Annotated in this window: 42 protein-coding genes, 4 tRNA genes and 6 rRNA genes (2 of these 52 only partly in view); 29 read left to right on the top strand and 23 right to left on the bottom strand. The window is 58.8% G+C overall.

All coding sequences use genetic code 11. The features are described from left to right. The 7 genes from bioF to OPV09_RS00915 all read right to left on the bottom strand — a co-directional run. Nucleotides 1–185 carry the 5' portion of an 8-amino-7-oxononanoate synthase gene (gene bioF, locus OPV09_RS00945; RefSeq protein WP_338680187.1) on the bottom strand. 1,012 nt of this gene lie to the left of the window's left edge, so the window shows 185 of its 1,197 coding nt (coding positions 1–185); it begins with the start codon at nt 183–185; its stop codon lies beyond the left edge, outside the window. A 1-nt stretch (nt 186) separates the two neighbouring features. Continuing rightward, the gene (gene bioA / locus OPV09_RS00940) at nt 187–1,515 is read right to left on the bottom strand and encodes an adenosylmethionine--8-amino-7-oxononanoate transaminase (protein ID WP_338680186.1); all 1,329 of its coding nucleotides are present in this window, start codon (nt 1,513–1,515) and stop codon (nt 187–189) included. Nucleotides 1,516–1,559: 44 nt separating this feature from the next. Beyond that, on the bottom strand, nt 1,560–2,348 hold the full coding sequence (locus tag OPV09_RS00935; protein WP_034752440.1) for an enoyl-CoA hydratase/isomerase family protein: 789 nt from the start codon (nt 2,346–2,348) through the stop codon (nt 1,560–1,562). A gap of 22 nt (nt 2,349–2,370) precedes the next feature. Beyond that, complete coding sequence (locus OPV09_RS00930) at nt 2,371–3,993, bottom strand: carboxyl transferase domain-containing protein (protein WP_034752436.1); 1,623 nt, start codon at nt 3,991–3,993, stop codon at nt 2,371–2,373. A gap of 40 nt (nt 3,994–4,033) precedes the next feature. Further along, nucleotides 4,034–4,486, bottom strand: a complete 453-nt coding sequence (locus tag OPV09_RS00925) for a YchJ family protein (RefSeq protein WP_034752429.1) — start codon at nt 4,484–4,486, stop codon at nt 4,034–4,036. An 81-nt stretch (nt 4,487–4,567) separates the two neighbouring features. After that, complete coding sequence (locus tag OPV09_RS00920) at nt 4,568–5,854, bottom strand: D-amino acid dehydrogenase (RefSeq protein ID WP_080698598.1); 1,287 nt, start codon at nt 5,852–5,854, stop codon at nt 4,568–4,570. Nucleotides 5,855–5,935: 81 nt separating this feature from the next. Continuing rightward, the gene (locus OPV09_RS00915; protein WP_338680185.1) at nt 5,936–7,264 is read right to left on the bottom strand and encodes a serine hydrolase; all 1,329 of its coding nucleotides are present in this window, start codon (nt 7,262–7,264) and stop codon (nt 5,936–5,938) included. 226 nt (nt 7,265–7,490) lie between these two features. On the opposite strand from OPV09_RS00915, the gene OPV09_RS00910 reads away from it, so the two are divergent. Continuing rightward, on the top strand, nt 7,491–8,231 hold the full coding sequence (locus OPV09_RS00910) for a GntR family transcriptional regulator (RefSeq protein WP_034752424.1): 741 nt from the start codon (nt 7,491–7,493) through the stop codon (nt 8,229–8,231). Between the two features lie 2 nt (nt 8,232–8,233). On the opposite strand, the gene OPV09_RS00905 is transcribed toward OPV09_RS00910, so the two are convergent. Both OPV09_RS00905 and OPV09_RS00900 read right to left on the bottom strand, forming a co-directional pair. Beyond that, entirely contained in the window at nt 8,234–9,379 is a 1,146-nt protein-coding gene (locus tag OPV09_RS00905; protein WP_081368330.1) for a nuclear transport factor 2 family protein, read from the bottom strand. 128 nt (nt 9,380–9,507) lie between these two features. After that, nucleotides 9,508–10,566, bottom strand: a complete 1,059-nt coding sequence (locus OPV09_RS00900) for a helix-turn-helix transcriptional regulator (protein WP_338680184.1) — start codon at nt 10,564–10,566, stop codon at nt 9,508–9,510. 187 nt (nt 10,567–10,753) lie between these two features. On the opposite strand from OPV09_RS00900, the gene OPV09_RS00895 reads away from it, so the two are divergent. The 7 genes from OPV09_RS00895 (at nt 10,754) to OPV09_RS00865 (ending at nt 18,215) form a co-directional block, all read left to right on the top strand. Then, nucleotides 10,754–11,635 carry an N-acetylmuramic acid 6-phosphate etherase gene (locus OPV09_RS00895; RefSeq protein ID WP_034752419.1) on the top strand — a complete coding sequence of 294 codons (882 nt, stop codon included), beginning with the start codon at nt 10,754–10,756 and terminating at the stop codon, nt 11,633–11,635. Nucleotides 11,636–11,680: 45 nt separating this feature from the next. Continuing rightward, complete coding sequence (locus tag OPV09_RS00890) at nt 11,681–12,991, top strand: MFS transporter (RefSeq protein WP_051991305.1); 1,311 nt, start codon at nt 11,681–11,683, stop codon at nt 12,989–12,991. 91 nt (nt 12,992–13,082) lie between these two features. After that, entirely contained in the window at nt 13,083–14,744 is a 1,662-nt protein-coding gene (locus tag OPV09_RS00885) for a glycoside hydrolase family 10 protein (RefSeq protein WP_338680183.1), read from the top strand. A gap of 123 nt (nt 14,745–14,867) precedes the next feature. Continuing rightward, a complete protein-coding gene (locus OPV09_RS00880; protein ID WP_319991903.1) occupies nt 14,868–15,818 on the top strand; it encodes an N-acetylglucosamine kinase in 951 nt (316 codons plus the stop codon). Further along, nucleotides 15,815–16,615, top strand: a complete 801-nt coding sequence (locus OPV09_RS00875; protein WP_034752412.1) for an N-acetylmuramoyl-L-alanine amidase — start codon at nt 15,815–15,817, stop codon at nt 16,613–16,615. The genes OPV09_RS00880 and OPV09_RS00875 overlap by 4 nt, the downstream gene beginning before the upstream one ends. A gap of 83 nt (nt 16,616–16,698) precedes the next feature. Then, complete coding sequence (locus tag OPV09_RS00870; protein WP_034752410.1) at nt 16,699–17,601, top strand: LysR family transcriptional regulator; 903 nt, start codon at nt 16,699–16,701, stop codon at nt 17,599–17,601. After that, a complete protein-coding gene (locus OPV09_RS00865) occupies nt 17,601–18,215 on the top strand; it encodes a M15 family metallopeptidase (RefSeq protein WP_338680180.1) in 615 nt (204 codons plus the stop codon). The genes OPV09_RS00870 and OPV09_RS00865 overlap by 1 nt, the downstream gene beginning before the upstream one ends. Here the strand turns inward: OPV09_RS00865 and OPV09_RS00860 are convergent, their stop codons facing one another. After that, nucleotides 18,216–19,595 carry a sodium-dependent transporter gene (locus OPV09_RS00860; protein ID WP_338680179.1) on the bottom strand — a complete coding sequence of 460 codons (1,380 nt, stop codon included), beginning with the start codon at nt 19,593–19,595 and terminating at the stop codon, nt 18,216–18,218. It lies immediately after the preceding gene. A gap of 483 nt (nt 19,596–20,078) precedes the next feature. Here OPV09_RS00860 and OPV09_RS00855 point away from each other — a divergent pair. The 15 genes from OPV09_RS00855 (at nt 20,079) to rrf (OPV09_RS00785) (ending at nt 34,675) form a co-directional block, all read left to right on the top strand. Further along, a 16S ribosomal RNA gene (locus tag OPV09_RS00855) occupies nt 20,079–21,609 on the top strand. A 100-nt stretch (nt 21,610–21,709) separates the two neighbouring features. Continuing rightward, a tRNA-Ile gene (locus OPV09_RS00850) sits at nt 21,710–21,786 on the top strand. Nucleotides 21,787–21,798: 12 nt separating this feature from the next. Then, a tRNA-Ala gene (locus OPV09_RS00845) sits at nt 21,799–21,874 on the top strand. A gap of 249 nt (nt 21,875–22,123) precedes the next feature. Then, nucleotides 22,124–24,999: ribosomal RNA gene (locus OPV09_RS00840) — 23S ribosomal RNA — on the top strand. 138 nt (nt 25,000–25,137) lie between these two features. Further along, nucleotides 25,138–25,250 (top strand): 5S ribosomal RNA (gene rrf, locus OPV09_RS00835). The 16S, 23S and 5S rRNA genes sit together here with 2 tRNA genes alongside, the layout of an rRNA operon. Before the next feature lie 249 nt (nt 25,251–25,499). After that, nucleotides 25,500–26,288, top strand: coding sequence for a transporter substrate-binding domain-containing protein (locus OPV09_RS00830; RefSeq protein WP_034756878.1), 789 nt, complete (start codon nt 25,500–25,502; stop codon nt 26,286–26,288). Nucleotides 26,289–26,303: 15 nt separating this feature from the next. Next, a complete protein-coding gene (locus tag OPV09_RS00825; protein WP_034756880.1) occupies nt 26,304–26,972 on the top strand; it encodes an amino acid ABC transporter permease in 669 nt (222 codons plus the stop codon). Continuing rightward, entirely contained in the window at nt 26,969–27,619 is a 651-nt protein-coding gene (locus OPV09_RS00820; RefSeq protein ID WP_034756882.1) for an amino acid ABC transporter permease, read from the top strand. Before OPV09_RS00825 ends, OPV09_RS00820 begins: the two co-directional genes overlap by 4 nt. Further along, nucleotides 27,606–28,334, top strand: a complete 729-nt coding sequence (locus OPV09_RS00815; protein WP_034756885.1) for an amino acid ABC transporter ATP-binding protein — start codon at nt 27,606–27,608, stop codon at nt 28,332–28,334. The genes OPV09_RS00820 and OPV09_RS00815 overlap by 14 nt, the downstream gene beginning before the upstream one ends. 26 nt (nt 28,335–28,360) lie before the next feature. Further along, complete coding sequence (locus OPV09_RS00810; RefSeq protein WP_338680176.1) at nt 28,361–29,059, top strand: GntR family transcriptional regulator; 699 nt, start codon at nt 28,361–28,363, stop codon at nt 29,057–29,059. 433 nt (nt 29,060–29,492) lie between these two features. Beyond that, nucleotides 29,493–31,023, top strand: a 16S ribosomal RNA gene (locus tag OPV09_RS00805). A 100-nt stretch (nt 31,024–31,123) separates the two neighbouring features. Beyond that, nucleotides 31,124–31,200 (top strand) — tRNA-Ile (locus OPV09_RS00800). A gap of 10 nt (nt 31,201–31,210) precedes the next feature. Further along, nucleotides 31,211–31,286, top strand: a tRNA-Ala gene (locus tag OPV09_RS00795). 262 nt (nt 31,287–31,548) lie between these two features. Next, a 23S ribosomal RNA gene (locus tag OPV09_RS00790) occupies nt 31,549–34,424 on the top strand. A 138-nt stretch (nt 34,425–34,562) separates the two neighbouring features. Next, nucleotides 34,563–34,675, top strand: a 5S ribosomal RNA gene (gene rrf / locus OPV09_RS00785). A gap of 240 nt (nt 34,676–34,915) precedes the next feature. Here rrf (OPV09_RS00785) and dacB read toward each other — a convergent pair. Together dacB and OPV09_RS00775 are read right to left on the bottom strand one after the other, a co-directional pair. Next, entirely contained in the window at nt 34,916–36,418 is a 1,503-nt protein-coding gene (dacB, locus tag OPV09_RS00780; RefSeq protein ID WP_338680175.1) for a D-alanyl-D-alanine carboxypeptidase/D-alanyl-D-alanine endopeptidase, read from the bottom strand. A gap of 8 nt (nt 36,419–36,426) precedes the next feature. Further along, nucleotides 36,427–37,665, bottom strand: coding sequence for a nucleoside recognition domain-containing protein (locus OPV09_RS00775; RefSeq protein ID WP_034753725.1), 1,239 nt, complete (start codon nt 37,663–37,665; stop codon nt 36,427–36,429). 217 nt (nt 37,666–37,882) lie between these two features. Between OPV09_RS00775 and OPV09_RS00770 the strand changes: the two genes are divergently transcribed. From OPV09_RS00770 to OPV09_RS00755, 4 genes are all read left to right on the top strand, one after another. Then, nucleotides 37,883–39,685, top strand: coding sequence for an ABC transporter substrate-binding protein (locus OPV09_RS00770; protein ID WP_338682417.1), 1,803 nt, complete (start codon nt 37,883–37,885; stop codon nt 39,683–39,685). A 217-nt stretch (nt 39,686–39,902) separates the two neighbouring features. After that, a complete protein-coding gene (locus tag OPV09_RS00765) occupies nt 39,903–42,656 on the top strand; it encodes a TonB-dependent receptor (RefSeq protein WP_338680173.1) in 2,754 nt (917 codons plus the stop codon). Nucleotides 42,657–42,744: 88 nt separating this feature from the next. Beyond that, entirely contained in the window at nt 42,745–43,821 is a 1,077-nt protein-coding gene (locus tag OPV09_RS00760; RefSeq protein WP_338680172.1) for an LD-carboxypeptidase, read from the top strand. A gap of 87 nt (nt 43,822–43,908) precedes the next feature. Beyond that, complete coding sequence (locus tag OPV09_RS00755; protein ID WP_338682415.1) at nt 43,909–44,802, top strand: YihY/virulence factor BrkB family protein; 894 nt, start codon at nt 43,909–43,911, stop codon at nt 44,800–44,802. 373 nt (nt 44,803–45,175) lie between these two features. On the opposite strand, the gene OPV09_RS00750 is transcribed toward OPV09_RS00755, so the two are convergent. The 6 genes from OPV09_RS00750 to OPV09_RS00725 form a co-directional block, all read right to left on the bottom strand. Next, nucleotides 45,176–46,303, bottom strand: coding sequence for an acyl-CoA dehydrogenase family protein (locus tag OPV09_RS00750; protein ID WP_338680170.1), 1,128 nt, complete (start codon nt 46,301–46,303; stop codon nt 45,176–45,178). A 39-nt stretch (nt 46,304–46,342) separates the two neighbouring features. Then, nucleotides 46,343–47,011 carry an SDR family oxidoreductase gene (locus tag OPV09_RS00745; protein WP_338680169.1) on the bottom strand — a complete coding sequence of 223 codons (669 nt, stop codon included), beginning with the start codon at nt 47,009–47,011 and terminating at the stop codon, nt 46,343–46,345. Nucleotides 47,012–47,091: 80 nt separating this feature from the next. After that, nucleotides 47,092–48,288: an acetyl-CoA C-acyltransferase gene (locus OPV09_RS00740; protein WP_338680168.1), complete on the bottom strand. Its 1,197-nt coding sequence runs from the start codon at nt 48,286–48,288 to the stop codon at nt 47,092–47,094. Continuing rightward, nucleotides 48,285–50,084 carry a bifunctional isocitrate dehydrogenase kinase/phosphatase gene (gene aceK, locus OPV09_RS00735; protein WP_338680166.1) on the bottom strand — a complete coding sequence of 600 codons (1,800 nt, stop codon included), beginning with the start codon at nt 50,082–50,084 and terminating at the stop codon, nt 48,285–48,287. Before aceK ends, OPV09_RS00740 begins: the two co-directional genes overlap by 4 nt. A 53-nt stretch (nt 50,085–50,137) precedes the next feature. Next, on the bottom strand, nt 50,138–51,322 hold the full coding sequence (locus OPV09_RS00730; RefSeq protein ID WP_034753750.1) for an isovaleryl-CoA dehydrogenase: 1,185 nt from the start codon (nt 51,320–51,322) through the stop codon (nt 50,138–50,140). A 137-nt stretch (nt 51,323–51,459) separates the two neighbouring features. Beyond that, nucleotides 51,460–51,864 (bottom strand): MerR family transcriptional regulator, encoded by a 405-nt coding sequence (locus OPV09_RS00725; protein WP_034753754.1) that lies wholly within the window; start codon nt 51,862–51,864, stop codon nt 51,460–51,462. A gap of 721 nt (nt 51,865–52,585) precedes the next feature. Between OPV09_RS00725 and OPV09_RS00720 the strand changes: the two genes are divergently transcribed. Both OPV09_RS00720 and OPV09_RS00715 read left to right on the top strand, forming a co-directional pair. After that, nucleotides 52,586–52,993 (top strand): hypothetical protein, encoded by a 408-nt coding sequence (locus OPV09_RS00720; RefSeq protein ID WP_034753756.1) that lies wholly within the window; start codon nt 52,586–52,588, stop codon nt 52,991–52,993. 89 nt (nt 52,994–53,082) lie between these two features. Next, nucleotides 53,083–53,409 (top strand): hypothetical protein, encoded by a 327-nt coding sequence (locus tag OPV09_RS00715; RefSeq protein WP_046683172.1) that lies wholly within the window; start codon nt 53,083–53,085, stop codon nt 53,407–53,409. 155 nt (nt 53,410–53,564) lie between these two features. Here OPV09_RS00715 and OPV09_RS00710 read toward each other — a convergent pair whose 3' ends face one another. The 5 genes from OPV09_RS00710 to OPV09_RS00690 form a co-directional block, all read right to left on the bottom strand. Beyond that, complete coding sequence (locus OPV09_RS00710) at nt 53,565–54,179, bottom strand: UbiX family flavin prenyltransferase (RefSeq protein WP_338680165.1); 615 nt, start codon at nt 54,177–54,179, stop codon at nt 53,565–53,567. Further along, complete coding sequence (grxD, locus tag OPV09_RS00705; RefSeq protein ID WP_034753766.1) at nt 54,172–54,483, bottom strand: Grx4 family monothiol glutaredoxin; 312 nt, start codon at nt 54,481–54,483, stop codon at nt 54,172–54,174. Before grxD ends, OPV09_RS00710 begins: the two co-directional genes overlap by 8 nt. 105 nt (nt 54,484–54,588) lie before the next feature. Beyond that, complete coding sequence (locus OPV09_RS00700; RefSeq protein ID WP_338680163.1) at nt 54,589–55,059, bottom strand: GNAT family N-acetyltransferase; 471 nt, start codon at nt 55,057–55,059, stop codon at nt 54,589–54,591. A 4-nt stretch (nt 55,060–55,063) separates the two neighbouring features. Next, nucleotides 55,064–57,412, bottom strand: a complete 2,349-nt coding sequence (locus OPV09_RS00695; RefSeq protein WP_338680162.1) for a Tex family protein — start codon at nt 57,410–57,412, stop codon at nt 55,064–55,066. A 94-nt stretch (nt 57,413–57,506) separates the two neighbouring features. After that, nucleotides 57,507–57,671, bottom strand: partial view of a hypothetical protein gene (locus OPV09_RS00690; protein ID WP_331778957.1) — the end only. It continues 213 nt past the right edge of the window; only the last 165 of its 378 coding nucleotides appear in the window; its start codon lies off the right edge, out of view; the stop codon is at nt 57,507–57,509.

Here is a 57,671-nt window from a genome sequence, read left to right as displayed (position 1 = left end):
AGCGCTTCCACGATGCGCGGATGCGCGGCCAGGCCCAGGTAGTCATTGCTGCAAAAGGCCAGCATTTCGCGGCCATTGACCGTCAGGCGCGGCGCACACGGCGTGTCGACGGTACGGCGGCGGCGGATCAGGCTACGCTCTTCCAGCCCTTGCAGCTGCAGTTGTAATCGCGCGATCAGTTCCATCTCAGGCCCCGATCACATGATTGAAGACGGCCAGCGTTTGCTGGCCCAGGCCCGCGATTTCCTCGTCGTCGAGGATGTACGGCGGCATCAGGTAGACGGTGGAGCCGATGGGGCGCATCAACAGTTCGTGTTCCAGCGCCGTGCTGAAGAAGCGGCGCGAAAAATCCGGGGCAGCGTCCACCGCATCGAAGGCCCAGATCATGCCCTGCTGGCGGAAGTGTTTTACGCGCTCGTGCTGCGCCAGCGGCGCCAGGGCGCGCGTGATTTTTTCAGCGCGTACGTGGTTGGCCGCCAGCACATCGTCTTCCTCGAAAATCGACAGGGTCGCCAGCGCGGCGCGGCAGGCCAGCGGGTTGCCCGTGTACGAATGCGAATGCAAAAAGCCGCGGCGCACGTCGGTGCTGTAGAACGCCTGGTAGATGTCTTCGCGCGTCATCACGAGGGACAGCGGCAGATAGCCGCCGCTGATGCCCTTGGAGAGACAGACGAAATCGGGCCAGATGCCGGCCTGCTCGCACGCAAAGAAGGTGCCCGTGCGGCCGCAGCCGACGGCGATTTCATCGAGGATCAAATGGACTTGATGGCGGTCGCACAGGGCGCGCACCAAGGACAGGTACAGCGGGTCGTGCATGGCCATGCCGGTCGCGCACTGCACCAGCGGCTCGATAATGATGGCGGCGATCTTGTCGGCTTTTTTCTGGAACAGCTGCTCGATTTCGGCGGCCGCGCGGCGCGCCACGTCCTCGGCGGTCTCGCCCTCGGCTGCCTGGCGAAAGTCGGGCGACATCACCGTCTGCGTGGCGCGCAGCAGGGGGCCGTAGGCATCCTTGAACAGGGCGACATCGGTGACGGCGAGGGCGCCGATGGTTTCGCCGTGGTAGCTGCCTTTCAGGCAGACGAATTCCTGTTTTTCGCTCTTGCCGCTGTTGCGCCATGCGTGAAAACTCATTTTCAGGGCGATTTCCACGGCCGATGCACCATCGGACGCGTAAAAGCTGTGGCCAAGCACGCCGCCAGTTAATGCGGAGAGTTTTTCCGACAGTTCGATCACCGGTTCATGCGTGAAGCCGGCCAGCATCGCGTGTTCCAGGCGGTCCAACTGATCCTTGAGTTCCGCATTGATGCGCGGATTCGCATGGCCGAACAGGTTCACCCACCAGGAGCTGATGGCGTCCAGGTAGCGTCGGCCTTCGTGGTCGTACAGCCAGGCGCCGCGGCCATGGCTGACGGGGATGAGCGGTACAGTCTCGTGATGCTGCATTTGCGTGCACGGATGCCACACGCTGCGCAGACTGCGTTCGACCCAGCCCGATTGTTTTTCTGCTTTCAAAACTGCTCCAATGATTTCTTAGTCCATGGGCTTTGGACTATTAACTAGCCCATGAGCCAACTCGGCTTGCGCTTGTCGAGGAACGATTGCACGCCTTCGCGTCCCTGCTCCGAGGCGCGGATCTGCGCGATGCGCTCGGCGGTATCCGCCAACAGCGCGTCATCGACCGGCTGGCCGACGATCTCGCGCACCAGCATTTTCGCTTGCGCCACGGCGTGCGGGCTGTTGCCCGTCAGCGCTTTGAGCACCTCGGCGGTTTTCGCGTCCAGCGCGCTTGCCTCGACTACCTCGTGGGCAAAGCCGATGCGTAGCGCTTCCTGAGCGGAGAATCGCTCCGCGGTCAGGAAATAGCGGCGTGCCGCGTTTTCGCCCATGGCCTTGATGACATACGGTGAAATAGTGGCCGGAATCAGTCCCAGGCGCACCTCGCTCAGGCAGAAATGCACGTCTTCCGCAGCCAGAATGATATCGCATGCGGCGACGAGGCCCATGCCGCCCGCATAACAGTCGCCCTGGATCTTCGCCACGACGGGCTTGGGACACAGGTAAATCGTGCGCAGCATCTGCGCCAGCTGCAGTGCGTCGGCCTGGTTTTCGGCATGCGTGTAGCCTGCCATCTTCTTCATCCAGTTCAGGTCCGCACCGGCGCAAAAGGCCGCGCCATTCGCCGCCAGCACGATGGCGCGCACCATGTCGCTGCGTCCCAGGCCTTCGAAGGCGCGCGCCAGTTCGGCGATCGTCGTCTCGTTGAAGGCGTTGCGCACGTCGGGACGGTTCAGGGTCACGGTGGCGACATTGCCCTCGATGACCAGCTTTAAGGTTTCAAATTCCATGGTCTTCTCCCCTTATTGCCCGTTACATGCGGAATACGCCGAACTTCGTGTCCGGGATCTCGGCGTTGAGCGCGGCCGACAGGCCCAGGCCCAGCACCATGCGGGTGTCGGCCGGGTCGATCACGCCATCGTCCCACAGGCGCGCGGTGGCATAGTAGGGGTGGCCCTGGTGTTCGTATTGATCCTTGATCGGCTGCTTGAAGGCCGCTTCTTCGTCCGCGCTCCACTGCCCGCCCTTGCCCTCGATGCCGTCGCGCTTGACGGTCGCCAGCACGGAAGCGGCCTGGTCGCCGCCCATGACGGAAATGCGTGCATTGGGCCACATCCACATGAAACGCGGGGAAAACGCGCGGCCGCACATGCCGTAGTTGCCGGCGCCGAAGCTGCCGCCGATGATGACCGTGAACTTCGGCACGGCGGCCGTGGCGACAGCCGTCACCATCTTGGCGCCGTTGCGGGCGATGCCTTCGTTTTCGTATTTGCGGCCCACCATGAAGCCCGTGATATTTTGCAGGAAGACGAGAGGGATCTTGCGCTGGCAGCACAATTCGATGAAATGCGTGCCTTTCAGCGCCGATTCCGAGAACAAGATGCCGTTGTTGGCGATGATGCCGACTTTGACGCCATAGATGTGCGCGAAGCCGCAGATCAGGGTGGTGCCGTAGCGGGCCTTGAATTCGTCGAAATCGCTGCCGTCGACGATGCGCGCAATGACTTCGCGCACGTCGAACGGCTTGCGCGTATCGACGGGGATCACGCCATACAGTTCCTGCGTCGGGTATTTCGGTTCGACGGACTCGCGCAGCGCCATCTGCTGCGGCTTGGTGCGGTTCAGGTTCGAGACGATGGTGCGCGCCAGCGATAGCGCATGCAGATCGTTCTGCGCCAGGTGGTCGACCACGCCGGACAAGCGCGTGTGCACGTCGCCGCCACCCAGGTCTTCAGCCGTCACTACTTCACCGGTGGCCGCTTTCACCAGCGGCGGGCCGCCGAGGAAAATCGTGCCCTGCTCCTTGACGATGATCGATTCATCGCTCATGGCCGGCACGTAGGCCCCGCCGGCCGTGCAAGAACCCATCACGACGGCGATCTGCGGGATGCCCTTGGCCGACAGATTTGCCTGGTTGTAGAAGATGCGGCCGAAATGGTCGCGGTCCGGGAAGACGTCGTCCTGGTTCGGCAGATTGGCGCCGCCCGAGTCGACCAGGTAAATGCACGGCAGGTTGTTCTGGTCGGCGATTTCCTGGGCGCGCAAGTGTTTTTTCACCGTCATCGGGTAATACGTGCCGCCCTTGACTGTCGCGTCGTTACACACGATGACGCATTCCTGGCCCGAGACCCTGCCGATGCCGGTGATGATGCCGGCGGCGGGCGCCGCATCGACGCCCTTGGCGTCCTGGTACATGGCGTAAGCCGCCATCTGGGAAAACTCGAGGAAGGGCGTGCCGGGATCGAGCAGCATCTGCACTCTGTCGCGCGGCAGTAGTTTGCCGCGCGCCAGGTGCTTGGCGGCAGCCGCTTCGCCGCCGCCGGCCGCGATCTTTTCCACCTTGTCACGCAAATCGTCGACGATGGCTTGCATGGCCGCGGCATTGGCCTTGAAATCTTCACTGCGCGGATTGAGTTTGCTTTCGATGTGCGGCATTGCGGTTCCTTTTTATTATCGCCCGGTCTCTCGGGTCGCGCTATTCGGGAAAACTGCCGTCGAGATAAAACCAGCGCAGGGCGCCATCACCGCTCTTGTCCGCCTCGCGCACGAAGCGGCTCACTTCATGCAGGCGGTGCGCGCGGCCGTTGACCTTGTAGCGGGCCACGAATTCGACAGTGTCGCGGTGTATCTCTTCGGTTTGATCGTCTGATTCTGCTTTACGTTGACGTAAACGTAAAGCAGATTTTACCTCAAGTCCCAGCCAGTGGACTTTTTCTTCTTCGGCAAATAAAGCGTCGGTGGGACGGGTGCTGGCATGCCAGGTGGCAAGCAGATATGGCTCGTCGCGCAAGGTAAACGCCGTGTAGCGCGAACGCATCAGGATTTCGGCCGTGGGCGGCAAGACGTCGCCCGCGATATACGGGCCGCAGCAGCTGGCGTAGGAGGCGCCGCCACAGGGGCAGGCGGCAGATGTCGAGGGTGTGGGCATGCGCTGGCAAATAGGGGAACTGAAAAGTTCCGCAATTATCCGCCATAACGGCGGCGCCGGTCGCCGCTGCCGCCAGTCCGCCTATTTTTGAGGCGCGAGGAAGTCCAGCGCGAACGGCGGCGCCTTGCCGGCCATCAGGTCGGCCAGGATGCGCGCCGTGCCGGCGGCAAAGGTAAAGCCCAGCGGGCCATGGCCCACGTTCAGCCACAAGTTCGCCACTTTGCTGGCGCCCACCAGCGGCGCGCTGTTCGGCGTGGCGGGGCGCAGGCCGGCCCAGGCCGTGGCCTGATCGTAATCGGCGCCGTGCGGCATGGCTTCGCGCGCCAGCCGCGTCAGACCGGCGATGCGGCCCCAGTCGATACTGTTGTCGGCGCCCACCATATCGACCATGGCGGCCACGCGCAGGTCGCCACCGATGCGCGCATACAGCACCTTGCGTTCGAAATCCGTGATGCTGATCTCGGGCGCACGGTGCTGGGCGCGGATGGGCGCCGTCAGGCTGTAGCCCTTCAGCGGGTACAGGGGCAGGTAAATGCCTGCCGTGGCGGCCAGGTCGCGGCTCTGGATGCCGGCCGCCAGCACATAGTGATCCGCCTGCAGCAAGCCCAGGCTGGTGTCGACGCCCGTGATCCTGCCCTTGTGCGTGACGAGGCGGCGCGCCTCGCCTTTTAACAAGAGCGAACAATTCGGGTGCTGCAGCAGGCGCGTTTCCAGCGCCAGGCAAAAGGCGTGGCAATCGGCCACCGCTTCGCCCTGCGTAAAGATGCCGCCCGCCAGGGAACCCTGCAAGGCGGCCAGCGCCGGTTCGCGCTGCACGGCTTCCAGCGGCGACAAGACGATGCGCGCCTCTTCCGATTCGGGCCGCGCCACGGCACGCTGGAAGATGGCGGGCGAGCGGTAGACGATGAGTTTACCCGCATCGCGCCGCGCATACGCTTCCGGCGGCACGGTCAATTCCAGATGGGCCATGCCGGCGCGGCTCCATTCTCCCAGTTGCAGCAGCTTGGCCGTCGTGCGGGCATTGCTGGCGCTGTTGCAATTGCGCAGGAAGCTGGCCAACCAGCGCCATTGGCGCCAGTCGGCCTCGGGACGGAAGCGCAGCGGACCGTCTTTCTGCAGCAGCCATTGCAGGGCCTTGAAGGGCACGCCCGCGTCCGCCAGCGGTGCCACATAGCGATAGCTGAGCTGGCCGCCATTGCGGTAGCTGGCGGCGATCGCCACCTGTTCATTGCGCTCCAATAAGGTGACCTTGTAGCCGGCCTCGGCCAGCCACCAGGCCGATGTCAGACCGACGACGCCGCCGCCGATGATGATGACTTGTTGCTGCATGTTGCCTCGCTGCGTTGCGCTCCCATGGTGCGGGAGCATTCGGGAAGAGCTTAGAGGCTGGCCGCCAACGCAGCCAATGAAACATCATGGTGCAGCCATAACTTTCAGGAATGCACCATTTCAATGCAAGGATGGATTGTTGTCCATCGCACCACGGTATAGGGTGGTGAGTATCCGTTCCTCGCTGCGCCCCATGGCGGAATACGTGCCAGGGTACTGTTCGGGATCGCTGCCCGTGCCGCCCACCAGCATCACCATGCCGTTTTTTTTCTGGAAATCGAGCACGAAGGCGGAGACGAGGCCATACGCGTCGCCCAGGTGGCCCACGGCCGTGAAGCTGGCGCCCTCGACCAGATGGTTGCCCTGCCCCGCCACCGCATCGAACTGCTGGTTGCCCAGGCCCCAGGCGCGGTACAGGCCCCGCTCGCTGTCGCCATTGCCGCCATCGGGCGCCAGCTGCCATTGGCGGCCAAACATCAGGGCGATGCTGGCCGGCTGCAACAGTTGCTGATGTTGATAGCGGCCGCCGTCGAGCAGCATCTGCATGACCTTGCCCAGTCCTGCGGCGGAAATGCGCAAGCCGCCCGTGGGACTGAAGACGGTGGCATTGCTGCCGATCACATAGCTGGCCAGGGCAGTCGGTGGACGCTGGTAAAAATCGTCGGCTTGCGCGATCCACGGGCCTTGCGGCTGCCACACTTCTGTCTCGAGCGTGCGCTTGCGGTACAGCGTGGCCGTGTTCGCCACGTCTTGCGCCGAAAATGCCGCCGGGTGATAGCCGCCGCGCACGTCGAGGGGATCGAGCAGCAAGCGCCGCATCAGCAGATCGAAGCGCTCTCCCGTGACTTTTTCCATCACGGTGCCGATCACGCCCCAATTCAGGTTGGCGTACGTAAAATAGCGGCCCGGCGCGGCGGTCGCATCCCACATCGTATCGCCGCCGGCCGTAAACACGTCGCGCAGGCTGCGTTCCGGCCCCCAGGAATAGCCGCCCGCGTCGCGCAGCGAGGAGGTGTGGCTGAGCAGGCTGCGCAAGGTCAGCGCTTGCTGGGGGAAATGTGGGTTGCGCAGGGAAAAGCCCAGATAGATGCCCACGTCCTGGTCCAGGCTCAACTTGCCCTGCTCGACCAGCCGCATCAACCCCAGTGTGGTCATCATCTTCGAAACCGAGGCGATGCGGAACAGGGTGGCCGGCGTCACGGGCAAGCTGTCCGCCGGCGTGGCCCCGATGTGCCGGTAGCCAAATTGTTGCTCATACGACACCTTGCCGTGGCGTATGGCCAGCACGGACAGGCTGGCCAGCGGGTGGAGCGGATCATCGACGATGGCCGATAGCGTGGCATCGAGCGCGCGCTGCTGGTCGTTGCCGCCACCGGGCGGGGCGGCCAGTGCGCTCCAGGTCGTGCCCAGCAGCAGCAAGCCCAGCAAACCCGTCATTTTATTGTGCATGTTTCCCTGTTCACGGCGTAGTGGAGGCATCGCCAGCATAGGGCGGGATGCTTCACGACGCCAATGAAAATTGCTTATTTATCTATAATGCAAAGCTATACGTACGGTAAAACATTGTTTTTTTAAGTGTATAACCGTTATTTATGGCCATTTTCCATTTATTCATGGGTGGACGGGCCACGCACAAGCGCCATCGCTATTACACTAGGAGGACAAGGAGAACTGTATGAGCCAGACCAGCGTAGAACTCAAGGTCGATTTAAATGACAATTCGCCTTTATATATGCAGATCGCCCGCAAGCTGAGCGATGACGTACGCAACGGCCGCTACCAGGTAGACCAGGCCCTGCCATCCGAACGTACCCTGTCCGAACTGCTTGACGTATCGCGCGTGACCGCCCGCAAGGCCATCGACCAGCTCGTCGAGCAAGGCCTCGTCGTGCGCCGCCGTGGTTCGGGCAACTATATTGCCCCGCGCATCGAGCAGCCGCTGTCGAACCTGTCGAGCTTTTCCGAACAGCTGCAGCAGCGCGGCTACCGCCCCGGTTCGCGCTGGCTCAAGCGCGAAGTCGTCATTGCCAGCAGCGATGAACAGCTGAGCCTGGGCCTGGCGCAGAACACGAAGGTGGCGCGCCTGGAGCGCTTGCGCCTGGCCGACGACGTGGTGATGGCGTATGAAGTGAGCGTGTTGCCGTTCAGCGTGGTGCCGGACCCGGACGCCATGGGCGACTCGCTGTATGAATACTTGAGCAGCATCAAGAAGGCCCCCGTGCGCGCCTTGCAGCACATCCGCGCCATGAATGCGACGGACGTGCTGGCCAAGCAACTGGGCATCCCCGATGGCCAGGCCGTGCTGTTCATCACGCGCATTGCCTACCTGGAGACGGGTGAAGCGGTGGAACTCACGCATTCGTATTGCCGCAGCGACCATTACGATTTCGTGGCGGAAATGCGCCGCGCGCCGTAAACTTATTGCTCGAACAGGCGGATCATGGATTCCGCCACGCCGACGGACGACTCCCAGCTCATGCCGGTCACCAGTCGGCCATCGACCTCGACGTGGCTCTGTCCGCTGGCGCCGTGCCTGAAAATGCCGCCCTGGCGCTTGATGCTGCCTTCCGCCGAAAAGGGATAGGCCTTGTAGATCGGCGATTCCTTGTTGAGAAACGCATCGGGGAACGAGGTGAGCACCTTGCCCTGGATGAGGAAAGTACCGTCGCTGAGCTTCAGGTTCTTGATGCCCTCGGTGCCATGGCAGATGGCCGCGATCACCCCGCCTTGCTGTTCGTAGATACGCAAGGCGATGTCCTGCAGCGGCTTGTTGTCCGGGATGCCGACGATGGCCGCGCCGCCGCCGACGAAAGCCATGCCCGCATACTCGTCTGCCTTGACGTCGGCGACGGGTTTGGTATGGGCCAGTGCCCACATGAAATCACTGTTGTACAGATACTTCTTGAGCAGCGCGTCCGACGTGACGATCATTTCCAACGGAACGGCGCCACCTTCGGGACTGACGAAGTCGACCGCGTACCCCGCTTTGCGAAAGGCATCATAGGTATAGGCAAGCTCGGGGAAATTATTGCCTGCGTTAACTTTTGTGCCGGGATATTGATGCACGTTCGACACGACGAGCAGCACCTTGCGCGCATGGCGCGCGGCTGGCTCGCGATGGGCCGACTTGCTGACGATCTTCCAGTTGCCGGCGATCTTTTTCAAAAGGAAGACATCCACATAGCGGACCCCTTGTCGGGGAATGTGGATCTCGGCCTTGGCCGTGGCCACCTTGCCGTTCACCTCTACATTGATCAGCCGCCCGTGGCGCCCATTGAATTGCCCTTTTTTCTCATCGCTAAAGAGTTTGGCGTATTCCGGACCGCTCAACTCCCATTCCGCATCGTCTTTGCCGTCCAGGTAAAGGCGGGCGCTGGCATGGAAGGCCTGGTTGATCTCGCCCTGCACATTGAAGCTGGTGCCATGCAGATACAAGCGCACGGTTTCCTGGATGGCATGTTCGTCCTGGTCCGCGGTGGCGGCGGTGCTGACGGCGGTGATGCCAAGCAGGCAACAGGCGAGTACGGTTCGCACTAAAAACTGGATCATGGTTTTACCCTGCATGAAGAATTTCGTTTATCGGAGCAACGACTATTTCAGATCGCTGGTGGTCGATAATTTAGCGAAGTGCAGGGGGAATGGATGTCGCCAAACAGGATGTCAGACTCCGGAATGGCGATTCCGGAGCGGTTTTACGCGGAAACGGCCGGGACGGCCTGGCTGGATTGGGCCCGGAAGCTGGCGGGAGTCTGCCCAGCCACTTTCTTGAAGGTCGAGTAGAAGGTGGAACTGGAATTGAACCCGCAGCGCTCGGCAACGGTATCCATGTTCAGTTGCGGCTCGCCCGTCAATACCTGTTTCGCTTCAGCGATACGGTATTCGTTGACGTAGGTGTTGAAACTCTTGCCCAGCTTGTCATTGAGTACCTGCGACACCTGCGCCTGCGTGCATCCGGCCCGCTTGGCCAGTTGGGCCAGGGTCAGATTCGGATTCAGATAGGATTTCTGCCCGCTCATCTGTTGTTCCAGTGCAGCGAGCACGGCAAGCGCATCGTCGTGCGTCAGGCGGCTATGCTGGTACTTCTGTTTTGGCTCGGCAGGCGTCGAGGTTTCTTTTCTCAGCAGAAAAACCATGACCGCGACATGCAGCGAGAAGGTGAACGACAAGGCACCGACGATATAGGACGTGAACGGCGTGCTCGCGTACGCCGCCAGCATGACACAGCTGCCTGCAAAGACGCTCAGCAGGAGCACGTTGCTGGTCGCCATCCGTTGTCCGTCGTTCAACCATGTCCGGCGGCTTTGCCAGAACAGCCGGGCGGCCGCCAGCAGGTAGCCTAGCCAGAACACATGAATGGCATGACTCGACAGGTTCCACACAGAACGATACGCGGCATACGGAAAGGCAACGCCAATGCCAATGAGCAGGAAGGACAAGCCGAGATGCCATCGCCATTGTTGTCCAGCAGGCAATTGTCCGAGCCCGGCCAGAAAAGCGCGTACATAAAGATAGGTCAAGGGACCGATCAGCAGGCAGGCCGACAGACCCAGTTGGCGGAATTCGAGTGCGATCGCCGGGTTGAAGAAGAGGAAGGCGGATTTGGCGGTGCGCACCCCGACGGCCAGCAGCAATGCGCCGAGCAGGCAGTCGGCGAGGCAGCGAGGCCGGCGGCTGAAAAAATAGACGGCCAGAAAAATGCCGTTGATGGCGCCAAGGGCGCTAAACAGGAACAGCAATTGGCGAGCGATCATGGGGATGTCGTTGATGTTGGCGTCGAACCCAAGTATAGACACAAACGGAACCGTATCGAAGTACAAGTAGTACCCCCACGTTCCTGCACCAGCCATAAACTCCCGTTATGCCCGCCCGCCAACCTTTCATGGCTGATATTGCTCGTTGGTATTAAACTGGTTTCACCTTCAACCATGTTCTAAAATCATGTTGAAAACTGAAACCCCGAGCCGGCGGCATCCGGATCTGGACCTCTATCCGGTGGAGCAACTGGTGGCGGCGCTGGTCGATGACCAGTTCTGGGCCGTCGAGGCCGTACGGCTGGCGTCGCCCGACATCGCCGCCGCCATCACGGCCGCCCTGCCCCGCATCGCGGCCGGTGGACGGCTGCTGTACGTGGGTGCGGGCACGTCCGGCCGCCTGGGCGTGCTCGACAGCGTTGAACTCAATCCCACGTTTTCCTGGCCGCCCGAGCGTGCCGTCGCCATCCTGGCCGGCGGCGCGGGCGCCATGTTTACGGCTGTGGAAGGCGCGGAAGACGATTTGCAGCAAGGCGAGGCTGACTTGCTGGCCCTGCAGCCGCACGTCAACGACGTGGTGATCTTGCTGGCCGCTTCCGGCGCCACGCCGTATGTGCTGGGCGCCTTGCTGGCCGCGCGCCAGGCGGGCGCCTTGACGATAGGCATCGCCAACAATGTGGATGCCCCCGTGGCGCACGAGGCGCAATGCGGCATCGTGCTCGACACGGGTACGGAAGTCATATCCGGCAGCACGCGCCTGAAAGCGGGTACGGCGCAAAAAATCACCTTGAACACGATTTCCAGCGCCCTGATGGTCGGTTTGCATAAAACTTACGGAAACTTGATGGTAGACTTGAAGCCGACCAACGCCAAACTGATCTGGCGGGCGGTGCGTCTGACCATGCACGCCACCGGCGCCAGCGAAGTGCAGGCCAGAACCGTGCTGGAGCAATGCCACTATCACGTCAAGGTGGCGATTGTTGCCTTGATCAAAAAAATCAACACAAACCAGGCACAGGCATTGTTGGCCGGCGCGAACGGCAGTGTGCGGGCGGCACTGGCGGCGTGATCCGATGGCACGGCATTCTTCTGTCTGGGAGACAAAGAAGGATGTATGGAGCTAGTGAAACAAACCGCCGCAGCGCGCGCAAATAAGCCGTCAAATAAGCCGTGGCTGTGGATCCCTTCCCTGTATTTCGGCCAGGGCATTCCCTATGTAGTGGTCATGACCTTGTCCGTGATCATGTACAAGAACTACGGTTTCAGTAATACCGATATCGCGCTGTATACGAGTTGGTTGTACTTGCCGTGGGTCATCAAGCCGCTGTGGTCGCCCTTCATCGATATGTACCGCACCAAGCGCTTCTGGATCGTCGGCTTGCAGCTGGTGATCGGCGCCGCGCTGGCGCTGGTGGCCCTGACGACCTCCTTGCCGCACTTCTTCCAGATCAGCCTGGCCATCTTCTGGCTGATGGCTTTCAGTTCCGCCACGCATGACATCGCCGCTGATGGCTTTTATATGCTGGGCCTGGAAGAGCACCAGCAGGCGGCCTTTGTCGGCGTGCGCAGCACGTTTTACCGCCTGGCGATGATCGCCGGCCAGGGCGGCCTCGTGTATCTGGCCGGCTATTTGACGCATGCGACGGGCAATGTGCAGCTGGCCTGGTCCGTCGTGTTTGCGATTTTGGCGGGCCTGTTCATCGCCCTCTTCCTGTACCACTATTTTGTCTTGCCGAAACCGAAGGACGACCGCCCCAGCATCCAGGGCGCCGGTGTTTCTCCCTTGCAGGAGTTCATCGCCACCTTTGCTTCCTTCTTCAAGAAAAAGGACATTGTCGTCATCCTGGGCTTTTTGCTGCTGTTCCGCCTCGGCGAAGCGCAACTGCTCAAGCTGGCCGCGCCCTTCCTGCTCGACCCTGTCGCCAAGGGCGGCCTGGGCCTCAGCACGGAACAGGTGGGCCTCGTCTACGGCACCATCGGCGTGATCGCCCTGACCCTGGGCGGCTTGCTGGGCGGATTCATCATTTCCCGCTTCGGCTTGAAACGCTGCCTGTGGATCATGGTGTTGTCCGTCCACCTGCCGGACCTGGTGTTTGTCTATCTGGCCAGCGCCTTGCCCAGCAGCATCTATGTGATCGCTGGTGGTATTGCGTTGGAGCAATTCGGCTATGGCTTCGGTTTCGCATCCTATATGTTGTACATGATCATGGTCTCCGATGGCGCGCATAAAACGGCCCATTACGCGATCTGCACGGGTTTCATGGCCCTGGGCATGATGTTGCCGGGCATGGCCAGCGGCTGGATCCAGCAAATGCTTGGCTACCAGCACTTCTTTATCTGGGTCTGCATCGCTACCATTCCTGCTTTCATCATGGCCGCGCTGGTCAAGATCGATCCCGAATTCGGCAAGAAGGCCGAGGCCTGATTCTTTTGAACCGTGCGCCCGCATGGATGGCGGGCGCACAGTAAAATGCCCGCACCGATAGACCTGCGCTTCACCACTGCAAGGAATTGTTTTGTTGTCTACTTTTAAAAAACGCCTGGGCGCCAGCGCCGGCGTATTGGCCGCGCTGGCCACCGCCACATTGCTCAGCAGCTGTACCAGCACCAGGATCCCCTCCGCAGCGACGCCGGGCGAAGCGGGTTTGCCGGCCGTGCCGCCCGTGCAGCACATCACGGGTGAAGTGCCGCCGCCGGCGCCGCGCGAATTCCGCGCCGCCTGGGTCTCGACGGTGGCCAATATCGACTGGCCCAGCCGCAGCAATTTACCGGTCGCCAAGCAGCAAGCGGAAGCGCTGGCCATTCTCGACCGTGCCAAGTCCCTGAATCTGAACGCGATTGTGCTGCAAGTGCGCCCTAGCGCCGACACGATTTACCCGTCGCAGCTGGAGCCGTGGTCGGAATACCTGACCGGCAAGCAAGGCCAGCCGCCATTGCCCCTGTATGACCCGCTGGCCTTCTGGGTGGCCCAGGCGCATGCGCGCGGCCTGGAATTGCATGCCTGGTTCAATCCATACCGGGCCCGTCACGCGACGGCCAAGTCGCCGCTGGCGCGCGACAGTTTCGCTTCCACCAACCCGGCATCCGTCAAGCAATACGGCCGCTACCTGTGGATGGATCCGGGCGACGCCGCCGCCTCCAAGCACACGACGGACGTGGTGCTCGACGTGGTGCGCCGCTACGATATCGATGGCGTGCACATCGACGATTACTTTTACCCGTACCCGATCGACGCGCCTGGCGCCGGTGCGGGGGCCGAAACAGCCGCGCTGGACGCGGGCAATGGCGGCGCCAAGCGTGAACTGCCGTTTCCCGATGAGCCTTCCTGGCAGCAATATCTGCTGGCCGGCGGCCAGCTGGACCGCGCTTCCTGGCGCCGCCAGAACGTCAACCAGCTGATCGAGGCTCTGTATACAGGCATCCACCGCGAAAAGAGCTGGGTGCGCTTTGGCATCAGCCCGTTCGGCATCGGCCGTCCGGACCGCCGCCCTGCCGGCATCGTCGGCTTCAGCCAGTACGATAAATTGTATGCGGATGCGGAATTGTGGCTGGCCAAGGGCTGGCTCGATTATCTGTCGCCGCAGCTGTACTGGCCCGTGGCGCAGGCGCCGCAAGCGTTTGGCGTGCTGCTCGACTATTGGCTGGCGCAAAACCCGTATGGCCGCCATGTTTGGCCTGGCCTGTACACGAGCCGTATCGACAATTCCGCCAAGTCCTTCACGCCGCAAGAGATCATCAAGCAAATCGAAGTGACGCGCACGCGCCCCGGCGCGAATGGACAAGTGCATTTCAGCATGGTGCCCCTGATGCAGAACCGCAAGGGTGTTAGCGAGCAACTCAAGGCGAGCGTGTATCAAAGCCCTGCCCTGATTCCCGCCACGCCATGGCTGGGCAAGGAAGCACCGGGTACGCCCGTGCTGGCCTTGCGCCGCGATTCCACCAGCCTGAACGTCAAATTGACGGCGGGCGGGGGCAAACCCGTGGCGCAGTACGCGGTCTGGGCCCGCTACGGCGAAGACTGGCGCTTTACCGTGGTCACGGGCGTGCAAGGCGAACTGACCCTGGTCGACGATGCCATTGGTAAAGTCAATGCGGTGGTGGTCAGCGCCGTGGACCGCCTCGGCAATGAAAGCCCCCGCGTCACCGTGCGCGCACCGTTTACGGTCGTCGCCAAGTAATTTTGCCGGTTTACCGGCAATCCATAACCTGCAGGCATGAAACATGCGCAAGCTTTCATGCCTGCAAGCTCCGCTTGGCTTTACACTCATGCCATGATTTCCTTCCCTGCAATCAATACTGACATGGCCGTACTCGGGCTGGGCATCGACGCGGGCGGCACGCAAACGCGCTGGGCTTTGGCCGGCGCGGATGGCGCCATCGTGGCGGACGGGGCCGTGGAAGGCTTGTCTGCCTTGCAAATGAGCAGCGAAGCGGGCCGCGCAGCCGTGCACGCCACGTTTGCGAAACTGTCTCAGGCTGTGCTGGCCATTGGCCAGCCGCGCGCCGTGGTGGCTGGCCTGACGGGCTTTGGCGGCGACGATGTGACGCTGGCGCACATGCTGGCGGAGTTGCTGGCGCTGGACGCCGTCGACGTCCGCTTGGGCAACGATATCGATATCGCCTATCGCGACAGTTTTGAACCAGGCGAAGGCTATCTGGTCTACGCTGGCACGGGCTCGATTGCGGCCTGGATCGATGCGGAGGGCGTGTTTCACCGCGCGGGCGGGCGCGGCGTGCTGCTCGACGATGGCGGCGGCGGTTACTGGATCGCGCGCGAAGCTTTGCGCCACATCTGGCGCCGAGAAGACGAGGCACCCGGCAGCTGGCAAAGGTCTCCCATGGCCGAGGCCGTGTTTGCGCAACTGGGCGGCAGCGACTGGTCATTGTCGCGCGCCTTCATGTATGGCCAGGACCGGGGCGCCATCGGCCGGCTGGCGCTGGCCGTGGCCGCCAGTGCCGATGCCGACCCGTTGGCGCTGGACATCTTGCAGCGCGCGGGACAGGAACTGGCGCGCCTGGCCATGGCACTGGTATCGCGCCATGGTCCGCGTCCCGTGGTGCTGGCCGGCCGCGCGGCGCAGTTGCACCCGGCCATCGCGTCAGCCATGCGCGCCGCTTTGCCTGTATCGTTGACGATGGAACAGAAAGTTGCCCGTCCACATGACGCGGCGGCCAGGATAGCCGTCAAGGCGGCGGTCAATACACAGGCCAATACTGAACATTTTATTAACCCGAACACGGATCTTTCATGAAAAAAATCGCCCTCGCCCTGCTGGTGGCCCTGCTCTCCGCCTGTACCACGCCCGCGCCGCACCTCGACCATAGCTTGAACGCGCGCAGCCAGAGCCCGCGCGTGAAATTCATCGTCATCCATTACACGGTCAGCGACCTGCCCCGTTCGATCAAGATCCTGACGGAACAAGTGGTCAGCAGCCATTATTTGCTGACGGACACGGACAAGCCGAAGTTTTACGTGCTGGTCGACGAATCGCGCCAGGCCAATCACGCGGGTGTGAGTAACTGGAAGACTTATACACAGTTGAATGTCAGCTCGATCGGTATCGAGATCGTCAACCCTGGCTACAAGGACACGCCGGAAGGCCGCCTCTGGTATCCGTTTCCCCAGGCACAGATCGATGAGCTGATTCCACTGCTGAAAGATATCCAGGCCCGCTACAACATCGCGCCTGAAAATATCCTCGGCCATAACGAGATCGCCCCGCAGCGCAAGCAGGACCCGGGTCCGTTGTTCCCATGGCGCCAGCTGGCCGATGCGGGCCTGATCGTCTGGCCCGATGCGAACCGTGTTGCCGCGCAGCGCCTCATTTTTGAGCAGCAAGTACCGGACGCCGTCTGGTTCCAGAAAAAGCTGGCCCAGCACGGCTATGCGACGCCGAACACGGGCGTCTTCGACGAAGCGACGCGCAATGTGCTGATCGCCTTCCAGATGAAATACCGCAACACCTTGTTCGATGGCACGCCCGATGGCGAAACGGCGGCCCTGCTGGAAGTGCTGACGACGCCGGCCCCGGCTGTTGTTGCAAAGTAGCATAGCCGTTCCAGCCCATGACTTTTTCTTATATGCTGAACGTTGACGGCCCAGGCGGCCACGGCAAGGTAAAGGAATAGCTCATGCGGCTGCGTCATATCGAAGTGTTTCACGCGATCATGCAAGTTGGCACCATCAGCGGCGCCGCCCAGGTGCTGCATATCTCGCAGCCGGCCGTGACCAAGGTCTTGCAGCATTGCGAGTTGCAACTGGGCATGCCGCTGTTCGAGCGCGTGCGGGGCAAGCTGTACCCGAAACCCGAGGCGCACCGCCTGTTTGTCGAGACGGAAAAGCTCAACCGCGATTTATTGGGCATCCGCCGCCTGGCGGCCAGCCTGAAGGGGCATGCGGTGGAAACCATCCGCCTGGTCTCCACGCCGACGATTGCCATCAGCGTCTTGCCGTTTGCCATGACGGAATGGCGACGCGACTTTCCCCACACGCGTTGCCAGCTGGCTACCCACCACACGGGAGAGATCGTCAATACCTTGCGCCTCGGTGAAGCGGACCTGGCCGTGTCGCTGCAAGACCCGCGCCATCCGGGCATCGTGGCCGAACCGATCGCGCAGGGCGTCATGACGGTGATCGCGCCGGCCGGCACCTGGCGCGCGGCCGATTGCGGCACCCCGTTGACGGCGCATGGCCTGAACGGCGAGCTGATCGGCCATACGGACAACGATCCGCTAGGCGAATTGGTGATCGCCGCCTGCGAGGCGCAGGATATCCACCCCGTGTTTTCCACCGTAGTGCAAACTTATCAAATCGCCCGTTCGCTGGTGGAAGCGGGCGCCGGCATGGCCGTGGTCGATCCGTTTACGGCCGCGTCCGGCTCGCCCGAGCGGCTGCAGCGCCGTCCCTGGGCGCCCACGATACCGATCCAACTGTATTTATTGACGGCGAGCCATTCGCCGCTGTCGCATGGCGCGCGGCGCCTGGCCGACAGCATCGGCGTGGCGGCGCGCAATTGCCTGGAAAGAGGAGTCTGATGTCTGTTGCAAGTTTGCAATTGGAAGCGGTCGGCAGCGATCTGCAATTTCGTCATCTGAGCAGCATCGCCGGCATCGCCGTCGATTTGCGCTATGCCACGCCCGACAATTTTGTCGGCCGCGACTTATACAGCCCCATCGATTGCGCCTGGCTGCACCGCGATGCGGCAGTGGCGCTGGAGAAAGCCGTGGCGTGGCTGGCCGAGCGGCGGCCCGATCATCATTTATTGGTACTCGACGCCCTGCGTCCGCAACGGGTGCAGCAGCAACTATGGGATGCGCTGCAGGGAACGGAGTTGCTCGGCTACATCGCCGAGCCATCGCGTGGCTCGATCCACTCGTTCGGCATGGCGCTCGACATCACCATCGTCGGCCCGGATGGGCAGGAACTGGACATGGGCACGGGTTTTGATGACCTGAGTGAGCGCTCGCATCCAGCGCTGGAGCTGGTGATGCGGGAAAGGGGAGAAATTACGGAGCAGCAAGTGGACAATCGCCGATTGTTGCGCGACGCCATGTTCCAGGCGGGCTTCTTTGGCATCAACAGCGAATGGTGGCATTTCGATTGCGGCGACCGGGTGCTGGTGCGCCAGACCTACACCCGGGTACTCTGATTAAAAGACTTTCAAACCCTTCAGCATCACGATCAGGATCAGCACGGGCGAGATAAAGCGCAGCAGGAACAGCAGCACATGTGCCAGTTGTCTGTTCTGCAACTGGCCGTGATTGCTGATCGCATCGATGAAATGCTGCTTGCCCCAGGCCCAGCCTGTAAACAAGGCAATCGCGATGCCGCCCACGGGCAAGAAGATATTCGATGAGACGAAGTCGAACAGATCAAACATATTCAAATCAAACAGCTTGAAGTCCGCCAGGGTGCTGTTACTCAGCGCGCACACGGAACCGAGCACGGCCAGCAGCAGCATGGTCACGACCGTTGCCTTGGTGCGTGTCCAGCCGAAGCGTTCATGGAAAATCACCACGGGCACTTCCATCAGCGACAGCATCGCGCCCGTGGCGGCGACGGCGGCGAGGATAAAGAACACCACCATCAGCACTTGTCCCATGGGAATCTGCGAAAACACGGCCGGGATGGTGATGAATACCAGCGACGGTCCCGCGCTGGGCGCGAAACCGAACGTGAACACGGCGGGGAAGATGGCGATGCCGGCCAGCATCGATACACCGAGGTCGGCCGCCATCACGCGCAAGGTCGTGACGGGGATATTCTGGTCGTCGCGGAAATAGCTGCCGTAGGTCATCATCGTGCCCATGCCGACAGACAATTTAAAGAAGGCCAGGCCCATGGCTGTCAGCACGACGGAAGCTGTCAGCTTGGAAAAATCAGGACGGAACAGGAATGCCAGGCCTTCGCCCGCCTTATCGAGCGACAGGCTGACCGCGCAGAGCAGGAGCAGCAGCAGGAACAGCAGCGGCATGAGTTTCTTGGCGATCGCTTCGATGCCCTTGGTCACGCCCAGCATCAAGATGCCGCCGATAAACAGCAGCACGCCCCATTGCCACAACAGCGATTGCAGAGGATTGCTGATCAGGGAGGCGAAGGCCGCTTCCGTCACCAGTTTGTCGCTGCTGAGAATGGAGCCATCGATGGCCTTGGCAATATAGGCGAACACCCAGCCCACCACTTCCGAATAGAACGCGACGATCAGGAAGGCGGCGATCATGCCGATGACGCCGACCAGCCACCAGGGCTTGCCCTTCGGTGCCAACTGCTCCATGGTCGAGATGGGATTGACCTTGGCCCGGCGTCCGAGGGTGATTTCCGCGATCATCACAGGCAGTCCCACTAATAAGGTAGCGAGCAGATAGATGAGCAGGAAGCCGGCGCCGCCATTGGCGCCTGTCAGATAGGGGAACTTCCAGATGTTGCCGAGACCGACTGCGGAACCGAGGGTGGCGGCGAGTACGCCGAAGCCAGTGGTAAAGCCAGCCCGTTTCAGGGTCAGGCCTGATCCTTGAGCTTGTTGTTTCATGGTGAATCTTCTATGGTGGGACGCGAATTTGCGCTGAGGGGGCGAAATTGTAGCAGTTGGCCGCAAATACCCGGGAAAAGCCTTGCTACTCCCGGGGCGCTTTGCTATAGTTCGCCTCCCCAATGAGACGCAGTCACTGCGGCAGTTGAGGATCACCGGAAACGGCGATGAGTAGTAAAGAAGGAGTTGACGGATTTAGCGAAATGCTTCATACTCTTCCTTCTTCGCAGCTGACAAACACAACGCTTTGTCGATAGCGCGAAAGCAGTACCGAATACACTTCTTTAACAATTAACAGTCGATAAGTGTGGGCATTTGATGTAAGTGCAGCGTCAATCTTCGGATTGGCGTCTAACTTAAAATATCAAATGTTCACAAGAAATAATGAAATAGGATACTTCTTCGGAAGTAGCCTGTCAGTTTTTTGAGTGAGCGACCCGTCAGCAATGACGGTGCCGGTAAAACGGCAAAGTAACAGAGATTAAACTGAAGAGTTTGATCCTGGCTCAGATTGAACGCTGGCGGCATGCCTTACACATGCAAGTCGAACGGCAGCACGGAGCTTGCTCTGGTGGCGAGTGGCGAACGGGTGAGTAATATATCGGAACGTACCCTAGAGTGGGGGATAACGTAGCGAAAGTTACGCTAATACCGCATACGATCTAAGGATGAAAGTGGGGGATCGCAAGACCTCATGCTCGTGGAGCGGCCGATATCTGATTAGCTAGTTGGTAGGGTAAAAGCCTACCAAGGCATCGATCAGTAGCTGGTCTGAGAGGACGACCAGCCACACTGGAACTGAGACACGGTCCAGACTCCTACGGGAGGCAGCAGTGGGGAATTTTGGACAATGGGCGAAAGCCTGATCCAGCAATGCCGCGTGAGTGAAGAAGGCCTTCGGGTTGTAAAGCTCTTTTGTCAGGGAAGAAACGGTGAGAGCTAATATCTCTTGCTAATGACGGTACCTGAAGAATAAGCACCGGCTAACTACGTGCCAGCAGCCGCGGTAATACGTAGGGTGCAAGCGTTAATCGGAATTACTGGGCGTAAAGCGTGCGCAGGCGGTTTTGTAAGTCTGATGTGAAATCCCCGGGCTCAACCTGGGAATTGCATTGGAGACTGCAAGGCTAGAATCTGGCAGAGGGGGGTAGAATTCCACGTGTAGCAGTGAAATGCGTAGATATGTGGAGGAACACCGATGGCGAAGGCAGCCCCCTGGGTCAAGATTGACGCTCATGCACGAAAGCGTGGGGAGCAAACAGGATTAGATACCCTGGTAGTCCACGCCCTAAACGATGTCTACTAGTTGTCGGGTCTTAATTGACTTGGTAACGCAGCTAACGCGTGAAGTAGACCGCCTGGGGAGTACGGTCGCAAGATTAAAACTCAAAGGAATTGACGGGGACCCGCACAAGCGGTGGATGATGTGGATTAATTCGATGCAACGCGAAAAACCTTACCTACCCTTGACATGGCTGGAATCCCCGAGAGATTGGGGAGTGCTCGAAAGAGAACCAGTACACAGGTGCTGCATGGCTGTCGTCAGCTCGTGTCGTGAGATGTTGGGTTAAGTCCCGCAACGAGCGCAACCCTTGTCATTAGTTGCTACGAAAGGGCACTCTAATGAGACTGCCGGTGACAAACCGGAGGAAGGTGGGGATGACGTCAAGTCCTCATGGCCCTTATGGGTAGGGCTTCACACGTCATACAATGGTACATACAGAGCGCCGCCAACCCGCGAGGGGGAGCTAATCGCAGAAAGTGTATCGTAGTCCGGATTGTAGTCTGCAACTCGACTGCATGAAGTTGGAATCGCTAGTAATCGCGGATCAGCATGTCGCGGTGAATACGTTCCCGGGTCTTGTACACACCGCCCGTCACACCATGGGAGCGGGTTTTACCAGAAGTAGGTAGCTTAACCGCAAGGAGGGCGCTTACCACGGTAGGATTCGTGACTGGGGTGAAGTCGTAACAAGGTAGCCGTATCGGAAGGTGCGGCTGGATCACCTCCTTTCTAGAGTTTGCACGAATCATGTAAATGATTCACGCATCAAATGTTCACACTTATCGGCTGTTAAATGAAGAAGAAACAGTAGTCGTAGTAGTTCCGCGTTGGGGCTGTAGCTCAGCTGGTTAGAGCACCGTGTTGATAACGCGGGGGTCGTTGGTTCGAGTCCAACCAGCCCTACCAGTACAAATTCCCGGGGGATTAGCTCAGCTGGGAGAGCACCTGCTTTGCAAGCAGGGGGTCGTCGGTTCGATCCCGTCATCCTCCACCAAAGTTTTACTCGAAAGTGCAAATGTAAGCCAGTCAAACAGACCCGGTTTAGATTTGATCTTTTAGCGATCAAAGCTGTTTCGTTCTTTAACAATCTGGAAGAAGTAAAGATTATTTATTGATCGGTTTGCCGTAAAAAGCGAACCGATGGGTAATGATTGTATGTATCAACAAACAAGCAACAACGTTGTACTTTCTTATCCCTGTAGCGCTCTTTGATGACTTCGGTCTTCAGAGGCTAACGTTATAGGGACAAGCGAATAAGTGCACATGGTGGATGCCTTGGCGATTACAGGCGATGAAGGACGTAGTAGCTTGCGATAAGCTGCGGGGAGTGAGCAAACACACTTTGATCCGCAGATTTCCGAATGGGGCAACCCACCCTTTTAGGGTATTGCATACTGAATACATAGGTATGCAAGGCGAACGCGGCGAACTGAAACATCTAAGTAGCTGCAGGAAAAGAAATCAACCGAGATTCCCAAAGTAGCGGCGAGCGAAATGGGAAGAGCCTGTACGTGATAGTCGGACCGATAACAGAATCCTCTGGAAATAGGAGCCATAGTGGGTGATAGCCCCGTATGTGAAATCGGACCGGTGGTACTAAGCGTACGACAAGTAGGGCGGGACACGTGACATCCTGTCTGAATATGGGGGGACCATCCTCCAAGGCTAAATACTCGTAATCGACCGATAGTGAACCAGTACCGTGAGGGAAAGGCGAAAAGAACCCCGGAAGGGGAGTGAAATAGATCCTGAAACCGTGTGCATACAAACAGTAGGAGCGGACTTGTTCCGTGACTGCGTACCTTTTGTATAATGGGTCAGCGACTTACATTCAGTGGCAAGGTTAACCGCATAGGGAAGCCGTAGAGAAATCGAGTCCGAATAGGGCGATCAGTCGCTGGGTGTAGACCCGAAACCAAGTGATCTACTCATGGCCAGGATGAAGGTGCGGTAACACGCCCTGGAGGTCCGAACCCACTAATGTTGAAAAATTAGGGGATGAGCTGTGGGTAGGGGTGAAAGGCTAAACAAACTTGGAAATAGCTGGTTCTCTCCGAAAACTATTTAGGTAGTGCCTCAAGTATCACCATCGGGGGTAGAGCACTGTTATGGCTAGGGGGTCATTGCGACTTACCAAACCATTGCAAACTCCGAATACCGATGAGTGCGAGCTTGGGAGACAGACGTCGGGTGCTAACGTCCGGCGTCAAGAGGGAAACAACCCAGACCGCCAGCTAAGGTCCCAAAGATTGGCTAAGTGGAAAACGAAGTGGGAAGGCTAAAACAGTCAGGATGTTGGCTTAGAAGCAGCCATCATTTAAAGAAAGCGTAATAGCTCACTGATCGAGTCGTCCTGCGCGGAAGATGTAACGGGGCTAAGCCAGTCACCGAAGCTGCGGATATCTAGCAATAGATATGGTAGGAGAGCGTTCTGTAAGCCTGCGAAGGTGTCTTGTAAAGGATGCTGGAGGTATCAGAAGTGCGAATGCTGACATGAGTAGCGATAATGGGGGTGAAAAGCCTCCACGCCGTAAGCCCAAGGTTTCCTGTTCAACGTTCATCGGAGCAGGGTGAGTCGGCCCCTAAGGCGAGGCAGAGATGCGTAGCTGATGGGAAGCAGGTTAATATTCCTGCACCGTCGTATGATGCGATGGGGGGACGGATCGCGGAAGGTTGTCCAACTGTTGGAATAGTTGGTTTCTGTCTCATAGAAGGCGCTTAGGCAAATCCGGGCGCAGGATTCAAGGGGATGGGACGAGTGAACTTGTTCACGAAGCAATCGGAAGTGGTTCCAAGAAAAGCCTCTAAGCTTCAGTCATACGAGACCGTACCGCAAACCGACACAGGTGGGCGAGATGAGTATTCTAAGGCGCTTGAGAGAACTCGGGAGAAGGAACTCGGCAAATTGGTACCGTAACTTCGGGAAAAGGTACGCCCCGGTAGCTTGATTGGTTTACTCCATGAGGGTGAAAGGGTTGCAATAAACTGGTGGCTGCGACTGTTTAATAAAAACACAGCACTCTGCAAACACGAAAGTGGACGTATAGGGTGTGACGCCTGCCCGGTGCTGGAAGATTAAATGATGGGGTGCAAGCTCTTGATTGAAGTCCCAGTAAACGGCGGCCGTAACTATAACGGTCCTAAGGTAGCGAAATTCCTTGTCGGGTAAGTTCCGACCTGCACGAATGGCGTAACGATGGCCACACTGTCTCCTCCCGAGACTCAGCGAAGTTGAAATGTTTGTGATGATGCAATCTACCCGCGGCTAGACGGAAAGACCCCATGAACCTTTACTGTAGCTTTGCATTGGACTTTGAACCAATCTGTGTAGGATAGGTGGGAGGCTTTGAAGCGGGGACGCTAGTTCTCGTGGAGCCAACCTTGAAATACCACCCTGGTTTGTTTGAGGTTCTAACCTTGGTCCGTTATCCGGATCGGGGACAGTGCATGGTAGGCAGTTTGACTGGGGCGGTCTCCTCCTAAAGTGTAACGGAGGAGTTCGAAGGTACGCTAGATACGGTCGGACATCGTGTTGATAGTGCAATGGCATAAGCGTGCTTAACTGCGAGACTGACAAGTCGAGCAGGTACGAAAGTAGGACATAGTGATCCGGTGGTTCTGTATGGAAGGGCCATCGCTCAACGGATAAAAGGTACTCTGGGGATAACAGGCTGATTCCTCCCAAGAGTTCATATCGACGGGGGAGTTTGGCACCTCGATGTCGGCTCATCACATCCTGGGGCTGTAGCCGGTCCCAAGGGTATGGCTGTTCGCCATTTAAAGTGGTACGTGAGCTGGGTTTAAAACGTCGTGAGACAGTTTGGTCCCTATCTGCCGTGGGCGTTGGAAATTTGAAGGGGGCTGCTCCTAGTACGAGAGGACCGGAGTGGACGAACCTCTGGTGTACCGGTTGTCACGCCAGTGGCATTGCCGGGTAGCTAAGTTCGGAAGAGATAACCGCTGAAAGCATCTAAGCGGGAAACTTGCCTTGAGATGAGATTTCCCAGAGCCTTGAGCTCTTTGAAGGGTCGTTCGAGACCAGGACGTTGATAGGCTGGGTGTGGAAGTGCAGTAATGCATTAAGCTAACCAGTACTAATTGCCCGTACGGCTTGTCCCTATAACCTTAGCAGGTACAGAGGATAAGACGGTACAACGTTGCGTGTGTGTTGATACTACCAGTCATTACCCCAATCTTTGCTTCTTCCAGATTCAGGCTTTGTCGCTCCATCGAGGACAAATGCCAGTACAAGTTATGCCTGATGACCATAGCAAGTTGGTCCCACCCCTTCCCATCCCGAACAGGACCGTGAAACAACTTTGCGCCGATGATAGTGCTGCAACCAGTGTGAAAGTAGGTTATCGTCAGGCTTGTTATACGCAGTAAGAGAAAAACCCGTCAAGCAATTGGCGGGTTTTTTTCGTCTGGTGGTTTGTTGGGCGCACCCGATTCGTGCATGGTGTGGTGCAGAAAGTCAGGCACTGCTCAAAAACTATGCAGAAATGGGAGCTTTGCAGATCGTATGCAGGCTTTGTATGCAGGCACGGAAACTGCTCAAGGATTATGGCGCGCTGTTCATCACGGGATAGCACGCTCCATCCCACCTTGAGGAGTTGTCCATGAACCGTCGTTCGATCCTGTTGTCGCTGATCTTGTCCGCCACCGTACTTGCCGCACCGCTGACCCATGCCGAGGCGCTCGACGATATTCTCAAGGCCAAGGTCTTGCGCGTGGCCGTGCCCCAGGATTTCCCGCCTTTCGGATCGGTCGGCCCTGACATGAAACCCGTTGGCTACGACATTGACGTGGCCGCAATGCTGGCCAAAGGCCTTGGCGTCAAGCTGGAATTGGTGCCTGTGACCAGCGCCAATCGCATTCCTTACCTCAATACCAAAAAAGTCGACCTGGTTATTTCCAGTCTCGGTAAAAACCCGGAGCGTGAAAAAGTCATCGATTTCAGCGCAGCGTATGCGCCGTTCTTCAGCGGCGTATTCGGTGGTGCGGATCAGACGATCAGCAAGGCCGAGCAACTGGCAGGTAAAACCGTGGGCGTCACCCGCGGCGCCGTGGAAGATCTTGAACTGAGCAAGATTGCGCCGGCCAATACCACCATCAAGCGTTTTGAAGATAATAACGCGACCATTTCTGCTTTCCTGTCCGGCCAGGTGCCCTTGATTGCCACTGGCAACGTGGTGGCTGGCGCAATTGTCGAAAAACAGCCTGCCAAAAAACTCGAATTCAAATTCTTTATCAAAAATTCTCCATGCTACGTCGGCATCAATAAAAGCGAACCGAAGTTACTGGCGCAAATCAATACCATCCTGGCCAAGTCGAAAGAAGACGGCAGCCTCAATACCATCGCCCAGAAATGGCTGAAAACAACGCGTCCTGTCACCGCCCTGCTGTAACGGGTCAAGCGCACCATGGCATACACTTTTGATTTCAGCAGTATCTGGGAATACCGCGAGTACCTGTACAACGGCGTGATCGGCACCTTGCGTTTGACACTCGTTGGCACCGTGCTCGGTGTCGCCATCGGTATTCTTGGCGCCATCTCGCGTGCCTGGAAACTGCCCGTGCTGTTCCCGGTCTACACCGTGTATGTGGAGCTGATCCGCAACACGCCGTTCATCGTGCAGCTATTTTTTGTTTTCTTTGGCTTGCCCAGCCTCGGCATTCATTTGAGCGAGTGGCAGGCGGCAACGATTGCGATGGTGCTCAACCTGGGCGCCTATAGCACCGAGATCATCCGCGCCGGCGTAGAGTCTGTGCCGAAAGGCCATATCGAGGCCGCTTCGGCGCTGGCGATGTCGCGCTTCCAGATTTTTCGCTGCGTGATCCTGCGCCAGGCCTTGCTCAAGATGTGGCCAGCCTTGTCGAGCCAGATCGTGATCGTGATGCTGGGATCGTCCGTGTGTTCGCAAATTTCGGCCGAAGAGCTGACTTTTGGCGCCGGCTTCATTACCTCGCGTAACTTCCGCTCCTTCGAAGTGTATTTCGTCGTCACCATCATGTACTTTTTGCTGGCGGTCGGCGTGCGCCGCGCGTTGGGCCTGTTTGGCCGCTACGTGCTGGCAAGCAGAGCCACATGAGCGATTTTTCCCTGTGGGACATCATTCGCAACTTGCTGCTGGCGGGGCGCTGGACGGTCTTGCTGTCCTTGATCGCCTTTGTTTGCGGTGGCCTGGTCGGTATCGCCATCCTGATGATGCGCACCTCGAGCGCGCGGCTGCTGCGCAAGTTTGCTGTCATGTACATCGAGCTGTTCCAGGGCACGCCGCTGCTGATGCAATTGTTCCTGCTGTTCTTTGGCCTGTCGCTGACCGGCATGCAAGTGTCGCCCTGGCTGGCCGCCAGCGTGGCCCTGACCTTGTTTACCAGCGCCTACCTGGCGGAAATCTGGCGCGGTTGCGTCGAGGCGATTCCGCGCGGTCAGTGGGAAGCGTCTGCCAGCACGGCAATGACATATATAGAACAGATGCGCCACGTGATCTTGCCGCAGGCGTTGCGCATCGCCGTTGCACCGACGGTCGGATTTTCCGTGCAGGTCGTGAAAGCGACGGCGGTCACGTCCATTATTGGTTTTGTCGAGCTGACCAAGGCCGGCTCGATGATCAGCAACGCCACGTTTGCGCCCTTCACCGTGTATGGCCTGATCGCCCTGATGTATTTTTGCCTGTGTTTCCCGCTTTCGCTGTATGCCCGCCGCCTGGAAAGGAAAATCAATGTCTCTCGTTAGCATCAATGGATTGCACAAGCGCTTTGGTACGCATCATGTCCTCAAGGGCATCGACTTGCGCGTCAAGGAAGGCCAAGTGACGGCAGTGATCGGACGCAGTGGTTCGGGCAAGAGTACCTTGCTGCGCTCGATCAATGGACTCGAAAGTTTCGACGAAGGCTCGCTCGACGTCGATGGCGTGAGGGTCGCCGTCGGCCAGACCGATTTGCGCCAGTTGCGCCTGAAAGTCGGCATGGTGTTTCAGCAGTTCAATCTGTATCCGCATCTGACGGCCGGACAGAATGTGATGCTGGCGCCGACGGTGGTCAAAAAAATCGGCAAGCAGCAAGCAGAGGCGCTTGCGCGCGATGCGCTGGCAAAAGTCGGCCTTGCCGATCGCTTTCAGTCGTTTCCAGACCAGCTGTCGGGCGGCCAGCAGCAGCGTGTGGCAATCGCCCGGGCGCTGGCGATGCAGCCGAAAATACTGTTGTGCGATGAAATCACCTCGGCGCTCGACCCGGAACTGGTGAACGAAGTGCTGGCCGTGGTGCGCAAGCTGGCCGAAGATGGCATGACCTTGATCATGGTCACGCATGAAATGCGCTTCGCACGTGAGGTGGGCGATCAATTGGTGTTCATGCACCAGGGAAAAATCCATGAGCAGGGTGATCCGAAGACGCTGTTTGCCGCGCCGTCAACGCCGGAGCTGGCCAGTTTCATCAGTTCGGTTTCCTGATCGTTTTTGCCAAAGCCAGATCCCGCATGCTTGACCCCACTACACCAGCTGTTACCAACTCGTGCGAGGAGATCGCTGCGGATATTGCGGCGGCGATTATCGAACGCCGCTTGCCCTCTGGCACCAAGCTCAAGGAAGAGGCCCTGGCCCGCGTGTATTCGGTCAGTCGTACCAAGATCTGTGCGGCCTTGCTGATGCTGTCGAAGGATGAGCTCATCGAGATCATTCCGGAAAAGGGCGCTTGTGTGTGCAAGCTCAGTGAACGCGAGGCGCGCGAAATCTTTGCCGTGCGCCGCACGCTCGAGGCCTGTCTGGCGCGTGATTTCGTGACCATCGCCAAGGCCGACGATTATCGCCGCATCGATGCGCACCTTGCGCTGGAACGCCAGGCCCTGGCACAAAACGATCTGCCGCTGCGCGCCAGGTTGCTGGGTGACTTTCACATCCTGCTGGCCGATATCGTTGGTAATCTGGTGTTGAAGGAAATCTTGCGCAAACTGACGGCGCGGACCTCGCTGATCGCCATGCACCAGCAGTCCAGCGAAGACGCCAGTTGCTCATCGGATGAGCATGCGCTGTTCATCGAGGCGGCCAAGGCTGGCAATGCCGACGCTGCAGTCGGCATCATGTTGCATCATCTCGACCAGGTGCTCAAGGCGCTGCATGTTGATGCCCCGGAGTCTGTCGACAAGAAAAACCTGGTCAAAGCCCTGCTGGCCGCCTGAACAAAAACACGGATAGCGATTGAAAGCCCTTGCCAAGACTGGCGGGGCTTTGCTATAGTTCGCCTCCCCAATGAGACGCAGTCAAATGCGAGATAAAAGGGACAGTCTGAAAAGGCTGGGTAGTAAAAAGAAGGAGTTGACGGACGTAGCGAAATGCTTCATACTCTTCCTTCTTCGCAGCTGACAAACACAACGCTTTGTCGATAGCGCGAAAGCAGTACCGAATACAGTTCTTTAACAATTAACAGTCGATAAGTGTGGGCATTTGATGTAAGTGCAGCGTCAATCTTCGGATTGGCGTCTAACTTAAAATATCAAATGTTCACAAGAAATAATGAAATAGGATACTTCTTCGGAAGTAGCCTGTCAGTTTTTTGAGTGAGCGACCCGTCAGCAATGACGGTGCCGGTAAAACGGCAAAGTAACAGAGATTAAACTGAAGAGTTTGATCCTGGCTCAGATTGAACGCTGGCGGCATGCCTTACACATGCAAGTCGAACGGCAGCACGGAGCTTGCTCTGGTGGCGAGTGGCGAACGGGTGAGTAATATATCGGAACGTACCCTGGAGTGGGGGATAACGTAGCGAAAGTTACGCTAATACCGCATACGATCTAAGGATGAAAGTGGGGGATCGCAAGACCTCATGCTCGTGGAGCGGCCGATATCTGATTAGCTAGTTGGTAGGGTAAAAGCCTACCAAGGCATCGATCAGTAGCTGGTCTGAGAGGACGACCAGCCACACTGGAACTGAGACACGGTCCAGACTCCTACGGGAGGCAGCAGTGGGGAATTTTGGACAATGGGCGAAAGCCTGATCCAGCAATGCCGCGTGAGTGAAGAAGGCCTTCGGGTTGTAAAGCTCTTTTGTCAGGGAAGAAACGGTGAGAGCTAATATCTCTTGCTAATGACGGTACCTGAAGAATAAGCACCGGCTAACTACGTGCCAGCAGCCGCGGTAATACGTAGGGTGCAAGCGTTAATCGGAATTACTGGGCGTAAAGCGTGCGCAGGCGGTTTTGTAAGTCTGATGTGAAATCCCCGGGCTCAACCTGGGAATTGCATTGGAGACTGCAAGGCTAGAATCTGGCAGAGGGGGGTAGAATTCCACGTGTAGCAGTGAAATGCGTAGATATGTGGAGGAACACCGATGGCGAAGGCAGCCCCCTGGGTCAAGATTGACGCTCATGCACGAAAGCGTGGGGAGCAAACAGGATTAGATACCCTGGTAGTCCACGCCCTAAACGATGTCTACTAGTTGTCGGGTCTTAATTGACTTGGTAACGCAGCTAACGCGTGAAGTAGACCGCCTGGGGAGTACGGTCGCAAGATTAAAACTCAAAGGAATTGACGGGGACCCGCACAAGCGGTGGATGATGTGGATTAATTCGATGCAACGCGAAAAACCTTACCTACCCTTGACATGGCTGGAATCCTCGAGAGATTGAGGAGTGCTCGAAAGAGAACCAGTACACAGGTGCTGCATGGCTGTCGTCAGCTCGTGTCGTGAGATGTTGGGTTAAGTCCCGCAACGAGCGCAACCCTTGTCATTAGTTGCTACGAAAGGGCACTCTAATGAGACTGCCGGTGACAAACCGGAGGAAGGTGGGGATGACGTCAAGTCCTCATGGCCCTTATGGGTAGGGCTTCACACGTCATACAATGGTACATACAGAGCGCCGCCAACCCGCGAGGGGGAGCTAATCGCAGAAAGTGTATCGTAGTCCGGATTGTAGTCTGCAACTCGACTGCATGAAGTTGGAATCGCTAGTAATCGCGGATCAGCATGTCGCGGTGAATACGTTCCCGGGTCTTGTACACACCGCCCGTCACACCATGGGAGCGGGTTTTACCAGAAGTAGGTAGCTTAACCGTAAGGAGGGCGCTTACCACGGTAGGATTCGTGACTGGGGTGAAGTCGTAACAAGGTAGCCGTATCGGAAGGTGCGGCTGGATCACCTCCTTTCTAGAGTTTGCACGAATCATGTAAATGATTCACGCATCAAATGTTCACACTTATCGGCTGTTTAATTAAGAAGAAACAGTAGTCGTAGTAGTTCCGCGTTGGGGCTGTAGCTCAGCTGGTTAGAGCACCGTGTTGATAACGCGGGGGTCGTTGGTTCGAGTCCAACCAGCCCTACCAGTCATACCTAGGGGGATTAGCTCAGCTGGGAGAGCACCTGCTTTGCAAGCAGGGGGTCGTCGGTTCGATCCCGTCATCCTCCACCAAAGTTTTACTCGAAAGTGCAAACGTAAGCCGGTCAACAAGACTGTGGTTTAGGTTTGATCTTTTAGCGATCAAAGCTGTTTCGTTCTTTAACAATCTGGAAGAAGTAAAGATTATTTATTGATCAAGTCTATGCGTGCAGCAATGCATGAGGCGACTTGATGGGTAATGATTGTATGTATCAACAAACAAGCAACAACGTTGTACTTTCTTATCCCTGTAGCGCTCTTTGATGACTTCGGTTTTCAGAGGCTAACGTTATAGGGACAAGCGAATAAGTGCACATGGTGGATGCCTTGGCGATTACAGGCGATGAAGGACGTAGTAGCTTGCGATAAGCTGCGGGGAGTGAGCAAACACACTTTGATCCGCAGATTTCCGAATGGGGCAACCCACCCTTTTAGGGTATTGCATACTGAATACATAGGTATGCAAGGCGAACGCGGCGAACTGAAACATCTAAGTAGCTGCAGGAAAAGAAATCAACCGAGATTCCCAAAGTAGCGGCGAGCGAAATGGGAAGAGCCTGTACGTGATAGTCGGACCGATAACAGAATCCTCTGGAAATAGGAGCCATAGTGGGTGATAGCCCCGTATGTGAAATCGGACCGGTGGTACTAAGCGTACGACAAGTAGGGCGGGACACGTGACATCCTGTCTGAATATGGGGGGACCATCCTCCAAGGCTAAATACTCGTAATCGACCGATAGTGAACCAGTACCGTGAGGGAAAGGCGAAAAGAACCCCGGAAGGGGAGTGAAATAGATCCTGAAACCGTGTGCATACAAACAGTAGGAGCGGACTTGTTCCGTGACTGCGTACCTTTTGTATAATGGGTCAGCGACTTACATTCAGTGGCAAGGTTAACCGCATAGGGAAGCCGTAGAGAAATCGAGTCCGAATAGGGCGATCAGTCGCTGGGTGTAGACCCGAAACCAAGTGATCTACTCATGGCCAGGATGAAGGTGCGGTAACACGCCCTGGAGGTCCGAACCCACTAATGTTGAAAAATTAGGGGATGAGCTGTGGGTAGGGGTGAAAGGCTAAACAAACTTGGAAATAGCTGGTTCTCTCCGAAAACTATTTAGGTAGTGCCTCAAGTATCACCATCGGGGGTAGAGCACTGTTATGGCTAGGGGGTCATTGCGACTTACCAAACCATTGCAAACTCCGAATACCGATGAGTGCGAGCTTGGGAGACAGACGTCGGGTGCTAACGTCCGGCGTCAAGAGGGAAACAACCCAGACCGCCAGCTAAGGTCCCAAAGATTGGCTAAGTGGAAAACGAAGTGGGAAGGCTAAAACAGTCAGGATGTTGGCTTAGAAGCAGCCATCATTTAAAGAAAGCGTAATAGCTCACTGATCGAGTCGTCCTGCGCGGAAGATGTAACGGGGCTAAGCCAGTCACCGAAGCTGCGGATATCTAGCAATAGATATGGTAGGAGAGCGTTCTGTAAGCCTGCGAAGGTGTCTTGTAAAGGATGCTGGAGGTATCAGAAGTGCGAATGCTGACATGAGTAGCGATAATGGGGGTGAAAAGCCTCCACGCCGTAAGCCCAAGGTTTCCTGTTCAACGTTCATCGGAGCAGGGTGAGTCGGCCCCTAAGGCGAGGCAGAGATGCGTAGCTGATGGGAAGCAGGTTAATATTCCTGCACCGTCGTATGATGCGATGGGGGGACGGATCGCGGAAGGTTGTCTGACTGTTGGAATAGTCAGTTTCTGCTTCATAGAAGGCACTTAGGCAAATCCGGGTGCGGAATTCAAGGGAGTGGGACGAGTGCACTTGTGCACGAAGCAATCGGAAGTGGTTCCAAGAAAAGCCTCTAAGCTTCAGTCATACGAGACCGTACCGCAAACCGACACAGGTGGGCGAGATGAGTATTCTAAGGCGCTTGAGAGAACTCGGGAGAAGGAACTCGGCAAATTGGTACCGTAACTTCGGGAAAAGGTACGCCCCGGTAGCTTGATTGGTTTACTCCATGAGGGTGAAAGGGTTGCAATAAACTGGTGGCTGCGACTGTTTAATAAAAACACAGCACTCTGCAAACACGAAAGTGGACGTATAGGGTGTGACGCCTGCCCGGTGCTGGAAGATTAAATGATGGGGTGCAAGCTCTTGATTGAAGTCCCAGTAAACGGCGGCCGTAACTATAACGGTCCTAAGGTAGCGAAATTCCTTGTCGGGTAAGTTCCGACCTGCACGAATGGCGTAACGATGGCCACACTGTCTCCTCCCGAGACTCAGCGAAGTTGAAATGTTTGTGATGATGCAATCTACCCGCGGCTAGACGGAAAGACCCCATGAACCTTTACTGTAGCTTTGCATTGGACTTTGAACCAATCTGTGTAGGATAGGTGGGAGGCTTTGAAGCGGGGACGCTAGTTCTCGTGGAGCCAACCTTGAAATACCACCCTGGTTTGTTTGAGGTTCTAACCTTGGTCCGTTATCCGGATCGGGGACAGTGCATGGTAGGCAGTTTGACTGGGGCGGTCTCCTCCTAAAGTGTAACGGAGGAGTTCGAAGGTACGCTAGATACGGTCGGACATCGTGTTGATAGTGCAATGGCATAAGCGTGCTTAACTGCGAGACTGACAAGTCGAGCAGGTACGAAAGTAGGACATAGTGATCCGGTGGTTCTGTATGGAAGGGCCATCGCTCAACGGATAAAAGGTACTCTGGGGATAACAGGCTGATTCCTCCCAAGAGTTCATATCGACGGGGGAGTTTGGCACCTCGATGTCGGCTCATCACATCCTGGGGCTGTAGCCGGTCCCAAGGGTATGGCTGTTCGCCATTTAAAGTGGTACGTGAGCTGGGTTTAAAACGTCGTGAGACAGTTTGGTCCCTATCTGCCGTGGGCGTTGGAAATTTGAAGGGGGCTGCTCCTAGTACGAGAGGACCGGAGTGGACGAACCTCTGGTGTACCGGTTGTCACGCCAGTGGCATTGCCGGGTAGCTAAGTTCGGAAGAGATAACCGCTGAAAGCATCTAAGCGGGAAACTTGCCTTGAGATGAGATTTCCCAGAGCCTTGAGCTCTTTGAAGGGTCGTTCGAGACCAGGACGTTGATAGGCTGGGTGTGGAAGTGCAGTAATGCATTAAGCTAACCAGTACTAATTGCCCGTACGGCTTGTCCCTATAACCTTAGCAGGTACAGAGGATAAGACGGTACAACGTTGCGTGTGTGTTGATACTACCAGTCATTACCCCAATCTTTGCTTCTTCCAGATTCAGGCTTTGTCGCTCCATCGAGGACAAATGCCAGTACAAGTTATGCCTGATGACCATAGCAAGTTGGTCCCACCCCTTCCCATCCCGAACAGGACCGTGAAACAACTTTGCGCCGATGATAGTGCTGCAACCAGTGTGAAAGTAGGTTATCGTCAGGCTTGTTATTCGAAAAAACCCCTTCCGGTGATCCGGTTGGGGTTTTTTTACGTCTGGGGTTTTTGTTGGGCGCCGCAGGTGGTGTCGGCTTACGCGCTGCGCGCTAAGCCGACCTACGTTTATTGGATGGCGGGTAGGTCGGATTAGCGTAGCGTAATCCGACAAGTCAGCAGCCAGGTGACAAACAGGTGACAAACGAAAAAAAGCAGCGCTACGCGCTGCCTTTCTGTCTTTGCTTCCCTTTATTGGCCGGCAACCACCGATGTGACGCCGCTCCTGGCGACCCACTCGATCAGCGCATCAACCGCCGCGCGGCCATTGCCGTTGCCCACCAGGTCGCTATTGATCATGGCGACCACCACGCACAGCTGGTTGTTGGCGTCGGGGACATAGCCGGCGATGGCCACCACATTCTTCAACGTTCCCGTCTTGATGCGGGCCCGTGCGGCGGCCGGGCTGTTCAACAGGCGCTTGCGCATGGTACCGTCTAGCGCGACGATGGGCAGGCTGGACTGGAACTCGGGTGCCCACGGACTTTGCTGCATCGCCTGCAGGACGCCGGCCATTTGCGCAGGCGCAATGCGTCCCGTGCGCGACAAGCCGGAACCGTTGTCGACCAGCATGCCCTGGGTGTCGATCTGATGCCGCTGGAACCATTCCTGGATCACTTGCCGCGCACGCGTGGCCGTGTCTTCCGGCACCGCCATGGCGACGGGGCGGCTGCCCAGCCAGCCATCGCTTTGCAAGCTGCCCAGGCTCAGGAACAGGGTGCGGGCCAGGGTATTGTCGGACGTCTTGTTGATATCGCGTAGCACTTCCGGCAAGGCGCGCGCCACGTGGTCGGCCAGCATGCGCGTGCCGACCGGTTCGGCCGTCGGCGGCAAGCCTGTTGCCGGCGCTTCGCGCACCGTGCCGGTGATCGTGCCGCCCAGGCGTTTCCAGGTCGCACGGAACAAGCGGTCCGCGTAATCATTACGATCAAGAACATTGATGCTGGTAGCCTTGCTGCAATTTTGCGGGAAGGTGCCATGCAGTATCACTTGCAGCTTGCCGCTCGCATCGCGCCGGTATTCGGGTGGGCGCCAGCCGTCTTCCCATCTGGCGCAACTGCCCTTGATCAGCTTCATGTCGCTCGTGACGCTGACGTTCTCGAGCGCCGGCTGCATCAGGATGCTCAATTGCCGGTCCGTCGAGTTGATATTGATATCGAGCAGATTAGTGTTCAGCAGCAAGGCATCGGGAATGACGTTGTAGCGGAACTCGGCCGATTCGTCGAACGGCGGCGCACCAATGTCGGGCCGGGCCGGCTGGAACAGCTGTCGGTCGAGGATCAGGTCGCCCTTGATTTTCACGATGCCTTGCGTGCGCAAGGTTTGCAGCATGTGCTCCAGCACGTTCGCATTGAAATCCGTGTCGGCGCCGCCGCGCAGGATCAAGTCGCCCTTCAGTACGCCATTGATGACGTCGGCGCTGGTGCGCAGTTCCGTGCGGCCGCGGAAGATGGGCCCGAGCTGCTCCAGGCCCACGGCCGTCGTCACCAGTTTCATGGTGGAGGCCGGCTGCATGCTGCGCTCGGCGCCATGCGACATCACCACCGTGTTGCCGCGCAGGACGATGGCGCCCATCGCGTCTTCGGGGATATTCGCGCTGCGCAGCAGCAGGCTGACGGATTCGGGCAATTGCGCGTGCGCAGTCGACAGGCCAAGACCCGCCAACAGTGCCGCCATCAGGACAGGACGTAACATGGTGCTCCTTAGTGGAAAAAGACGTAGGCGACAAAGACGGCGGTGATCACGCCGGCCAGATCGGCGATCAGGCCGGCCGTGATGGCATAGCGCGTCTTGCGGATGCCCACCGAGCCGAAGTACAGGGCCACGATATAGAAGGTGGTGTCGGCCGAGCCCTGGAAGACGCAGGCCAGGCGGCCGACAAACGAGTCGACGCCATAGGTATTCATGGCATCGATCATCATGGCTTTCGAGCCGGAGCCGCTGAGCGGCTTCATCATGGCCGTCGGCAGCGCGGGCACGAAGTCCGTATTGATGCCCAGGTTGGCGAAGAACCAGTTCATGCCGCTCATCAGGAAATTGAACACGCCCGCGTTACGGATCACGCTGATGGCCACCAGCATGCCGACCAGATAGGGAATCACGGTGATCGACGTCTGGATGCCGCCCTTTGCCCCTTCGATGAAGGCGTCATACACGTTCACTTTCTTGCGCAGCGCGCCAATAATAAATATGGCGATGACGCTGATCAAGACCAGGTTGCTGACCACTTTCGAGACCAGTTCGATTTCCTGTTTCGTCAGGTATTGTGTGAAGTACCAGATCATGGCGACGATGGCGCTCGTCATGCCGCCCATCCAGCCCAGCACGACCCGGTTGAGCAAGTTGATGCGCTGCTTGATGGACACCGTGATGATGCCGACCATGGTGGCCACATAGGTGGCGATCATGCAGGGAATAAAGATGTCGGACGGGTCGGCCGCGCCGAGGATCGAGCGCTGAGCCATGATGGCCAGCGGAATCAGGGTCAGGCCCGAGGTGTGCAGCACCAAAAACATGATCTGCGCATTCGTCGCCTCTTCCTTGTTCGGGTTCAAGGTTTGCAGGCTTTCCATGGCCTTTAAGCCGAACGGCGTGGCCGCATTGTCCAGGCCCAGCAGGTTGGCCGAGAAATTCATCACCATGTGGCCCGTGGCTGGATGGTCCTTGGGAATTTCCGGGAAGATGCGCGAAAAGAACGGTGCGATGACTTTCGCCAGCCAGCCGACGATGCCCGCCTTTTCACCGATGTTCATGATGCCGAGCCACAAGGTCATCACACCCGCCAGCGGCAGGGCGATATCCATCACGCCCATGCGCGCCGTCTCGAACGTGCCGTCGATGATGCGCTTGAAGATATCGGTATCGCCGAGAAACAGCCACTGCAGCACTGCGGCCAGGAAGCCAACGAGGAAAAAGCCGGACCAGATGTAATTAAGTGCCATATGCGATCAGTTCTGTGTGTCGGGAGTGAAAAATGTCTGCAAACAAAGTATAGGGGCAGCCCGATACGAGTTGATGAAAGAATGCAGCAATCGCATGCCAAAAAGTTATAAGCTGGCAGCCTGTTTTCATTGGCGCCCCGCAGCGTGCCCGCGTAGTGTGGGGGATGCCTGTCGCTTACTGCTGTTCCTTACCCTTGTCTGCACTGGATCACTGATGATGTTTTTACGCAAAACCGCCTGCGCCGCCGGCCTGGCCCTGTTGACGCTTTTCACCGCGCCCGCGCATGCCGCCGCCGATGCCCGCGCGAACAAGACCTTGCACCTGTTCCTCAGCACCAGCGAGACAGGCCTGGACCCGGCCGTGGCGTCCGACCTGGCCAGCCTGAATTTGATGGAAAACATTTTCGATCCCTTGCTGCGCTATGACTACCTGGCGCGCCCCGTGCAACTGCAGGGCAATACGGCGCGCGCCATGCCGACCGTGGAAGATGGCGGGCGCACGTATACTTTTCACTTACAGCCCGGCATATTCTTTACGCCCGATCCCGCCTTCAAGGGCAAGCCGCGCGAAGTGACGGCGCAGGATTATGTGTACAGCCTGACGCGGCTGTATGACCCCAGCCTGAAGTCGCCGTGGCTGTTCTTGCTGGAAGACAAGCTGGTGGGCGATGCGGCGCTGAAAACAAAATTCAGTTACGACACGCCGATTGCCGGCCTGCAGGCACTGGACAAATACACCTTGCGCATCCGCCTGAACGGCGTCGACCCGAACTTCCTGTTTTACCTGGCCATGCCGGCGACCGCTGTGGTGGCGCGCGAAGTGGCCGAAGCCTACCCGGCGGCAGGGCAGATCGGCAACCATCCCGTGGGCACGGGGCCGTTCCTGGTGAAGGAGTGGAAACGCAGCGACAAGATCGTGCTGCAAGCCAACCCGACTTTCCGCCCCACCGTATTCCATACGGAAACCAAGGCGCTGACCGCCTTGCCGGTCGACGCGCGCGCCATCGCGACGGCACTGGAAGGCAAGCAATTACCGCTGGTCGAGCGCATCGAGGTGCGTATCGTCGAAGAATATCAATCGCGCATGCTGGGTTTTTTGAAGGGCGAGTTCGATTACCTGGAGCAAGTGCCGGAATCGATGACGGACATGGTGCTGGAAAACGGCGCGCTGAAACCGGCGCTGGCCGCCAAAGGCATGCAGCTGACGCGCTTTCCCGTGCTGCAGACGTATTACATGTGGATGAACATGGACGACCCCGTGCTGGGCGGCACGAGCAAGGACAAGCTGGCCCTGCGGCGCGCCATCGCCCTCAGCTACAACAGCCGCGAAGACATCGCGCTATTGAAAAAGGGATTGGCCTTGCCGGCCCAGTCGCCGTTACCACCGAATGTGCTCGGTTACGACAAGAGCTACCGCAGCCCCGTCGGCTACGATCCAGCCCTGGCGCGCGCCCTGCTCGACCGCTTCGGCTACAAGGCGGGTCTAGACGGTTTCCGCACCCAGCCGGACGGCACGCCCTTGATCCTGACCATGCATACGGAGCCGAGCACGGTGGGACGTTTGCGCGACGAATTGTGGCGCCGCAACCTGAACGCCATCGGCGTGCGCGTGGAGTTTAAAAGCGACAAGAAGACGGAAATCATCAAGGCGTCGCGCCTGGGCAAGGTGCAGATGTTCGAGACCAACTGGATCGCCGACTTCCCCGATGGTGATAACTTTATGCAATTGTTGTACGGTCCCAACAGTGGCCGCGCCAACTATGCCCGCTTCAACTTGCCCGATTACAATAAACGCTATGAGGAGGCGCGCCTGCTATCCGATACGCCGCGCCGACGCAGTCTGTACTTCGACCTGTTTCAGCTGATCCATGCCTACACGCCGTGGGTGTTGCTGACGCATCCCATCTCTGCCGACCTGCAACAACCGTGGCTAAAAAACTACAGGCGCCACCCCGTGGAATTCACGTCCTGGCGCTATCTGGACGTGGATAAAGCCAAGGGTAGCCCCGCAGGCAAGTGACCATGTCACTGAAAAGGGCATTCATTCCAAAAAGTTATGGTTAGGAAAGCATTTTTCATTGGCTGGCCGCGGATGCATCGCGCTACTCTGAAAATGAAAACAAATAAAGTCATGCGCAATTGTCATAAAAAAATGTACTGCGAGACAGACGTTGCGACATATCTATACAGCCTGACTTGATGACTCAAGTTTCGATTGCCCAACAAGGAGAAGACCTGTGAAATTGAAAAAGCTAGCGCAGTTGGTGGCATTGATGGGGGTGGTGGGGCCGGTCGTCGCACAGGAAGCGGCGCCGCCATCGATGCAACGGGTCGAAGTGACGGGCAGCAGCATCAAACGCGTGGCCAAGGAAGGCGCGTTGCCCGTGCAAGTCATTACCTTTGACCAGATCGAAAAACAGGGCATCACGACGACCGAGCAACTGGTGCGCACCCTGTCAGCGAATGGCACGGGTGCCGATAACATGACTTCGGGCAATAACGTGTTTGGCGCCGATGCCGACAGGGTCAGCGGTGGCGCTTCGTTCGCCTCACTGCGCGGCCTGGGACCGTCGAGCACCCTGGTGCTGTTGAACGGCCGCCGCATCGCCACGCACGGCGCCAGCGGCAAGTCGGTCGACTTGAACTCGATCCCGCTGGGCGCGATTTCGCGCGTGGAAATTCTCAAGGATGGCGCCTCGGCCATCTACGGCACGGACGCCATCGGCGGCGTGATCAATTTCATTTTGAAAACCAATTACAGCGGCGTGGAAGCGTCCGTCTCCACCAACGACACGCAGGCAGGCGGCGGCGCCACGCGCCGCGCCTCGCTGCTGGCCGGTACGGGTTCGCTCGAAAGCGACCGCTACAACATCATGGCCAGCCTGACGGTCGACAAGGCGCAGCAGCTCAATGGCCGCGACCGCTCCTTCGTCAACGGCTTCCAGCCGGGCCGCGGCCTGTCGCCCGATACGACGGGCACGCCGTTTGCCAACCAGATGGCGGGTGCCGGCACGGCGCTGGGCGCCTCGTTCCAGCTGCCAGGCGATCCGAACAAATACCTGCAAGCCAATCCCTTGAGTTTCCAGGGCAAGTGCGACAGCATCGCCGGCATGTCGCAGTACCAGACGGCACTGTGGAAAGACGTGACCTCGCCGCTGCGCACCACATATTCCTGCGCGTATGACTATGGCGCCGACTATGTGCTGCAATTCCCCGTTGAACGTGCCAATCTGTTGTCGCGCGGCACCTTCCAGCTGGCGCCCGACCACCGCATGTTTGTCGAAGTGCTCGGTTCGCGCACCAAGGCCACGGCCATTTTGACGCCGATGCAGGTACAGGCGACGGTTGCCAACAAGAATCTGTACCCTGTGGGTGGCGCGTATTACCAGGACCTGTCGGCCTACATCCCTTCTTTCGACAGGACCAAGCCGATTTCCTACAAATGGCGCGCCAATGACGTGGGCAACCGTACGCAGGAAAACACGACAGACAATGCCCGCGTGCTGGTGGGCTTTGAAGGCAACTTTGGCAAGTGGGATTACAAGGCCGGCATTTCGCGCGCCGAAAGCAGCACCAAGACCAAGCTGACGGATGGCTATTCCTACACGGACAAGCTGTACGCGGCATTGGCCAGCGGCATCATCAATCCGTGGGTGGGCGCCGGCCAGAGCCAGACGGAAGCGGCCAAGCAATTGATCGAATCGACCAAGTTCCGTGGCGACTTCCAGCACGGCAAGACGACCCTGACGCAGATCGACGGTTCCGTTTCGGGCGAGCTGTTCCAGCTGCCGGCCGGTGCGCTGGCCATGGCGGCCGGTTTTGACTTGCGCCGCGAAGGTTACAGCTTTGCGCAAGACGTTGATGCCACGCAGATTTTGCTGTCGCCAGGCAATGCCGCATTAAAAGATGCCAGCCGTACCGTCAAGGCCGTGTATGCCGAGCTGCTGGTGCCGGTCACGAAGGATCTGGAAATGCAGCTGGCCATTCGCCGCGACGATTACAGCCTGGTCGGCGCGACGACGAATCCGAAAGTGGCCTTCCGCTACCAGCCGACCGACTTCCTGCTGTTCCGTGGTTCGGCCAGCAAGGGTTTCCTCGCGCCAAGCTTCCAGCAGCTGTATTCGGGTTCGCTGAGTCAGGAATTGCCGAACGGCGTGATCGACCAGGAAGGCTGCGCCAAGCATCCGGGCGTGCCCGAGTACTGTGCCATCGACCGCCTCGACTACAGGACGGGCGGGAACACGAACCTGAAGCCGGAAACGTCGAAGCAGGGCAGCGTCGGTTTTGTCATCGAGCCATTCAAGGGCTATTCGGCCTCGTTCGACTACTGGGCCATCAATACCAAGGACCGCATCCTGAACCGCACGCCGCAAATCGTGCTGGCCAATTACCAGGCGCTGAACCAGTATATCCACCGCAATCCGGACGGCACCATCGAGTACGTGCAGGCGGGCTGGATCAATGCGGCAGGCAGCCGCGTGCGCGGCCTCGACGTGGGCTTGCGTGGCGAAGGCAAGATCCAGGACGCGAAATGGACGGCGACCCTGGACGGCACGTATATGGACAGCTTCAAGTTTGCGGAATACCAGGGCCAGGAATACCAGGAACTGGTCGGCAAGTTCTATACGCGCGATCTGTACCTGCGCTGGAAACACAATGCCAGCTTTGGCGTGTCGCGCGGCGACTGGAGCGGTTTGCTGATCCAGAGTTTTTCGTCGGGCTACAAGGACCAGCTGCCGAATGGCGGCAAGGGCGCGCCGCCACCGGGCTTCAAGCCGGACGTGTCCAGCTACACCACGTATAACTTGTCGGGCACCTACACGGGCTTCAAAAATACGACGATTACCGTGGGCATACAGAACCTGTTCGACCGCGATCCGCCATTCACCGCGCACAACGTGGATGAAGTGGTGGGCGCCGGCTGGGACCCGCGCGTGGCCGACCCTCGCGGCCGTTCGCTGTCGTTCCAGCTGAAGTACAAGTTCATGTAAGGCAACCATGCCGGCGGCGATCCCGCTGGCGTGCTAACCTCGTGCGGCGGCGCCTGGCGTCGCCGTTTTTATTCCAGGAAAGGGCCGCATGTCCAGTCAGACCAATCTCAGCCGGCGCCGCTTCGGCGGCCTGCTGGCCGCCACTCTGGGGGCGGCAGGCACACCGGCGTGGGCGGCGGCGCAAGGGAAGGGCAAACGCATGCAACAGCAACACGCATTGATCAAGCCGGCGCGTTTGCGCCAGGGCGACCTGGTCGCCATCATCGCACCGGGCGGCTTTACGGATGAAGACGCCATTGCCAAGGCCGTACGCAATATCGAATCGCTGGGATTGCGCGCCAGCCTGGGCGCCAATATCCGCGCCGTGCACGGCAATTATGCGGGCACGGTGCAGCAACGCATCGACGACTTGCACGCGGCGTTCCGCGACCCGGACGTCAAGGCGGTGTGGGCCATCCGCGGCGGCTCCGGCTGCATTTCGCTGCTGGCGCTGCTCGATTACGCCTTGATCCGCGCCAACCCGAAAGTGCTGATCGGCTATTCCGATATCACGGCCCTGCACTTGGCCATCGCCCGCCAGACGGGCTTGGTGACCTTCCACGGCCCCGTGGCCTCGTCCACGTTTTCCGAGTACACGGTGACGCAGCTGCAAAACGTGCTGATGACGCCGCAAGAGCAGTACACGATCCCGATGGCGCTCGACAATCACCGCCGCGCGCAGACGCAGCCGAACTTCGCCATCCGCACCGTGCACGGCGGCCAGGCGACGGGGCGCTTAACGGGCGGCAATCTATGCATGGTCAGCGCGCTGGCCGGCACGCCGTATGCGGCCGATTTCCGCCAGCATATTTTGTTCCTCGAAGAAATCAATGAAGTGCCGTACCGCATCGACCGCATGCTGTGTCAGCTCGACCTGTCCGTGGGGTTCAACAAGGCCGCGGCCTTGATGCTGGGTATCTTCGAGCATTGCGAGGCGGCCGAGGGCGATACCGCGCTGACCCTCGATGCCACCGTGGACCAGCATCTGCAGCCCTTGCGCGTGCCGGCCGTCAGCGGCTATTCGTTTGGCCACATCCGCCACCAGTTCACGCTACCGATGGGCATCCTCGCTACCCTGGATGCGGACCGGCAAACCTTGACCTTATTGGAGCCGGCCGTCTGTTAGCGTACGGTGCAGCGGGGCGCTTGTCAGTATGCTAGTGTGATTGCAGGCGTGGCACGAGGCCGCGCCGCCTTCTTCACCGCAGCCGACATGATCAACCGCCACGCCAGTACCTACATCCTCAGCCACCCGCTGGCCTTCGCGCTGCAGGTGCTGAAGGGTTTCCGCGCCAACCAGGGCTTGCTGCTGGCGGGCGCCGTCGCGTACTACTCGCTGCTCTCCATCGTGCCCTTGCTGATGCTGGTGGTGGTGGCCCTGTCGCACGTGATTGCGCAGGATGAATTGCTGCAAACCATAGGCCATTACCTGGAATGGCTGGTGCCCGGGCAATCGAAGGCCATCGTGGCGGAAGTGGCGCATTTCCTCAACAACCGCGGCGTGATCGGCTGGCTGCTGCTGCTGACCATGCTGTTTTTCAGTTCCTTGGCGTTTACCGTGCTGGAAAACGCCATGAGCGTGATCTTCATCCACCGCGTGGCCATCCGCCGCCGCCATTTCCTCATTTCCGCCGTGCTGCCGTATTGCTACATCCTGTGCCTGGGTATCGGTATTTTGCTGATCACCCTGGTGGCGGGCAGTTTGCAAGTGATGGGGGAGGAAAGCGTGCGTTTCCTGCGCCACGACTGGGGCCTGGAAGGGGTATCGGGCGTGCTGCTGTATTTGCTGGGGCTGGCGGGCGAAATCCTCGTGCTCAGTTCGATCTACCTGGTCATGCCGGTGGGGCGATTATCGATCACGCATGCGCTGATCGGCGGCGTGACGGCGGCCCTGCTGTGGGAAATTGCGCGCCACGTGCTGGTCTGGTATTTCTCTACCTTGTCGCAGGTGAATATTGTCTACGGCTCGATGACGACGGCTATCGTCGTCATGTTCAGCCTGGAAATCGGCGCCACCTTGCTGCTGCTGGGCGCGCAAGTGATTTCCGAATACGAAAGAGTGGCCCGTGGCGGCGAAGAGGACAAGCCGCTGGCGCTAAGGACTTGATTTAAAAAGATTATTGCACCGCACAAAAAGCTGTGCTATACTCTGTTCAGTGATTGAGATTTGGCAGCAAATTATCTCACCATCCAGTTTCAGCGCGGCGACCGACAGGTGTAATGTCGATGGCGTGACAGTGCGAAGAAATGGATTTTGTAATTCCGGATACGATGGTCGATTTACACTTGGAGTCACCATGCAGATAGCATGGGAGTCCGAAAATCAGGAGGCACTTTGCAGATAGCACTGGCGTCCATGACACGATTAAAGCATTGGTAATACATTGGAACGAAGCCCGCGCTAGCGGGCTTTTTTTTCGTCCATAGTTGGCGTATGGGGTCAGACCCGCCGGGTCTGACCCCAGTATTTGCCCTGGGGTTTACAAAGCCCGCGCAATCAAAATCTTCTGAATATCGCTGGTCCCCTCATAAATCTGGCACACGCGTACGTCGCGGTAGATGCGCTCGACGGGGAAGTCGGACACATAACCGTAGCCGCCGTGCACCTGGATGGCGTCCGAGCACACTTTTTCCGCCATTTCCGACGCAAACAACTTGGCCATGGCCGCTTCCTTCAGGCACGGCAAGCCCGCATCCTTCATGGCCGCCGCGTGGCGTATCAGCTGGCGCGCCGCTTCGATCTGCGTCGCCATGTCGGCCAGGCGGAATTGCACGGCCTGGTGTTCATAGATGGGTTTGCCGAAACTTTCGCGCTCGCGCGCATAGCTCAGGGCCGCTTCATACGCGGCGCGCGCCATGCCCACGGCTTGCGAGGCGATGCCGATGCGTCCGCCTTCCAGGCCGGACAGGGCGATCTTGTAGCCTTGTCCTTCTTCGCCGATCAGATTTTCCGCCGGGATGCGGCAATTCTCGAACAGGATTTGCGCCGTGTCCGACGAGTGCTGGCCCATCTTCTGTTCCAGTCCTGCCACGATGTAGCCAGGCGTGTTCGTCGGCACCCAGAAGGCGCTGATGCCACGCTTGCCAGCCGCCTTGTCGGTGACGGCCATGACGATGGCCACGTCTGCATACTTGCCGCTGGTAATGAACTGCTTGGTGCCGTTGATTACGTATTCATTGCCATCGCGGGTGGCCGTCGTGCGCAGGGCCGAGGCGTCGCTGCCCGTGTGTGGTTCTGTCAGGCAAAACGCACCGAGCATCGTGCCTTGCGCCAGCGGGCGCAGCCATTGTTCCTTTTGCGCGTCGTTGGCGTACATCATGGCGATGCTGCACACGGGGCAATTGTTGACGGAAATGATGGTCGACGTGCCGCCATCGCCGGCGGCGATTTCTTCCAGCACCAGGGCCAGCGACACATAGTCGAGGCCGGCACCACCGAGCGCTTCCGGCACGGCCACGCCAAAGGCGCCCAGCGCGGCCAGTGCCTGCAATTCTTCTTTCGGGAAATGATGTTCCTTGTCCCAGCGGGCCGCGTTGGGCGCCAGGCGCTCGCGCGAAAAACTGCGCAGCGCTTCCTGGATCATGGTCTGTTCTTCATTGAGTATCATGGGACGTCGTCTCGTTTGTTTTTATGGTGTGTGGTGGAATTACCAGCTGATGGGCTTGCCATCGTAATTGTGGAACACGGCCTTGTCCGTGGCTGGCAAGCTGGCCAGGGTGGCGCGGATGCCGGCAGCGCTTTGCTCTGGGGAAAGATCGGCGCCGGCGCCGCCCATGTCCGTGCGCACCCAGCCCGGGTGGAAGGCCACGCAGCTGACGCCTTGCGGGCCGTACACGAGGGACGTGTCGATCAGCACGGAATTCAAGGCCGCCTTGCTGGCGCGGTACAGCGAACCGCTGGGGTTGCCCCGTTCGCTCAAGGAGCCCATGTGCGAGGACAGCACGGCCAGTTTCCCTTTGGCATTGCCTACCAGCGGTGCCAGGATCGGCAGCAGGCGCATGGCCGCCAGCACGTTCGTGTGCATGACGGCATCGAAATCTTCTTGCGTGGGCGTACCATCGTGGCGCGGGCCATACACGCCCGCGTTGAGGATGGCCACGTCGAGCTTTTCATCGTCGAGTTTCCAGCCCAGGCCGGCACAGCCTTCCACATCCGTCACGTCGAGCCGGTGCGCTTCGGCACCCAGTTGCGTGAGGGCGTCGCAAGCGTCTTGCGTGCGCGCTGTGGCGATCACTCGCCAGCCGTCGTGGCGGTATTGACGGACGATTTCGTGGCCGATGCCGCGCGAGGCGCCGATGATCAATGCGGTAGGCATGTCTTTCTCCCTGAGTAATCAATGAAAAGGCGCGCAGCGAACGTATCCACGCCGCGCGCGCCTGTCGTCAACAAAGCAGCTTATACCAGTTCGATTGCCATCGCCGTCGCTTCGCCGCCGCCGATGCACAAGGCCGCCACGCCGCGCTTGCCGCCGGTTTTTTTCAAGGCGCCCAGCAGGGTGACGATGATGCGCGCGCCCGAGGCGCCGATCGGGTGGCCCAGCGCGCACGCGCCGCCGTGGATGTTGATCTTGCTGTGCGGAATGTCGAGGTCGTGCATGGCGGCCATCGGTACGGCCGCGAACGCTTCATTGATCTCGAACAAGTCGACATTGCTGCTGCTCCAGCCCGTCTTGGCGTACAGTTTTTTCACCGCGCCGATAGGGGCCGTGGTGAATTCGTTCGGCGCCTGCGCATGCGTGGCGTGGCCATGGATTTTCGCGATGACGGTGCAGCCGAGTTTTTTCGCCGTCGATTCGCGCATCAGCACCAGGGCTGCCGCGCCATCGTTGATCGACGAAGACGAGGCGGCCGTGATCGTGCCATCCTTCTTGAATGCCGCCTTCAAGGTCGGGATTTTTTCCAGGCGGGCTTTTTGCGGGCCTTCATCGATGCTGACGATGGTGTCGCCGCCGCGGCCGGAAACGGTCACGGGGGCGATTTCCCACTCGAAACTGCCATCCTTGGTGGCCGCCTGCGCGCGTTTTACCGATTCGATGGCGAACGCATCCTGCGCTTCGCGCGTGAAGGCGTACTGGCTGGCGCACTCTTCGGCAAACGTGCCCATCGAGCGGGCATTGCCCTTTTCATCGCGGCTGTAGGCGTCTTCCAGGCCATCCATCATCATGTGGTCATAGATCATGCCATGGCCGATGCGGTAGCCGCCGCGCGCCTTCGGCACCAGATAGGGGGCGTTGGTCATCGATTCCATGCCGCCCGCCACCACCACCTCGGCGCTGCCTGCGAGCAAGGTGTCATGCGCGAACATGGTCGTCTGCATGGCCGAGCCGCACATTTTCGACAGGGTCACGGCGCCCGTGGAATCGGGCAAACCCGCCTTGCGCAAGGCCTGGCGCGCGGGAGCCTGGCCTTGGCCTGCCATCAGGCAATTGCCGAAATACACGTGTTCAACGGCGTCCGGCGCCACGCCGGCCCGTTCGACGGCGGCGCGGATGGCCACGGCGCCCAGGTCGCTGGCGGTGACGTTGGCAAAGTCGCCCTGGAAGGCGCCCATGGGGGTGCGCGCGGCACCGACGATTACGACTGGATCATTCATGTTGGATCTCCGGTTAAGGGTGGGGAGGGTGACTGCATACAAAAACGCAGGTGCTGCGGATACGGGAAGACGTCCTCGATATGGCCGTCTTCAATGCGCTGCTTGCGCGCCTGCCAGTATTGCGCCGTCAGCAGGTCGGCATGGTGCTGCATGAAATAGCGGCGGATGCGGGGATTGCCCAACAGGAAGGTGCCGAATTGTTCGGGAAACACATCGTGCTTGCCGATGGGATACCACGGTTCGGCCGACATTTCTTCTTCCTCCGTGCGCGCCTCGGGGATGACGCGGAACTGGCAATCGGTGATGTACTCGATTTCATCGTAATCGTAAAAAACGACACGTTGATGACGGGTCACGCCAAAGTTTTTATACAGCATGTCGCCCGGGAAAATATTTGCCGCCACGAGTTCCTTGATGGCGTTGCCGTACTCGACGATGGCGTGTTCGACCAGGTCGTCGCGGCCGTCCTTTTCAGCATTGCTCAGCCACATGTTCAGCGGCACCATGCGCCGTTCGATGTACAGGTGGCGGATGATGATCTGCTCGTGGTCTTCTTCGATCAGCGAGGGCGCGAACTGTTTCAGCTCGGCCAGCAATTCCTCGGCAAAACGGGCGCGGGGAAAGGCTACGTTGGAATACTCGAGCGTGTCGGCCATGCGGCCTACCCGGTCGTGGTGTTTCACCAGCAAATACTTTTGCTGGACTTGCGCACGCGTGGTTTCCTTGGGCGGCGGGAAAAAATCCTTGATCACCTTGAAAACATAGGGAAACGAGGGCAGGGCAAACACCAGCATCACGAGGCCGCGGATGCCGGGCGCGCTTTCGAAGTGGTCCGACGAGTGTTTCAGATGCTGCAGGTAGTCGCGGTAAAACAAGGTCTTGCCCTGTTTCTGCAGGCCCAATATCGTATAGATTTCGCTGCGCGGTTTGCGCGGCAGCAAGCTGCGCAGGAATTGCACATAGGCCGACGGCACTTCCATATCGACCAGGAAATAGGCGCGCGTAAATGAAAACAGCACGGCGATCTGCTGGTGCTCGAACAGCACCGTGTCGAGCACGAGCTTGCCGTGCCGGTTGTGCAGGATCGGTACGACGAACGGATATTCGCGGTTGCCGTTGATGCCCTTGCCGACCAGATAGGCGCCCTTGTTGCGGTAGAACAAGCTGGTCAAGACCTGGATCTGGTGGTTCGGCTCGAGCCGCTCGCCGCCGAACAGCTGCTGCAGCCGCGCTTCCACCTGGGCCACGTCACGCTCGAGGTTGGCAAATGCGCAGTCGAGCTGGAAGTTGCTCACCATGCGCGTCAGGGTATGGCGCAAGCCATCCTGGCCCGGGTAATACACGCGGTAGGTGGGGACGGGATCCTGCGTTTCGATGTATTCCGTGGAAACGACAGGGCGCACGAAAATATAGTCGTTATTGAAATACGTGCGGTGGAGGATGTTGCAGCAGACGGAATTGAAGAAGGTTTCCGCCAGTTCCGGCTGCTTGTGTTCCGTCAGCATGCCGATGTAGTGCAGCTTCAGTTCACGCCACACTTCGTCGCTCAACTCCGACTCTTCGTACTCATCTTCGAGCATCTGCACGCATTCCTGCACGCGTTTGTCATAAAAATCGATGCGTTCGCGGGCCGCCGTCTGCGCCGCGGCCCAGGCGCCTTGCTCGAAATACTGCTTGGCTTGCTGGCTCGTTTCGCGGAACAAACGGTAATGCTTGTCGAAGCCGTCGCGGATGGTGCGCGCGATATCGAATGCAATCTGGGAAGAGAGCAATTTGGGGAAGGCAATGTGCGTCATATCTGTGCTCGCATAAATGGCTCATCACCCAGTCGATCGTCGCGCGCCCGTGCTTACTTGGTTTCCGCAAACAGTTCGCGGCCTATCAGCATGCGGCGGATTTCGCTGGTCCCGGCGCCGATTTCATACAGCTTGGCATCGCGCCACAGGCGGCCGGCCGGATACTCGTTGATGTAGCCGTTGCCGCCCAGGGCCTGGATCGCTTCACCCGCCATCCAGGTCGCCTTCTCCGCACTATACAGAATGGCGCCGGCCGCATCCTTGCGCAACTGGCGCACGGCTTCCGGCGTGGTGGCGCGGTCGCAGGCCTGGCCCACGGCGTAGACATAGGCCTTGCACGCCATCATGGTCGAATACATATCGGCCAGCTTACCTTGCATCAACTGGAATTCACCGATGGCCTGGCCGAATTGCTTGCGGTCATGCACGTAAGGTACGACCAGGTCCATGCAAGCCTGCATGATGCCCAGCGGGCCGCCGGACAGCACGGTGCGCTCGAAATCGAGGCCCGACATCAGCACGTTGACGCCCTTGCCCAGGCCGCCCAGCACGTTTTCGGCCGGCACTTCGCAATCCTGGAACACCAGTTCGCCCGTGTGCGAGCCGCGCATGCCCAGCTTGTCGAGCTTTTGCGCGATGGAAAAGCCCTTGAAATTCTTTTCGATCAGGAAAGCCGTCATGCCGCGCGGACCCGCTTCCAGGTCATTTTTCGCATACACCACCAGCACGTCCGCGTCGGGGCCGTTGGTGATCCACATCTTGGTGCCGTTCAAGACCCAGCGGTCGCCCTTGAAGTCGGCGCGCAGCTTCATGCTGACGACGTCCGAGCCCGCGTTCGGTTCCGACATGGCCAGAGCGCCGATGTGTTCGCCCGTGATCAGTTTCGGCAGGTACTTGGCTTTTTGCTCGGCCGTGCCGTTGCGCTTGATCTGGTTGACGCACAGGTTCGAATGGGCGCCGTAGGACAGGCCGACGGAAGCCGAGGCGCGCGAGATCTCTTCCATGGCGATGATGTGCGCCAGGTAACCCATGCCGGCGCCGCCGTATTCTTCGCTGACGGTGATGCCGAGCAAGCCCATGTCGCCCATCTTGCGCCACAGGTCCATGGGGAACTGGTCCGTACGGTCGATTTCGGCCGCGCGCGGCGCGATTTCGGCGGCGGCAAATTGTTGGATCGCTTCGCGCAGGGAGGCGATGTCGTCGCCGTGGTCAAAGGTCAAGCCTGGGAGATGGAGCATGTCGTCCTCGTCGTCGTTATAAGTGTGGCGGTCATGGGTGCCGGGTCAGTGAAGCTATGATACTCAGTTGTGACGTTTACGTAAACGTAAAGTGAGGCGTGTAAAGCACTGTGCGTGGCAGGCGCCGCCGCATCGATTTAGTTTGTTTGCGCCTTATCAAGGTTCAAGTCCGCCAGCATGCGCGCGCACGCATCTTCATGCGCACTGATTTCCGCCAGCGCCATTTCGATATCGATGCGCTGCTGCTCCAGGGTTTGCCGGTGCTGCGCCAGCACGCCCAGGAAGCGGTCCATCTGCGCGCGCGTGTCCTTCGGCGACTCGTACATGTCGACCAGACTCTTGATCTCCGACAACGCCAGGCCCAGGCGCTTGCCGCGCAGGGTCAGTTTCAAGCGGGTACGGTCGCGCGGCGTGTAGACGCGGCTGCGTCCGCCAGCGCCTTCGCGTTTCGGGCTGAGCAAGCCCTGGTCTTCATAGAAACGGATGGCGCGCGCCGTGATGTCGAATTCCCGCGCCAGTTCGGTAATCGTATAGGTCGTCATGGATGCGGGCGGTGTCGGTTGCATGGGTGGTCGGTCACTGGATGGGTGTGGATGGGTGCTGCGAGGCAATGGTGGCAAGGTGCCGTTTACGTCAACGTCAATACTATTGTAGCGTGCCCTGCCCGTGCTGCAACAAAGAAAAGAGAGGGCGTGAACGGGAGAATTTGGCGAATCAGACAACAATTACTGAAAATAAATTGATTCTTCTTGCACAAACGCGCTTAAGATCGAGAGTTGGTGGCCAAGATGACACCAAAAAGAGCTTTCCTGGCATAACGGCGACATTCTTTTCGCTGCGATGGCAGTAAAATTTTTAGGCGCAGACTCTTTCCAATAGGCACGATCGAAAAACAACGTTTCACTATGAGCACGTTGTTCATGTCGTTTCTATATTGGAAACAAAATGGCCCTTCTGAAAACTTTGTCTACAAGAAATTGTATGACATCGGCATTGCATGTATCGGTAGAGGAGGGCATTATCCGATACCGTACGTTGTAATGCCAAACCGAGGCTTTGAATCGTGCTGCAGTGCGAAAATCAAGGCTAACCGCGAATTTGAACCGAAGCCACGCAGAATCGCAAGAGAAAATTCGGCCCACTTTTTGACCTGAAAAGCCCGGCTTGAGTGTTAATTGTTAATTGATACTCTTTTCAAATGTAACAATCTGTATGGTCATTCAAGAAACTGACTTTCATGTTACAACATGAAATAGTACACCTATGAATTCTTCTAACGAACGCGAAAGCTTCAGCCAGCGACTTCAGTTGGCTCTCAAAAACGCCCATTATTCTCCAGACAGCCCGACCAGACTGGCCCGGGAATTCAATATCCGTTTCGACGGGCGCCCGATTACCGTGCATGCAGCTAGGAAATGGTTAGTAGGTGAAGCAATTCCGACGCAAGAGAAATTGCGCATGATTGCCCAATGGTTGGGCGTTCCGGCGGAATGGTTGCGTTTTGGCGGCCCGGAAAGCGCCACGCCGAATGGCGAAGCGGGCAGCGCTTTGTCGCGTTTTGAGTCCGCTGATGTGAAATTAATTGCCGATTTGCAAAGATTAGATGAACATCATCGTCAAATCGCGCGAGAATTTATTCGCATGCTGGTACGAGTCAACTACCAAAAGTAAGCATCCAGGCCATCCCCGGCCGGCGCCGTCCGCCTTTCGCTGGCGGTGCTCCCCCTGTTCTTTTATTTGCGCAAGGTCATACTGGAGACATGATTTTGCCGCACAATAAGACCTCGCATGTTGCGCTGCAGCGGAATTATTTGACAATAATCCCGCGTGCGGCGGCGCAGCGGCCAATACCAGCGCATAATCACATCAGAAGCAGCCAGTTCATCCACTACGGAGCCGAGCATTTGAGCCGTCTTATGAAAAGTAACTACAGCAATACCGCGCAGCTGAAGGACTTGATGACCGTGCCCCCCATGACTGCCGCGCAACATGCGGAAGTGATGCGCAAACGGATCGCCCACCGCAGGATGGTTGAAGAAGCCAGGGATTTGAAGCAGGCAAGTGCCACGCAGTTCGAAAAACGCTGAACGGTGGATGCCTGACCAAAGCTACTGCGCGTCGGCATAGGCGGCCTGCGATGCTCACCGTACTAGAGTACGGTTGCGCTTCTCGACCACCTCTTCCTTCCGCTCGCTACGCTTTTGTCAGGCATCGTGACGCCAGAGTTACATCGTGACGCCAACTACAGAATAGGGGTGTCACGAGTGGACTTAAGACCATTCCACCGCGGCGCCAGGCTGTGCTCGATGCCGAGCAGGTCGATGACGCGCGCCACCGTATGGTCGACCATCTCCGCGATGCTCTGCGGGTGGTGATAAAAGCTCGGTAAGGGCGGGAAGATGATGCCGCCCATTTCGGTCACGGCCGTCATATTGCGCAGGTGCGCCAGGTTGAACGGCGTTTCGCGCACCATCAGGATCAGGCGGCGGCGTTCCTTGAGCACGACGTCGGCTGCCCGCGTGATCAAATTATCCGACAAGCCATGCGCCACGGCCGCCAGGGTCTTCATCGAGCACGGTGCGACGACCATGCCATCCGATTGAAACGAGCCGCTGGCGATAGAGGCGCCGATGTCGCGCAGCTTGTGCACCACGTGCGCCTGCGCTTCGATTTCCTTACGCCCCACGCCCGTTTCCTGGTGCAGGGTCAATACGGCCGCATCCGACAAGACCAGATGCGTTTCGACGCCGGGAGTGGCGCCCAGCAATTGCAGCAGCCGCAAGCCATACACGGCGCCCGTGGCGCCCGTGATGGCCACGACGATACGGCGCGGCCGCTGCGTTTGGCTATCAGGCATCCAGCAGGGACTTCAGTTCGCCCGATTCAAACATTTCATTCATGATATCGGAACCACCGATGAACTCGCCTTTGACATACAGCTGTGGAATGGTCGGCCAGTTCGAGTAATCCTTGATACCCTGGCGAACTTCCGGGTCATCCAGCACGTTGACTGTAGCGATGTTTTCCACGCCGCACGCTTTCAGGATCTGGATGGCGCGGCCGGAAAAGCCGCACTGGGGGAACTGGGCCGTGCCCTTCATGAACAGCACGACTGGCGTGTTCGTCACGGTTTCTTTGATCCAGGTTTGTACGTCGCTCATAGCTGCCTCTGATGGGTAAATAAATAGATGCCGTCATTTTATAAGAAAACGCCGGCACGGGTATGCGCTCAAGTCATAAATTGGGCAAGTCAGCCACGTTGACGCTTATAAGGTCTTGCCCAGGCAGGTCGATTGTGCCGCGCCCACGTATTTGCCCCAGGCAATGACGGGTGCATAGCCGTGTTTGGCATAAAACGCCACGGCGCGGACATTCGCCACGCGGGTGGACAGGTGCAGGGCCTGGTAGCCGTGCCGGCGCGCCTGCGCCTCCACATGGGCCAGCAGGGCCGCGCCCACGCCAGCGGAACCCGGGCGCGCATACATACGCTTGAGTTCGCCTATGGCGCTGTCCGCTTCGCCCAGCGGGCGCAAGGCGGCGCAGCCGAGCAGTTCTCCAGCCACATCGCGGGCCAGGTAAAAGCCGCCGCGCGGCGTTGCCGCCTCGACATCGAAGGAAGAACGGCCACTGTCGCCATTGATGCGCAGCAGCGCGTCCGACAATGCATCGAGCAGCAACTGCGCCTCCGCGCTGGCGGCGTCCACCGCCAGGATGATGAAATCATGCCTGGCGGCCATGGACTTAGCCGCGCAGCTTGGCGAACGCGGCGGCCATGCTGCCGGCCGGCTCGGGCGCGTTGCGCGATTGCGACTGGTGCTGCGCCATGCTGCGGCGGTCGTTGCGGTCGCCACGTTGCTCAGGCTTGCTGCCCGCTTGCGGCGCGCTGTCCGTCAAACGCATGGTCAGCGCGATGCGCTTGCGCTTCTCGTCGACTTCCAGCACTTTCACGCGCACGACCTGGCCAGCCTTGACCACCGTGTGCGGATCTTTCACGAACGTGTTCGACAGGGCCGAGATGTGCACGAGGCCATCCTGGTGCACGCCGATGTCGACAAAGGCGCCAAAGGCGGCCACGTTGGTGACCACGCCTTCGAGAATCATGTCCGGGCGCAAGTCGCGGATTTCTTCCACGCCTTCCTTGAAGGTGGCGGTGGTGAACTCCGGACGCGGGTCGCGGCCCGGCTTTTCCAGTTCCTTCAGGATGTCGGAAATGGTCGGCACGCCGAACGTTTCATCCGCGTACTTTGCAGGGCTCAAGGTTTTCAGCAAGGCCGTTTCGCCGATGACGGCCTTGATATCCTTTTTGATGTCCGCCAGGATCTTTTCCACCAGCGGGTACGATTCCGGGTGGACGGCCGAGGCGTCCAGCGGATTCTCACCGCCCATCACGCGCAGGAAGCCGGCCGCCTGCTCATACGTTTTATCTCCCAAGCGCGGCACGGCTTTCAAGGCTGCGCGCGAAGTGAACGCGCCCTTCATGTCGCGGTAGGTGACGATGCTTTGCGCCACGCTGGCCGACAGGCCGGACACGCGCGCCAGCAGGGGCGCCGACGCCGTATTGACGTCCACGCCGACGGCGTTCACGCAATCTTCCACGACGGCATCGAGCGAGCGGGCCAGCTGGCTTTGGCTTACGTCATGCTGGTACTGGCCCACGCCGATCGATTTCGGGTCGATTTTCACCAGTTCGGCCAGCGGGTCTTGCAGGCGGCGCGCGATCGAGACGGCACCGCGCAGCGACACATCCATGTCCGGCAATTCTTTCGAGGCGAACTCGGACGCCGAATACACCGACGCGCCCGCTTCCGAGACGACGATCTTCGTCATCTTCGCTTCCGGATGCTGCTTGATCAGGTCCTGCGCCAGTTTATCGGTCTCGCGCGAGGCCGTGCCGTTGCCGATGGAAATGAGCGACACATTGTGCTTGGCGGCCAGGCGGCCCAAGGTGTGCAGCGAACCATCCCAGTCGTTCTTCGGCTGGTGCGGGTAGATCACGGCCGTGTCGACGACTTTACCGGTGGCATCGACGACAGCGACCTTGACGCCCGTGCGCAAGCCTGGGTCCAGGCCCATGGTGGCGCGCTGGCCGGCCGGCGCGGCCAGCAGCAGCGCCTTCAGATTGGTGGCAAACACATTGATCGCATCGAGTTCCGAGCGTTCGCGCAGCGCGCCCATCAGTTCCGTTTCCAGATGCATGAAGCTTTTCACGCGCCAGGTCCAGCGCGCCGTGTCGGCCAGCCATTTGTCGGCAGGGCGGCCCTGTTGCTTGATGCCGAAGCGGGCGGCGATGCGGCCTTCGCACGGATTGTGCGGCGCATCCCATTTCGGTTTTTCCGCTTCCGTGTCCAGGCGCAGGGTGACGTCGAGGATGCCTTCGCGGCGGCCGCGCAGCAGCGCCAGCGCGCGGTGCGAAGGGACGGTCGAGATGGTTTCCGAGTAATCGAAATAATCGGCGAATTTTTCGCCTTCGTCCTGCTTGCCTTCCACCACTTTCGATTCGACGATGCCGTGTTCCTGCACGTATTCGCGCAAGGTTTGCAGCAGGGTCGCATCTTCGGCGAAACGTTCCATCAAAATCTGGCGCGCGCCGTCGAGGGCCGCCTTGGTGTCAAGCACGCCCGGGTTGTTGCCGTCGGCACTCGTAAACGCGTCGCGCAGGAACTTGCCCGCTTCTGTTTCCGGCGTCAGTTCCGGGTTCTCCAGCAAGCTGTCGGCCAGCGGCATCAGGCCCGCTTCGATGGCGATCTGCGCCTTCGTGCGGCGCTTCTGTTTGTACGGCAAATACAAATCTTCCAGGCGCGTCTTGTCTTCCGCGTGCATGACGGCGTCGAGCAACTCGGGTGTCATCTTGTTCTGTTCCGTGATCGACGCCACGATGGCGGCGCGCCGCTCTTCCAGTTCGCGCAGATAGCGCAAGCGCTCTTCCAGCAGGCGCAGCTGGATATCGTCGAGGCCGCCGGTCGCTTCCTTGCGGTAACGGGCGATGAAGGGCACGGTGGCGCCTTCGTCGAGCAGTTCGATGGCGGCGGCAACTTGCACCGGTTTGGCGGCAAGTTCAAGGGCAAGGCGTTGTTCGATAGTGGGCAGCATGGTTGTTTCCAGAGCGATCAAGCCTGGAATGATACGCAATCGGCGCGATTGCGCAATCTTGACAGCGCAAATGGACTGTGCGTTGACAAGCGGCCTAGCGCGTCGGCAGCAGCGGGCTGGCGGGCGCGGGAGCTGGCGGCCTCTGCGGCGTGACGGACTTGCCAAAGGCATTGCCCATGCGGTGTTCGAGGGCGGCGCGGTTGTACAGGCCCAGCTGGTTCGACGGGCGCTGCATGACCGCTTCCGCGCCGGACAGGGC

The sequence above is a fragment of the Janthinobacterium sp. TB1-E2 genome, from assembly GCF_036885605.1.
In the GTDB taxonomy this organism is placed as follows: domain Bacteria; phylum Pseudomonadota; class Gammaproteobacteria; order Burkholderiales; family Burkholderiaceae_D; genus Janthinobacterium; species Janthinobacterium aestuarii.
Note: the sequence above shows the minus strand (reverse complement) of the source record. Positions and strands in the feature narration are given on the sequence as shown.

Excerpts from the sequence above, each read along its gene's own strand:
- OPV09_RS00910 (WP_034752424.1), top strand. The coding sequence starts at position 7,491 with ATGAGCCAGACCAGCGTAGAACTCAAGGTCGATTTAAATGACAATTCG.
- OPV09_RS00865 (WP_338680180.1), top strand. The coding sequence starts at position 17,601 with ATGTCTGTTGCAAGTTTGCAATTGGAAGCGGTCGGCAGCGATCTGCAA.
- OPV09_RS00915 (WP_338680185.1), bottom strand. The coding sequence starts at position 7,264 with ATGCACAATAAAATGACGGGTTTGCTGGGCTTGCTGCTGCTGGGCACG.
- dacB (WP_338680175.1), bottom strand. The coding sequence starts at position 36,418 with ATGTTACGTCCTGTCCTGATGGCGGCACTGTTGGCGGGTCTTGGCCTG.
- OPV09_RS00820 (WP_034756882.1), top strand. The coding sequence starts at position 26,969 with ATGAGCGATTTTTCCCTGTGGGACATCATTCGCAACTTGCTGCTGGCG.
- OPV09_RS00740 (WP_338680168.1), bottom strand. The coding sequence starts at position 48,288 with ATGAATGATCCAGTCGTAATCGTCGGTGCCGCGCGCACCCCCATGGGC.
- OPV09_RS00755 (WP_338682415.1), top strand. The coding sequence starts at position 43,909 with ATGATCAACCGCCACGCCAGTACCTACATCCTCAGCCACCCGCTGGCC.
- OPV09_RS00830 (WP_034756878.1), top strand. The coding sequence starts at position 25,500 with ATGAACCGTCGTTCGATCCTGTTGTCGCTGATCTTGTCCGCCACCGTA.
- OPV09_RS00815 (WP_034756885.1), top strand. The coding sequence starts at position 27,606 with ATGTCTCTCGTTAGCATCAATGGATTGCACAAGCGCTTTGGTACGCAT.
- OPV09_RS00920 (WP_080698598.1), bottom strand. The coding sequence starts at position 5,854 with ATGCTCCCGCACCATGGGAGCGCAACGCAGCGAGGCAACATGCAGCAA.
- OPV09_RS00770 (WP_338682417.1), top strand. The coding sequence starts at position 37,883 with ATGTTTTTACGCAAAACCGCCTGCGCCGCCGGCCTGGCCCTGTTGACG.
- OPV09_RS00710 (WP_338680165.1), bottom strand. The coding sequence starts at position 54,179 with ATGCCTGATAGCCAAACGCAGCGGCCGCGCCGTATCGTCGTGGCCATC.
- OPV09_RS00775 (WP_034753725.1), bottom strand. The coding sequence starts at position 37,665 with ATGGCACTTAATTACATCTGGTCCGGCTTTTTCCTCGTTGGCTTCCTG.
- OPV09_RS00810 (WP_338680176.1), top strand. The coding sequence starts at position 28,361 with ATGCTTGACCCCACTACACCAGCTGTTACCAACTCGTGCGAGGAGATC.
- OPV09_RS00730 (WP_034753750.1), bottom strand. The coding sequence starts at position 51,322 with ATGCTCCATCTCCCAGGCTTGACCTTTGACCACGGCGACGACATCGCC.
- OPV09_RS00760 (WP_338680172.1), top strand. The coding sequence starts at position 42,745 with ATGTCCAGTCAGACCAATCTCAGCCGGCGCCGCTTCGGCGGCCTGCTG.
- OPV09_RS00925 (WP_034752429.1), bottom strand. The coding sequence starts at position 4,486 with ATGCCCACACCCTCGACATCTGCCGCCTGCCCCTGTGGCGGCGCCTCC.
- OPV09_RS00870 (WP_034752410.1), top strand. The coding sequence starts at position 16,699 with ATGCGGCTGCGTCATATCGAAGTGTTTCACGCGATCATGCAAGTTGGC.
- OPV09_RS00700 (WP_338680163.1), bottom strand. The coding sequence starts at position 55,059 with ATGGCCGCCAGGCATGATTTCATCATCCTGGCGGTGGACGCCGCCAGC.
- OPV09_RS00875 (WP_034752412.1), top strand. The coding sequence starts at position 15,815 with ATGAAAAAAATCGCCCTCGCCCTGCTGGTGGCCCTGCTCTCCGCCTGT.
- OPV09_RS00860 (WP_338680179.1), bottom strand. The coding sequence starts at position 19,595 with ATGAAACAACAAGCTCAAGGATCAGGCCTGACCCTGAAACGGGCTGGC.
- OPV09_RS00930 (WP_034752436.1), bottom strand. The coding sequence starts at position 3,993 with ATGCCGCACATCGAAAGCAAACTCAATCCGCGCAGTGAAGATTTCAAG.
- OPV09_RS00825 (WP_034756880.1), top strand. The coding sequence starts at position 26,304 with ATGGCATACACTTTTGATTTCAGCAGTATCTGGGAATACCGCGAGTAC.
- OPV09_RS00895 (WP_034752419.1), top strand. The coding sequence starts at position 10,754 with ATGTTGAAAACTGAAACCCCGAGCCGGCGGCATCCGGATCTGGACCTC.
- OPV09_RS00750 (WP_338680170.1), bottom strand. The coding sequence starts at position 46,303 with ATGATACTCAATGAAGAACAGACCATGATCCAGGAAGCGCTGCGCAGT.
- OPV09_RS00745 (WP_338680169.1), bottom strand. The coding sequence starts at position 47,011 with ATGCCTACCGCATTGATCATCGGCGCCTCGCGCGGCATCGGCCACGAA.
- OPV09_RS00720 (WP_034753756.1), top strand. The coding sequence starts at position 52,586 with ATGAATTCTTCTAACGAACGCGAAAGCTTCAGCCAGCGACTTCAGTTG.
- OPV09_RS00715 (WP_046683172.1), top strand. The coding sequence starts at position 53,083 with ATGATTTTGCCGCACAATAAGACCTCGCATGTTGCGCTGCAGCGGAAT.
- OPV09_RS00900 (WP_338680184.1), bottom strand. The coding sequence starts at position 10,566 with ATGATCGCTCGCCAATTGCTGTTCCTGTTTAGCGCCCTTGGCGCCATC.
- OPV09_RS00905 (WP_081368330.1), bottom strand. The coding sequence starts at position 9,379 with ATGCAGGGTAAAACCATGATCCAGTTTTTAGTGCGAACCGTACTCGCC.
- OPV09_RS00880 (WP_319991903.1), top strand. The coding sequence starts at position 14,868 with ATGGCCGTACTCGGGCTGGGCATCGACGCGGGCGGCACGCAAACGCGC.
- aceK (WP_338680166.1), bottom strand. The coding sequence starts at position 50,084 with ATGACGCACATTGCCTTCCCCAAATTGCTCTCTTCCCAGATTGCATTC.
- OPV09_RS00695 (WP_338680162.1), bottom strand. The coding sequence starts at position 57,412 with ATGCTGCCCACTATCGAACAACGCCTTGCCCTTGAACTTGCCGCCAAA.
- OPV09_RS00725 (WP_034753754.1), bottom strand. The coding sequence starts at position 51,864 with ATGACGACCTATACGATTACCGAACTGGCGCGGGAATTCGACATCACG.
- grxD (WP_034753766.1), bottom strand. The coding sequence starts at position 54,483 with ATGAGCGACGTACAAACCTGGATCAAAGAAACCGTGACGAACACGCCA.
- OPV09_RS00890 (WP_051991305.1), top strand. The coding sequence starts at position 11,681 with ATGGAGCTAGTGAAACAAACCGCCGCAGCGCGCGCAAATAAGCCGTCA.
- OPV09_RS00935 (WP_034752440.1), bottom strand. The coding sequence starts at position 2,348 with ATGGAATTTGAAACCTTAAAGCTGGTCATCGAGGGCAATGTCGCCACC.